Annotated in this window: 44 protein-coding genes, 6 tRNA genes and 3 pseudogenes; 23 read left to right on the forward strand and 30 right to left on the reverse strand. The window is 52.1% G+C overall.

Annotated features, from left to right (window positions below; genetic code table 11):
- Window positions 1-87: 87 nt before the first annotated feature.
- The 3 genes from RDY34_RS08655 to RDY34_RS08665 form a co-directional block, all read right to left on the reverse strand.
- Window positions 88-273: a polyribonucleotide nucleotidyltransferase gene (locus RDY34_RS08655; RefSeq protein ID WP_107859975.1), complete on the reverse strand. Its 186-nt coding sequence runs from the start codon at window positions 271-273 to the stop codon at window positions 88-90.
- Window positions 270-488 (reverse strand): hypothetical protein, encoded by a 219-nt coding sequence (locus RDY34_RS08660; RefSeq protein ID WP_308075283.1) that lies wholly within the window; start codon window positions 486-488, stop codon window positions 270-272. Before RDY34_RS08660 ends, RDY34_RS08655 begins: the two co-directional genes overlap by 4 nt.
- A 155-nt stretch (window positions 489-643) precedes the next feature.
- Window positions 644-910, reverse strand: a complete 267-nt coding sequence (locus tag RDY34_RS08665) for a hypothetical protein (protein ID WP_308075282.1) — start codon at window positions 908-910, stop codon at window positions 644-646.
- Window positions 911-944: 34 nt separating this feature from the next.
- On the opposite strand from RDY34_RS08665, the gene RDY34_RS08670 reads away from it, so the two are divergent.
- Window positions 945-1,067, forward strand: coding sequence for a hypothetical protein (locus tag RDY34_RS08670; RefSeq protein ID WP_275068390.1), 123 nt, complete (start codon window positions 945-947; stop codon window positions 1,065-1,067).
- A 184-nt stretch (window positions 1,068-1,251) separates the two neighbouring features.
- Here the strand turns inward: RDY34_RS08670 and RDY34_RS08675 are convergent, their stop codons facing one another.
- The 8 genes from RDY34_RS08675 to RDY34_RS08705 all read right to left on the reverse strand — a co-directional run bounded on the left by RDY34_RS08675 (window position 1,252) and on the right by RDY34_RS08705 (window position 6,851).
- On the reverse strand, window positions 1,252-1,818 hold the full coding sequence (locus tag RDY34_RS08675) for a terminase small subunit (RefSeq protein WP_308074818.1): 567 nt from the start codon (window positions 1,816-1,818) through the stop codon (window positions 1,252-1,254).
- Window positions 1,815-2,069 (reverse strand): helix-turn-helix domain-containing protein, encoded by a 255-nt coding sequence (locus tag RDY34_RS08680; protein ID WP_308074816.1) that lies wholly within the window; start codon window positions 2,067-2,069, stop codon window positions 1,815-1,817. Before RDY34_RS08680 ends, RDY34_RS08675 begins: the two co-directional genes overlap by 4 nt.
- Before the next feature lie 62 nt (window positions 2,070-2,131).
- A complete protein-coding gene (locus RDY34_RS08685; RefSeq protein WP_308074815.1) occupies window positions 2,132-2,347 on the reverse strand; it encodes a helix-turn-helix transcriptional regulator in 216 nt (71 codons plus the stop codon).
- Between the two features lie 126 nt (window positions 2,348-2,473).
- Window positions 2,474-3,367, reverse strand: coding sequence for a hypothetical protein (locus RDY34_RS08690; RefSeq protein ID WP_115437534.1), 894 nt, complete (start codon window positions 3,365-3,367; stop codon window positions 2,474-2,476).
- Window positions 3,368-3,380: 13 nt separating this feature from the next.
- Entirely contained in the window at window positions 3,381-4,463 is a 1,083-nt protein-coding gene (locus tag RDY34_RS08695; protein WP_308074814.1) for an ATP-binding protein, read from the reverse strand.
- Between the two features lie 264 nt (window positions 4,464-4,727).
- On the reverse strand, window positions 4,728-4,850 hold the full coding sequence (locus RDY34_RS10655) for a helix-turn-helix domain-containing transcriptional regulator (protein WP_372340215.1): 123 nt from the start codon (window positions 4,848-4,850) through the stop codon (window positions 4,728-4,730).
- A gap of 504 nt (window positions 4,851-5,354) precedes the next feature.
- The gene (locus RDY34_RS08700; protein WP_308074813.1) at window positions 5,355-6,569 is read right to left on the reverse strand and encodes a tyrosine-type recombinase/integrase; all 1,215 of its coding nucleotides are present in this window, start codon (window positions 6,567-6,569) and stop codon (window positions 5,355-5,357) included.
- 197 nt (window positions 6,570-6,766) lie between these two features.
- A tRNA-Leu gene (locus RDY34_RS08705) sits at window positions 6,767-6,851 on the reverse strand.
- A gap of 275 nt (window positions 6,852-7,126) precedes the next feature.
- Between RDY34_RS08705 and RDY34_RS08710 the strand changes: the two genes are divergently transcribed.
- The 10 genes and pseudogenes from RDY34_RS08710 to RDY34_RS08760 all read left to right on the forward strand — a co-directional run.
- Window positions 7,127-7,780, forward strand: coding sequence for an SCO family protein (locus RDY34_RS08710; protein ID WP_308073769.1), 654 nt, complete (start codon window positions 7,127-7,129; stop codon window positions 7,778-7,780).
- 78 nt (window positions 7,781-7,858) lie between these two features.
- Entirely contained in the window at window positions 7,859-8,512 is a 654-nt protein-coding gene (hisG, locus tag RDY34_RS08715; protein WP_308073777.1) for an ATP phosphoribosyltransferase, read from the forward strand.
- A 103-nt stretch (window positions 8,513-8,615) separates the two neighbouring features.
- The gene (locus RDY34_RS08720; protein WP_025457745.1) at window positions 8,616-9,503 is read left to right on the forward strand and encodes an LEM-3-like GIY-YIG domain-containing protein; all 888 of its coding nucleotides are present in this window, start codon (window positions 8,616-8,618) and stop codon (window positions 9,501-9,503) included.
- Entirely contained in the window at window positions 9,500-10,789 is a 1,290-nt protein-coding gene (hisD, locus tag RDY34_RS08725; protein ID WP_025457744.1) for a histidinol dehydrogenase, read from the forward strand. Before RDY34_RS08720 ends, hisD begins: the two co-directional genes overlap by 4 nt.
- A 45-nt stretch (window positions 10,790-10,834) precedes the next feature.
- Window positions 10,835-11,932 carry a histidinol-phosphate transaminase gene (gene hisC, locus RDY34_RS08730; protein ID WP_025457743.1) on the forward strand — a complete coding sequence of 366 codons (1,098 nt, stop codon included), beginning with the start codon at window positions 10,835-10,837 and terminating at the stop codon, window positions 11,930-11,932.
- On the forward strand, window positions 11,929-12,846 hold the full coding sequence (gene hisB / locus RDY34_RS08735; RefSeq protein WP_170314408.1) for an imidazoleglycerol-phosphate dehydratase HisB: 918 nt from the start codon (window positions 11,929-11,931) through the stop codon (window positions 12,844-12,846). Before hisC ends, hisB begins: the two co-directional genes overlap by 4 nt.
- Before the next feature lie 73 nt (window positions 12,847-12,919).
- Window positions 12,920-13,789 carry an NAD(P)-dependent oxidoreductase gene (locus RDY34_RS08740; protein ID WP_025457741.1) on the forward strand — a complete coding sequence of 290 codons (870 nt, stop codon included), beginning with the start codon at window positions 12,920-12,922 and terminating at the stop codon, window positions 13,787-13,789.
- Between the two features lie 154 nt (window positions 13,790-13,943).
- Window positions 13,944-14,345: a MarR family winged helix-turn-helix transcriptional regulator gene (locus RDY34_RS08745; RefSeq protein ID WP_240002730.1), complete on the forward strand. Its 402-nt coding sequence runs from the start codon at window positions 13,944-13,946 to the stop codon at window positions 14,343-14,345.
- A gap of 11 nt (window positions 14,346-14,356) precedes the next feature.
- Window positions 14,357-14,659, forward strand: a pseudogene (locus tag RDY34_RS08750) (ABC transporter six-transmembrane domain-containing protein); the annotation flags it as partial.
- Between the two features lie 104 nt (window positions 14,660-14,763).
- A pseudogene (locus tag RDY34_RS08760) lies at window positions 14,764-15,327 on the forward strand (ABC transporter six-transmembrane domain-containing protein); the annotation flags it as partial.
- Window positions 15,328-15,377: 50 nt separating this feature from the next.
- Here the strand turns inward: RDY34_RS08760 and sohB are convergent.
- The 10 genes and pseudogenes from sohB to RDY34_RS08810 form a co-directional block, all read right to left on the reverse strand.
- A complete protein-coding gene (sohB, locus tag RDY34_RS08765; RefSeq protein WP_308073766.1) occupies window positions 15,378-16,430 on the reverse strand; it encodes a protease SohB in 1,053 nt (350 codons plus the stop codon).
- Between the two features lie 103 nt (window positions 16,431-16,533).
- Window positions 16,534-16,623 (reverse strand) — tRNA-Leu (locus RDY34_RS08770).
- A 102-nt stretch (window positions 16,624-16,725) separates the two neighbouring features.
- Window positions 16,726-16,799, reverse strand: a tRNA-Cys gene (locus RDY34_RS08775).
- A 24-nt stretch (window positions 16,800-16,823) separates the two neighbouring features.
- Window positions 16,824-16,899 (reverse strand) — tRNA-Gly (locus tag RDY34_RS08780).
- A gap of 25 nt (window positions 16,900-16,924) precedes the next feature.
- Window positions 16,925-17,000, reverse strand: a tRNA-Gly gene (locus RDY34_RS08785).
- 21 nt (window positions 17,001-17,021) lie between these two features.
- Window positions 17,022-17,097: transfer RNA gene (locus RDY34_RS08790), tRNA-Gly, on the reverse strand.
- An 80-nt stretch (window positions 17,098-17,177) separates the two neighbouring features.
- Window positions 17,178-17,741 (reverse strand): CDP-diacylglycerol--glycerol-3-phosphate 3-phosphatidyltransferase, encoded by a 564-nt coding sequence (gene pgsA, locus RDY34_RS08795; protein WP_025456682.1) that lies wholly within the window; start codon window positions 17,739-17,741, stop codon window positions 17,178-17,180.
- A 105-nt stretch (window positions 17,742-17,846) separates the two neighbouring features.
- Complete coding sequence (locus RDY34_RS08800) at window positions 17,847-18,269, reverse strand: hypothetical protein (protein WP_025456681.1); 423 nt, start codon at window positions 18,267-18,269, stop codon at window positions 17,847-17,849.
- Between the two features lie 39 nt (window positions 18,270-18,308).
- Window positions 18,309-18,419, reverse strand: a pseudogene (locus RDY34_RS08805) (IS5/IS1182 family transposase); the annotation flags it as partial.
- Between the two features lie 132 nt (window positions 18,420-18,551).
- Window positions 18,552-18,887, reverse strand: coding sequence for a carboxymuconolactone decarboxylase family protein (locus RDY34_RS08810; RefSeq protein WP_002212800.1), 336 nt, complete (start codon window positions 18,885-18,887; stop codon window positions 18,552-18,554).
- Between the two features lie 128 nt (window positions 18,888-19,015).
- On the opposite strand from RDY34_RS08810, the gene mtrA reads away from it, so the two are divergent.
- On the forward strand, window positions 19,016-19,921 hold the full coding sequence (gene mtrA / locus RDY34_RS08815; RefSeq protein WP_003750690.1) for an efflux transporter MtrCDE transcriptional activator MtrA: 906 nt from the start codon (window positions 19,016-19,018) through the stop codon (window positions 19,919-19,921).
- 61 nt (window positions 19,922-19,982) lie between these two features.
- Here the strand turns inward: mtrA and RDY34_RS08820 are convergent, their stop codons facing one another.
- Entirely contained in the window at window positions 19,983-20,471 is a 489-nt protein-coding gene (locus RDY34_RS08820; RefSeq protein ID WP_025456680.1) for a hypothetical protein, read from the reverse strand.
- A 146-nt stretch (window positions 20,472-20,617) separates the two neighbouring features.
- Between RDY34_RS08820 and RDY34_RS08825 the strand changes: the two genes are divergently transcribed.
- Window positions 20,618-21,520 carry a DMT family transporter gene (locus RDY34_RS08825; RefSeq protein ID WP_308184538.1) on the forward strand — a complete coding sequence of 301 codons (903 nt, stop codon included), beginning with the start codon at window positions 20,618-20,620 and terminating at the stop codon, window positions 21,518-21,520.
- 40 nt (window positions 21,521-21,560) lie between these two features.
- Here RDY34_RS08825 and RDY34_RS08830 read toward each other — a convergent pair whose 3' ends face one another.
- The gene (locus RDY34_RS08830) at window positions 21,561-22,691 is read right to left on the reverse strand and encodes a polyamine ABC transporter substrate-binding protein (RefSeq protein WP_308184539.1); all 1,131 of its coding nucleotides are present in this window, start codon (window positions 22,689-22,691) and stop codon (window positions 21,561-21,563) included.
- A gap of 203 nt (window positions 22,692-22,894) precedes the next feature.
- On the opposite strand from RDY34_RS08830, the gene alaS reads away from it, so the two are divergent.
- The 4 genes from alaS (at window position 22,895) to tehA (ending at window position 29,075) form a co-directional block, all read left to right on the forward strand.
- Window positions 22,895-25,516 carry an alanine--tRNA ligase gene (gene alaS / locus RDY34_RS08835; RefSeq protein ID WP_308074810.1) on the forward strand — a complete coding sequence of 874 codons (2,622 nt, stop codon included), beginning with the start codon at window positions 22,895-22,897 and terminating at the stop codon, window positions 25,514-25,516.
- Window positions 25,517-25,715: 199 nt separating this feature from the next.
- Entirely contained in the window at window positions 25,716-26,714 is a 999-nt protein-coding gene (locus tag RDY34_RS08840) for an adenine-specific methyltransferase EcoRI family protein (RefSeq protein WP_003750678.1), read from the forward strand.
- A 2-nt stretch (window positions 26,715-26,716) separates the two neighbouring features.
- Window positions 26,717-27,841, forward strand: a complete 1,125-nt coding sequence (locus RDY34_RS08845; RefSeq protein ID WP_025456677.1) for an HNH endonuclease family protein — start codon at window positions 26,717-26,719, stop codon at window positions 27,839-27,841.
- Window positions 27,842-28,130: 289 nt separating this feature from the next.
- Window positions 28,131-29,075, forward strand: coding sequence for a dicarboxylate transporter/tellurite-resistance protein TehA (gene tehA / locus RDY34_RS08850; RefSeq protein WP_003750675.1), 945 nt, complete (start codon window positions 28,131-28,133; stop codon window positions 29,073-29,075).
- Window positions 29,076-29,147: 72 nt separating this feature from the next.
- Here tehA and RDY34_RS08855 read toward each other — a convergent pair whose 3' ends face one another.
- Entirely contained in the window at window positions 29,148-29,831 is a 684-nt protein-coding gene (locus tag RDY34_RS08855) for a 2,3-diphosphoglycerate-dependent phosphoglycerate mutase (protein WP_013448665.1), read from the reverse strand.
- A gap of 297 nt (window positions 29,832-30,128) precedes the next feature.
- Here RDY34_RS08855 and parC point away from each other — a divergent pair, with 297 nt between their 5' ends.
- From parC to RDY34_RS08875, 4 genes are all read left to right on the forward strand, one after another.
- Complete coding sequence (parC, locus tag RDY34_RS08860) at window positions 30,129-32,432, forward strand: DNA topoisomerase IV subunit A (protein WP_118783237.1); 2,304 nt, start codon at window positions 30,129-30,131, stop codon at window positions 32,430-32,432.
- Window positions 32,433-32,451: 19 nt separating this feature from the next.
- Window positions 32,452-34,044, forward strand: coding sequence for an ATP-binding protein (locus RDY34_RS08865; RefSeq protein WP_308074807.1), 1,593 nt, complete (start codon window positions 32,452-32,454; stop codon window positions 34,042-34,044).
- Window positions 34,037-35,554, forward strand: a complete 1,518-nt coding sequence (locus tag RDY34_RS08870; protein WP_308074806.1) for a sigma-54-dependent transcriptional regulator — start codon at window positions 34,037-34,039, stop codon at window positions 35,552-35,554. The genes RDY34_RS08865 and RDY34_RS08870 overlap by 8 nt, the downstream gene beginning before the upstream one ends.
- Before the next feature lie 102 nt (window positions 35,555-35,656).
- Complete coding sequence (locus RDY34_RS08875) at window positions 35,657-36,409, forward strand: class I SAM-dependent methyltransferase (RefSeq protein ID WP_308074804.1); 753 nt, start codon at window positions 35,657-35,659, stop codon at window positions 36,407-36,409.
- Between the two features lie 743 nt (window positions 36,410-37,152).
- On the opposite strand, the gene RDY34_RS08880 is transcribed toward RDY34_RS08875, so the two are convergent.
- The 3 genes from RDY34_RS08880 to RDY34_RS08890 all read right to left on the reverse strand — a co-directional run bounded on the left by RDY34_RS08880 (window position 37,153) and on the right by RDY34_RS08890 (window position 39,529).
- Window positions 37,153-37,359, reverse strand: a complete 207-nt coding sequence (locus RDY34_RS08880) for a DUF2788 domain-containing protein (RefSeq protein WP_002212781.1) — start codon at window positions 37,357-37,359, stop codon at window positions 37,153-37,155.
- An 85-nt stretch (window positions 37,360-37,444) separates the two neighbouring features.
- Window positions 37,445-38,614, reverse strand: coding sequence for an O-succinylhomoserine sulfhydrylase (gene metZ / locus RDY34_RS08885; protein ID WP_003714456.1), 1,170 nt, complete (start codon window positions 38,612-38,614; stop codon window positions 37,445-37,447).
- Window positions 38,615-38,758: 144 nt separating this feature from the next.
- The gene (locus RDY34_RS08890; RefSeq protein WP_118783240.1) at window positions 38,759-39,529 is read right to left on the reverse strand and encodes a hypothetical protein; all 771 of its coding nucleotides are present in this window, start codon (window positions 39,527-39,529) and stop codon (window positions 38,759-38,761) included.
- Between the two features lie 99 nt (window positions 39,530-39,628).
- On the opposite strand from RDY34_RS08890, the gene RDY34_RS08895 reads away from it, so the two are divergent.
- Both RDY34_RS08895 and RDY34_RS08900 read left to right on the forward strand, forming a co-directional pair.
- The gene (locus RDY34_RS08895) at window positions 39,629-39,880 is read left to right on the forward strand and encodes an NGO1151 family protein (RefSeq protein WP_003714458.1); all 252 of its coding nucleotides are present in this window, start codon (window positions 39,629-39,631) and stop codon (window positions 39,878-39,880) included.
- Window positions 39,881-39,931: 51 nt separating this feature from the next.
- Complete coding sequence (locus tag RDY34_RS08900) at window positions 39,932-40,738, forward strand: basic amino acid ABC transporter substrate-binding protein (protein WP_003709369.1); 807 nt, start codon at window positions 39,932-39,934, stop codon at window positions 40,736-40,738.
- Here the strand turns inward: RDY34_RS08900 and RDY34_RS08905 are convergent.
- The 3 genes from RDY34_RS08905 to RDY34_RS08915 all read right to left on the reverse strand — a co-directional run bounded on the left by RDY34_RS08905 (window position 40,693) and on the right by RDY34_RS08915 (window position 44,550).
- Window positions 40,693-41,010, reverse strand: coding sequence for a hypothetical protein (locus RDY34_RS08905; protein WP_308074803.1), 318 nt, complete (start codon window positions 41,008-41,010; stop codon window positions 40,693-40,695). The two genes, RDY34_RS08900 and RDY34_RS08905, sit on opposite strands and share 46 nt — an antisense overlap.
- A gap of 319 nt (window positions 41,011-41,329) precedes the next feature.
- Window positions 41,330-41,503, reverse strand: coding sequence for a hypothetical protein (locus RDY34_RS08910; RefSeq protein ID WP_192880570.1), 174 nt, complete (start codon window positions 41,501-41,503; stop codon window positions 41,330-41,332).
- A gap of 161 nt (window positions 41,504-41,664) precedes the next feature.
- Complete coding sequence (locus tag RDY34_RS08915) at window positions 41,665-44,550, reverse strand: autotransporter outer membrane beta-barrel domain-containing protein (RefSeq protein WP_308075281.1); 2,886 nt, start codon at window positions 44,548-44,550, stop codon at window positions 41,665-41,667.
- Window positions 44,551-44,641: the final 91 nt, after the last annotated feature.

Here is a 44,641-nt window from a genome sequence, read left to right on the forward strand (position 1 = left end):
TCAGGTATCGCGGGTCTATGCCGATGGCGGCGTGTATCTCCTGCCAGCGGTAACGCGCGGCGGCTTTGATATCTTGGTAAGTCGGTTTCATTTTTCCGCCTCCCCGTATCTGTCCATTGCTTCGCGCGTAATGGCGGCAACGGCGTTAATTGCGGCTTTTCGGCTTACGCCGTCGTTTACCAACAGCAGCAGCGCGGTTAATGTATCTGCCGCCGCGTTTGCCTTTTCCCTGCTATTTAACTGGCTTGCCAGCTTCTCCGTGATGGTTTTCATTTTTCCTCCTCTGATACAGGCTCTAACACAACACCAGCCATCGGGTCGGTCTCCCATATCGCGGGTGTTTGCGGCTGCGTCTCAACAGGGGGCGGAATATCCGCCGCGTGGTTTTCGGGGGCGTGGTGCGTCATGCCCGCAAAGGCAAAACCGAAAATCAGGAAAACCGCCGCCCCTGCGTATGGCGTTCTGCGCGGTCTGTTGTCTTGTCTCATGGCTTTTTCTCCTGTGCCAATGTTTGGAATAAGCATAAACCCGAAACATCAAACATATATAAATCAATGTGTTATCTAAAACATAGGTTTGAGTTTGCCCCTGCTGCCTAAAAATAGGCGGCATGTCGGTTTAGGTTTTGATGGGTTTTAAAGGGTCAGACAGCGGGGACTACTTGATAGCTTGCCCATGCTTTGAAGTCGTCGCCCGCAATGGCGGCGATAAAGGACAGACAGGCGGAAACGGCGGCGGCGCGTGTGGGGTAAATCCCCAGACGGCGGGCGGTGCATGAATATGCGTCAGCGTCGTAATGGTAGGCGGTAGGCTCGTGAACGATGGCACAATAGCTTTGCGCTTGTGTGTGAATGGCTTGAATGTTTTGAGTTTGGGTTGATGGTACTGCTTGAGAAAAATTGCTTTGCATTTGGAATGCTCCTGATTAATTTGAGATTTGAGAAATGCCCGAAAAGGGGGCGGTGCTCTCTCCTGTAATCAGTCAGGCGTGGGCGTTGCCGCTACCACACACCGCCATTGACTTGGATATGCCGTCTGAAGCCTTGAACAGACTGCAAACAGCATAGGGGAAATGGCGATAAAAAAATCCCGCAAGCCGTGCGGAATTTCGGCTGATTAATTTAGAGAGAAACTAAAATCTAGTTCCTCAATCCCGATTTGTAAATACTTTTCAGACGGCATTTTTACAAGCCGCTGATTCCATTGCCTATTAAATAGCGTTATACCGCGTTGCCGTGCCGTGCCGGACGGTCAACGTGTTATTTCGTCCAGTGCCGTAATAAGGCAAACGGCAAAATAAACCTTGTCAGGGTCTTTGCCCGTAACGGCGGCTAAGTCTGCAAGGGTTACCGCGTCCCATTTACCGCTGCACGTTTTAACGGCTAAATCTAAAATTGCCTGCCTCTCTTCCTCTGTGAGTGAATCGTCAACAGCTTCAATACGGCTTTGCGGCTTTTCCTGTATTTCCGCCTCTGCCTTGATTTCTGCCCTGTCCACCAGCAAGCCAAGCATTTTTGCCTTGCCCATCGTTGCCGATACCGCCGCGCTGCTTTGCGGCGTGGGGGCTGCCAGTGCCGCCGCCCGTGCCTGCTCCAGTTCGTGCAATAAATCGTCCACCGTTACCCTGTGCCGTTGCCGCGCCTCTGCCTTGAGGTCGTCCACCATCGCGGAAATATCAGGGGATTGAAGCAGCTTATAAGCCTCGTTCGTTACCGTTTCGGGCTTCATGTTTTCGGCGTTGTAGGCTTGGCGGTATGCTTCGCTTGCATTGCCCGTTTCCACATACAGACGGGCGAAATGCTCTTGTTTCGGGGTCATGCGTCATGCCTTTCAGACACCAGCGAAAACCGCCCGCGCTTCACGGTTTCACCAAATTGGTTTTGGATTTCCTCCATTGTGGTAACGATGTTATGCCCCGCTTGGCGAAGCTCCATAATGCGCGTGTTGTAGCCAAGTATCCCCATTTGGGTAAGCTCCCATGAGGTAACGCTGCCTTGCCTCAATCGGGCTAAAATGCGCTGTCTTTGGTTTGGTGTTTTGGGCTTGTCGTTGATACAATCATGCTTCATCGTTGGTTTCCCCTTTCCGCCGCCTGAATGTCCGTTTTGGCGGCTTTGTTTTGCCCGGTAAATTAACCCGCCAGCTCTTCGCGTTTGGCTGCCAGTTTGCCGATATAGTCGTCAATCTCACTGGAAAGCCAGCCAACGACGTTTGCGGATACTTTGAACGGGCGCGGAAAATCGGGGCGGTGATGGCGGCTCTTGTCGTTGCACCAGTTCCAAACGGTAGAACGGGATACGCCGATTCTTTCGGCTACTTGGTTTGCTCTCAATACGGTTTGTGCCATTTGCTTTCTCTCCTGTCGGTATGGGTTGGATGATGGGGGGATTGTTCCAAAAAGTTTAAGCAAAAAGAATACCCTATGCTTGCAGAATGTATCTTCTGCGTGCATAGGGTATATTTTTTGAGGCGGTTAAAACGGTAGGCTGTCGTCCTCGTCTTTTTTCGGTTTGTTTGGTAAGCCTGTCAGCCATTTTTTAATGGTTTCTGCCTCTATGTTTATTTTTGGGTTTAGGTCTTTTGCAAATTTGCTCTTGCTTCTCGGTTTCTCCTTTTTCAATTCTTCCAACCAAAGCCGCTGTGCCTCGGCTTTTTTCTCTCTGCCTTTTGCGTGTCGTGCGTTGGCGGCGTTGCGTCCTATCTCTGTCTTTATAAGCTCCGCTTTATCGGCATTGTTTGCCAAAATTTCGGCAATACAGACAAATTCAGCAGCAGCAGCGGCATTGGTAACAGATAGGCTGTAATGATTCCACTCCTCATTCAATCCTGCTTCGCTGTTGGCAATTTCCCCGATAAACATCAAAGCCTGAAGCGCAAAGAAACAGGGCTTGATTTCCTCTGGCGGTCGGTTGGTTTCAAAAATGCCGTCCGCGTTAAAGTAATGTTTTGATTTGTCGTGGCTTGCCGATAAGATGGTTTTTCGCTGTTCGTACTTCTCGAATGTTTCCCAAAAATCTATACTTGTTGAAATAATGCCGTCTGCCATAATAAAGGCGTTCTCTAAACAGATGGCGGCTCTATTCAGCTCTGCAAAAGTTCCACATAGGCGGTAGCGGTGCAAAATGGCCAATGCCCTTTCCTGTATCATGAAAAAATCGCTGCCGCCTTCCAGTCTCCACGGGTTATAGCGGTAAAAACAAAAGGCAAGATTATTTTTCAAGCAGTAGCTTTGCGCTTCTTCAATTGGGAATATCCATTCAGGATAATAAATATCCTCCTTGTCTCTCCTCTCGTTGTCTTCCCGTATCGCCTCTTGTATTGCGTCGTTTGCTTCTTCGCAAAAATCCCAACCGTAAGGCTTGCCCATCTATCCCACTCCTCTACCGCTCCACATTCTCTAAAATCCAAGTCTTTAAAATCGGGCTGTTTATCTGCAAACGGTTTGCACCGTCTCTGGTTATCAGGTCTTTACGCTCTAATTTGCGGATATTGTTTTGCACCGTGCTTGTGCCTATATCGTCCACACCGATTACACGGGCTAGGGCTTGGCGCGTTTGCGCGGAATATATCGCGGTCTGCCCGTTTGCCAACTCCGATAAAATCAACTGTTCTATCAGGCTCAAATGCCGCCATTGCGCGGCGGTGTCTGCGTGTTTGTGCATTTCCTCCAACCTTATGCTTTCAGCCTGATCTATGCTTAAATCGGGGTTAATTATCATGTCCTGCAGCATGGCGCGCATATAAAGGGGCGTTTTGTTCAACCGTTCAAATGCGCGGTACAGTTCGCCGCCGTCTAACCCCCTGCCCGTCCTCTCCTGATACACACCAGCAAGAAAATCGGTAAATTCCCGTCCAAGCGTTGGAAAGTCTAAGGCGTGGGCGAAATGGAAAAACGGGGCTTTGATGTCATTGAACATGGCGCGTAAACCGTTTGTGCTGCTGCCCGTGAATATGGTTTTTACCTGCTGCTGGTGTATGTCCAAGCCTGTACGCAAGCTGCGTATCAAGCCGCCCGTATCAGGTTGCCGTGCCAGTTCCTGTATTTCGTCCAACAGCAACAGGCTGGGGCGGCTGCCCCCTGCAATGTCGGCGATGATGTCGGACAGCCGCAATTCCGCCTGCTGCCGCTCCGTCCGTCTCTCTATGCCGCTGCCCATAATTTCTATTTTGCTGATTTGCCCAATCAGGTTTTGCACCTTTCCGCCCGTCTTGATACTTTCGGCAAAGCGCAATAATGCCGCCTGAAAGTCAACAGTGGGCGCGGTACTGTCCATGAATGAGAAATAAAAGACATTGAAGCCCGCCGCCTCTGCCGTGGGCTTGATGTCTTTCAAAAGAAACTGTGTTTTGCCCATTCTTCGCGGCGCAAACAGCGTAAAGGCGTGTGTTATGCCTCCATACAGGCTTTTGGCGATGATTTCCGCCAACTCTGAACGGGGGAAATATAAGGGGTCATGCGGCATTGCATTCTTTCGCGTTGTTACTCGTTATTCAGTATTATACACCGTAAAGCTAATTATTAATGCGGTCAATAATTTTGTATAACGCGCGTTTTGCCCTCCCTTTTTATAGACTTGCAAAAACTGCCGTATGGCTTTCACGCGCGCGCGTATTGGTCTTGAAATTACCCGCCCCGCTTGTCTTTATCAGTCAGTTTCTGCACTGTATGAAAAAGCCGCCTTATTTCGGCGGCTCTGCGCGGTTTGGGATTAACCCTATACAATCGGCTATGCGATATGCGGGGCGGCAAGGTTCAGATTTAAACCCAATGCCCGCGTTATTTTGATTACCGTATCAAAACACGGCTTGCTTTTACCTGATAGGGTTTTATATAGGCTCTCTCTGCCCAGCCCTGTTTTTTGCCCGTGCCACGTCGTGGATACACGAAAGGCAAGCCGCCTTTTTTATGCACTGCAATTTCTGAATTTGCGCCGTCTGAAACACCAGCGGTTAATCTGCCTGTTTTTTAATCAATCGCTTCCAATGGCTCAAATTTGCGTTTTTAGCGTATTTTGCCGTCTGCCTATGTCCGTGAGATATATCCAAGCGGTTTAACCGCCATTCCTACTCAAATTTGGCGCATTTCCGTGCGTTTTAGCTTTTCATTCCGCTACTCTCCCACTGCCAAGACAGGGGAAAAGCCGAAAATGCGGGGCAGTTGTTACCACTTGTTACGATTTGCTACCGCACTTGTTACCGATTTTTTGTATTTTTATTATTTTATTTCATATATTTATTTATATAACTTTTTCTCGGTAACAACGTAACAACTAAGGGTATGGTATTCCTATATAGGGATTTTCAGAAAGCCAAAAAAAAACCGTCCTGCATCTTGGACGGTCTCCCCTCATTTCCTACGGCTTGGCGGTATCTCCTGCAAGCTCTTTTTCCGCTTGGCGGTATCGCTCCCGCAAAAAATCACTATACCATTGCATAAGCTCTTTACGCTGTGGGATATATTCCGTTCTGTGGTATGCCGCCCTGACTTTGTTTTGTTCCACATGGGCAAGCTGTCGCTCTATCACATCGCTGTCAAAGCCGTTCTCATTCAAAACATCTGTGGCTAGGCTTCTAAAGCCGTGCGGTGTTGCTATGCCCTTGTAGCCCATTCTGCCCATTAAGTAAGACAGGGTGTTTTCACTCATGTGCTTGTCAGGATCTTTTACCGATGGGAATAAATAGCGGCTATGCCCTGTTATTTCCTTTAGTTCTGCCAAAAGCTCAAGCGTCCAATCAGCAAGGGGGACGATATGCGGGGCTTTCATCTTCATCTTGGCGGCAGGTATGCTCCATTCTGCCCCGTTTAAATCAAATTCCACCCATTCCGCCGCCCTAAGCTCTCCATTCCTGACAAAAGTCAGCATGATTAACTGCATGGCTATTTTTGTTTGCCGTTCGGCTTGTTCCAACATCAAACGGCGGTAAAACTCGGTCAGCTCGGATTGCGGTAATGCGGGCTGGTGTTTCTGCTTTGGTGCTTTAATTAAACCTACCAAAGGTACGGCGGGATTATTCTCTGCCCGCTCCGTCCGTATGGCATAAGTGAAAACAGCCTTGATACGCTGCAATATCCGCCCTGCCGTTTCAAGTGCTCCTCTTGCCGCTACCGCTTCAATCACTTCTTTTACTTGGCTGACTTTGATTTCACTGACAGGCAAACCGCCAAGCATGGGGAAAACGTCCTTTTCTAAACTATCCCATACACGGGCGGCATGATTGCCCGTCAATCCTGTTTCACGGTGTTTGTGCCATTCGGCGGCAATGCTCCGAAATGTGTTACTGACAGTGGCTTGCCGTTCACGCTTTTCCTGCTGCTTGGCTTCGCCGGGATCTTGCCCCGCTGCAAGCAAGCGGCGGGCATTTTCAGCGGTTTGGCGGGCTTCCACCAGTGATACGGTCGGATATTTGCCGATTGAAAGCGTTTTACGTTTGCCGTTATGCGAAAAGTCAAACCGCCATAACTTCCCACCGCTCGTATTGACATACAGATACAAACCTTTGCCGTCATTCAGCTTATACGGTTTTTCGGCGGGCTTGGCGTTTTTGATTTGTCGGTCGTTCAGCTTCATTTTTACGGTATTTTTCCGAGGTATTTTTCAGATACCGTAAAAAATACCGTAAATTTTAGGTTAACTCAATTAGAACATATTAGACGGGATTAGATGATACGCAGGCACTAAACCAGCGGAAAGCCTTGTCTTTCCTGGCTTTGGTTTACGGCGTTGGACTGCAATAGACAAAAAAATAACCGCTCTAAAAGCGGTTGTGGTGCCCAGGGTCGGACTCGAACCGACACACCTTGCGGCGGGGGATTTTGAGTCCCCTGCGTCTACCAATTTCGCCACCTGGGCTGGTGAAGAAGCCGTCATTATAATGGCTTTTGAGATTCTGTAAACCTTTTTTTGAAATTATTTTATCTGTTTTTATTTTATTTTTGATTTTAAATAGAATTTTTATTATTTTAATCTTACTGTTCTTTCCGCTCAAAAGCATTCTGTATGATTCGGCAATTCCTGCCGTACAGACAACGTAAAAAATACTACATTAAATCTGCCAAACGCGTTAAGATGGAAATATTCAAATTCCGTACGAATCAGGTTTTTCTATTTATTCTTGGGAGATTGTCATGTTTTCTGTACCGCGTTCCTTTTTGCTGGGCGTTTTCGCACTTGCCGCGCTTGCCGCCTGCAAACCTCAAGACAACAGTGCGGCGCAAGCCGCTTCTTCAAGTGCATCCGCGCCGGCTGCGGAAAATGCGGCAAAGCCGCAAACGCGCGGTACGGATATGCGTAAGGAAGACATCGGCGGCAATTTCACGTTGACCGACGGCGAAGGCAAGCCTTTCAGCCTGAGCGATTTGAAAGGCAAGGTCGTGATTCTGTCTTTCGGCTATACGCACTGTCCCGATGTCTGCCCGACAGAGCTTTTGACGTACAGCGACACGTTGAAGCAGTTGGGTGGGCAGGCTAAGGACGTGAAGGTTGTGTTTGTGAGCATCGATCCGGAACGCGACACGCCTGAAATCATCGGCAAGTATGCCAAACAGTTCAATCCGGACTTTATCGGTCTGACGGCAACGGGCGGTCAAAGCCTGCCGGTCATCAAACAGCAATACCGCGTGGTTTCTGCCAAAGTCAATCAAAAAGAAGACGGCGAAAACTATTTGGTCGACCACTCTTCCGGTGCGTATCTCATCGACAAAAACGGTGAGGTTGCCATTTTCTCGCCTTACGGAAGCGAGCCGGAAACGATTGCTGCCGATGTGAGAACCCTGCTCTGATAAAACCGTATGCCGTCTGAACCGCCGATGCCTGTTCAGACGGCATTATTGTTTCAACCGACAAAGGACATCCACACCATGCAGGATAATGCTTTGACCATCGCCTTATCCAAGGGGCGCATTTTTGAGGAGACGCTGCCGCTGCTTGCCGCTGCCGGCATTGTTCCGACTGAAGAGTCCGAAAAATCGCGCAAGCTGATTATCGGGACGAACCATGAAAATATCCGCCTTATCATTGTCCGCGCAACCGATGTGCCGACTTATGTCCGCTACGGTGCGGCGGACTTCGGCATTGCGGGCAAAGACGTGCTGATCGAACACGGCGGCACCGGGCTTTACCGGCCTTTGGATTTGGAGATTGCCAAGTGCCGCATGATGGTTGCTGTGCGTAAAGGGTTTGATTACGAAGCAGCTTCGCAACCCGGATGCCGTCTGAAGATTGCCACAAAGTATCCTGAAATCGCGGCATCTCATTTTGCCGGCAAGGGTGTCCATGTGGACATTATCAAACTGTACGGCTCGATGGAACTTGCGCCGCTGGTCGGCTTGAGCGATGCGATTGTGGACTTGGTTTCGACGGGCAACACCTTGAAGGCAAACGGCTTGGAGGCAGTCGAACACATCGTCGACATTTCCAGCCGCCTGGTGGTCAACAAGGCTGCTTTGAAAACGAAATACGCGCTGCTGGAGCCGATTATTCAGGCGTTCGGCGGCGCAGTGAAGGCGAAGTGAGCATTCATTTGAATAAAGATGCGTTTTCAGACGACCCTATCCGTTCCCGCCGACAGGTCGTCTGAAAATATCATCGGCAGTAAACTGTATAGGAGAAGTTAAAATGGTTGCAAAAATAAAAAAATTCTCAGATTCAACCCTTTCCGTTTTGAATAACGGCGAGCGTCGATTTTATGTCTATTGTCTGACCGACCTGAAAAAAGACAAAATCCTCTACATCGGCAAAGGCTGCGGTAATCGTATCTTCGAGCATGAATGGGTTGCTAGTCGTTCACAAGACCCAGTCTCCGGCGAGATTATCGATCAGAAACTCAAAGCCATCTCCAAATGCAAGAAACTCGGTCGCTATATCATCAGCTATCATCTGACTGAAGTCGAAGCACTCGCCGCCGAATCTGCCTTAATTCATTTTGTTAAATCTGTCTTGGGTAAAAAACTCAAAAATAAAATTGCCGGGCATGGTCCGGGTGGTATTAGCGTAGAAGAACTAGATCGCCGCTTTGGATTCTCTTCTCTCCCACTTAACGAGATTAACCCCGACGGGCTGATTCTCGCCATCAAAATCCACAATGCTTTCGATTTAGATACTGACGAAGAATTAGACTACCTTTTCGACAACCAAGACGATGCCAACCTCAAATCGCGTACGTTGGGCAACTGGGTTATCGGTAAAGATGTTGCTTCAAAAGTGAAATACGTTATCGGCGTTCACACCGGTCTGCAAAACGCTGTTGTCAGTGCGTACGAAGTGGACGGTTTTGAAACAATGACTGAGGAAAACAAAAACGGCAGAAAACAACCCCGTTACCGTTTCCGTACTACCTCTCGTAGCGAAGAGGTATTAGCCAAACTCGGTCTGCAACAAAAATGCCTGCCCGAATTGAAGTTTGGTAGCGGGGGAGAAAAAGCGTATATCAGACCCAAAACCGAGCAAGAGACGCTTCAGACGACTCCAAGTCCCAAAATAACAAAGGAGAATCCCAAATCATGAAAAAACTCAACACCCAATCGCCCGATTTCCAAGCCGGACTCAAAGCCCTGCTGGCTTTTGAAACCGCGCAAAACCCCGAAACCGAACGCATCGTCGCCGACATTTGCGCCGACGTGCAAAAGCGCGGCGATGCGGCTCTGATTGAATACACCAACAAATTCGATCAGACAAACGCTAAAAGCATCGATGATTTAATACTCACGCAAGCCGATTTGAACGCGGCGTTCGAGCGCATTCCGAACGACATTCAGACGGCATTGCAGACCGCCGCCCGCCGTGTCGAAAGCTACCATCAACGCCAAAAAATGGAATCGTGGAGCTACACCGATGAAGACGGCACGCTGCTGGGACAACAAATCACACCGCTTGACCGCGTCGGCATTTACGTCCCCGGCGGCAAGGCGGCATATCCGAGTTCCGTCATCATGAACGCCATGCCCGCCCACGTCGCAGGTGTGAAAGAAATTATTATGGTCGTGCCGACACCGAAAGGTGAACGCAACGACATCGTGCTTGCCGCCGCATACGTCGCCGGCGTAACCAAAGTCTTCACCGTCGGCGGCGCGCAGGCGGTTGCCGCCCTCGCCTACGGCACGGAAACCATCCCCCAAGTCGATAAAATCACCGGTCCGGGCAACGCCTTCGTCGCCGCCGCCAAACGCCGCGTGTTCGGCGTGGTCGGCATCGACATGGTGGCGGGGCCGTCTGAAATCCTGGTCATCGCCGACGGCACGACACCTGCCGATTGGGTGGCGATGGATTTGTTCAGCCAGGCCGAACACGACGAAATTGCCCAAGCCATCTTAATCGGCACGTCGCAAGCGTATCTCGACGAAGTAGAAGCCGCCATGAACCGCCTGATTGAAACTATGCCGCGCCGCGACATCATCGAAGCCTCGCTCGGCAACAGGGGCGCGATGATACTCGCCAAAGACTTGGACGAAGCCTGCGAAATCGCCAACTACATTTCCCCCGAACACTTGGAACTGTCAGTCGAAAACCCGCAGGAATGGGCGAAAAAAATCCGCCACGCCGGTGCGATTTTCATGGGACGCTACACCGGCGAAAGCCTCGGCGACTACTGCGCCGGCCCAAACCATGTGTTGCCCACCAGCCGAACCGCCCGCTTTTCCTCGCCTTTGGGGACATATGATTTCCAAAAACGCTCCAGCCTGATTCAGGTTTCGGAACAGGGCGCGCAAAAATTAGGCGAAACCGCCAGCGTGCTGGCACACGGCGAAAGCCTGACCGCCCACGCCCGCGCGGCAGAGTTCCGTATGAAATAATGCCGGAACGGCGTACAGGCATATTCCAACCATTAAGGAAACACGATGAAATCCGTCCGCTCCTTCATCCGCGACGACATCCTCGCCATGTCCGCATACAAAATCACCGATGTCCCGTCGGATTTTGCCAAACTCGATTCGATGGAAAGTCCCGTCCACCCTTTTGCCGGACATGAAACGCTGTTGCAGGAATGGCAGGCACGGCTTGCCGCCGCGCCCATCCATCTTTACCCCAATCCCTCCGGCAGCGGTTTACAGGAAGCATTACGTTCGGCGTTCGACATTCCCGAGTCCGCCGACATCGCGCTGGGCAACGGCTCGGACGAGCTGATACAGTTCATCACGATGCTGACCGCCAAACCGGGCGCGGCAATGTTGGCAGCCGAACCCAGTTTCGTCATGTATCGCCACAACGCCGCGCTGTACGGCATGGATTATGTCGGCGTTCCACTGAACGGAGATTTCACCCTCAACCTGCCCACCGTCCTCGAAGCCGTCAGGAAGCACCGCCCTGCCCTGACCTTTATCGCCTACCCCAACAACCCCACCGGCGTATGTTTCACGCGTGCCGAAATCGAAGCCGTCATCGAAGCTTCAGACGGCATCGTCGTCATCGACGAAGCCTACGGCGCATTCAACGGCGACAGCTTCCTGCCGCAGGCAGGCAGCATTCCCAACCTCATCGTCATGCGTACCGTCAGCAAAATCGGTTTTGCCGGACTGCGTATCGGCTATGCGGCAGGCTGTCCCGAAGTCATCGGCGAACTGCAAAAAATCCTGCCGCCCTACAATATGAACCAACTGAGCCTGACCACCGCCAAACTCGCCCTGCAACACTACGGCATCATCTCTGCCAACATCGACAGCCTGAAAAACGAACGCGAACGGATGTTCGCCGAATTGGGCAAAATATGCCGTCTGAACGCCTTTCCAAGTCAGGCAAACTTCATTACCATACGCGTACCCGATGCCGATTTGTTGTTTGACACATTCAAACAAAACCGCATCCTCGTCAAAAAACTGCACGGCTCGCACCCGCTTTTGGAACACTGCCTGCGTATTACCGTAGGCAGCCCCGCACAAAACGATGCCGTTCTCAACGTCATCCGCCAACTTTACTGCCAACCAACGGATTTCCTATGAATTTGACTAAAACACAACGCCAACTGCACAACTTCCTGACCCTCGCCCAAGAAGCAGGTTCGCTGTCCAAGCTCGCCAAACTCTGCGGCTACCGCACCCCCGTCTCACTTTACAAACTCAAACAACGCCTTGAAAAGCAGGCAGAAGACCCCGACGCACGCGGCATCCGTCCCAGCCTGATGGCAAAACTCGAAAAACACACCGGCAAACCCAAAGGCTGGCTCGACAGAAAACACAGCGAACGCACTGTTCCCGAAACCGCCGTAGAAAGCACCGGAACTGCCGAAATCCAAATTGCCGAAACCGCATCTGCTGCCGGCTGCCGCGCCGTTACCGTCAACCGCAATACCTGCGAAACCCAAATTACCGTCTCCATCAACCTCGACGGCAGCGGCAAAAGCAGGCTGGATACCGGCGTACCCTTCCTCGAACACATGATCGACCAAATCGCCCGCCACGGCATGATCGACATCGACATCAGCTGCAAAGGCGACCTGCACATCGACGACCACCACACCGTCGAAGACATCGGCATCACACTCGGACAGGCACTCCGGCAGGCACTCGGCGACAAAAAAGGCATCCGCCGTTACGGACATTCCTACGTCCCGCTCGACGAAGCCCTCAGCCGCGTCGTCATCGACCTATCCGGCCGCCCCGGACTCGTGTACAACATCGAATTTACCCGCGCCCTGATTGGAAAATTCGATGTCGATTTGTTTGAAGAATTTTTCCACGGCATCGTCAACCACAGTATGATGACCCTGCACATCGACAACCTCAGCGGCAAAAACGCCCACCATCAGGCGGAAACCGTATTCAAAGCCTTCGGGCGCGCCCTGCGTATGGCAGTCGAACACGACCCGAGGATGGCAGGGCAAACCCCGTCCACCAAAGGCACGCTGACCGCATAATCCCCAAACAGGCCGTCTGAAGCGCAGGAAGCCTTCAGACGGCATCACAACACCCCAACAAAGGAGAAACACTATGTCCGCAGAAACATACGCACAAATCGGCTGGATAGGCTTGGGGCAAATGGGGCTACCTATGGTAACGCGGCTCTTGAACGGCGGCATCGAAGTCGGCGTATACAACCGCTCGCCCGACAAAACTGCCCCCATCTCCGCCAAAGGCGCAAAAATTTACGGCAGCACCGCCGAACTCGTCCGCGACTATCCCGTCATTTTCCTGATGGTTTCCGACTATGCCGCCGTGTGCGACATCCTGAACGGAGTCCGCGACGGATTGGCCGGCAAAATCATCGTCAACATGAGCACCATCTCACCAACCGAAAACCTTGCCGTCAAAGAACTTGTCGAATCTGCCGGCGGACAGTTTGCCGAAGCACCCGTTTCCGGATCGGTCGGACCCGCCACCAACGGCACGCTGCTGATCCTGTTCGGCGGCAGCGAAGCCGTTTTAAACCCGCTGCAGAAAGTGTTTTCCCTTGTCGGCAAAAAAACCTTCCACTTCGGCGAAGTGGGCAAAGGCTCGGGCGCGAAACTCGTTTTGAACTCGCTCTTAGGCATTTTCGGCGAAGCGTACAGCGAAGCGATGCTGATGGCGCGGCAGTTCGGCATCGATACCGACACCATCGTCGAAGCCATCGGCGGCTCGGCAATGGACTCGCCCATGTTCCAAACCAAAAAATCACTATGGGCAAACCGCGAGTTTCCTCCCGCCTTCGCCCTCAAACACGCCTCCAAAGACCTCAACCTCGCCGTCAAAGAGCTTGAACAGGCAGGCAACACCCTGCCCGCCGTCGAAACCGTTGCTGCCAGCTACCGCAAAGCAGTCGGAGCCGGCTACGGTGAACAGGACGTTTCCGGCGTTTACCTGAAACTGGCAGAACACTGACTTCCCTTTCCAAACAATATGCCGTCTGAAATATTTTCAGACGGCATTTTTATCGCCCCACGCTTGAGATTAGTCCCGATTATGACCATAATCCGCGCAAATTTAGTCAATATCGAGACCAATTATGAACCAACTCGACTAACTTGGAACCCGTATCAACCTGATTTGCAATGTCTTCGACAAATGGATCGGGCAGCAGGATCTGAATTACAACCTCTTTGCCGTACTTTATACCCTGGCAACCGAAGGCAGCCGCACGCAAAAGCATATCGGCGAAGAGTGGAGTCTGCCCAAACAGACCGTTTCAGGCGTATGCAAAACCCTTGCCGGACAAGGGTTGATTGAATGGCAGGAAGGCGAACAGGACCGGCGCGAACGGTTGCTGTCGCTGACCGAAAAAGGCAAAGCCCATGCCGCACCTTTAACAGAAAACGCGCAGGAATTCAGCAACAAAGTATTTGCCACATTCGGCGACAAGCGCACAACCCGGCTGTTTGCCGATTTAGATGCACTGGCGGAAGTGATGGAAAAAACAATCTCGGAAAATAAAAAATAGGGGGAACAAATATGTGGAAAATGTTGAAACACATAGCCCAAACCCACCTCAAGCGTCTGCTCGGCACGTTTTCTCTGGTCGGACTGGAAAACCTTTTGATGCTGGTGTATCCGGTGTTTGGCGGCCGGGAGATTAATGCCGTGATTGCGGGGAAGGTGTGGCAGGCGTTGCTGTACGCTTTGGTTGTATTTTTAATGTGGCTGGTCGGTGCGGCGCGGCGGATTGCCGATACGCGCACGTTTACGCGGATTTATACCGAAATCGCCGTGCCAGTTGTGTTGGAACAGCGGCAGCGGCAAGTCCCGCATTCAGCAATATAGTGGATTAAATTTAAACCAGTACGGCGTTGCCTCGCCTTGCCGTACTATTTGTACTGTCTGCGGCTTCGTCGCCTTGTCCTGATTTTTGTTAATCCACTATAACTACGCGGGTTGCCCTGTCGCGTGAGTTTGTCAGCTTTTTGGAAGAACACCTGCCGATTGCCGCGACATCCGTCGTATCCATATTCGGCGCGTGCATCATGCTGCTGGTGCTGGAATTTTGGGTCGGCGTGTCGGCAGTGTGCATACTTGCGTTGTTTTTATGGCTTTTGCCACGTTTTGCCGCCATCAGCGAAAACCTGTATTTCCGCCTGAACAACAGCTTGGAACGCGACAACCACTTTATCCGAAAAGGCGACCGGCGGCAGCTGTACCGCCATTACGGACTGCTTGCGCGCCTGCGTGTGCTGATTTCCAACCGCGAAGCCTTCGGCTATCTCTGCGTCGGCGCGGCGATGAGTATTTTATTCGGCTTTGCTTTTGTGATGATGACGCTCAAAGGCTACGGCAGCGCGGGGCATGTCTATTCGGTCAGCACTTATCTGTGGATGTTTGCCATGAGTTTGGACGACATGCCGCGATTGGTCGAACAATATTCCAATTTGAAAGACATCGGACAACGGATAGAGTGGTCGGAACGGAACATCAAAGCCGGAACTTGAAAAATGCCGTCTGAACACGCTTCAGACGGCATTTCCATCCGTTCGGCAAACTACATCACATCCGCCCGCCGGTTGACAAGTTTGGCAAACAACTTTTCAACAGAAGCTTCCGCCTGCAAACCAATGCGCTGGATCAGACTTTGCTTCTCCTGATATTTCACTTCGATAATCTGCTTGTTTTCAAACGCTTTCAACAACAAATCATCACTGGTCGAAATCTCGTCAATCAAGTTCAACGCCAACGCCTGCCGACCGAACCAATGTTCGCCCGTCGCTATTTTTTCAATATCCAACCCGGGGCGGTTTTCACTGACAAACTGCTTGAACAACTGATGCGTTTCCTCCAGTTCCTGCCGGAATTTCTGTTTGCCCTTTTCCGTATTTTCACCCATAAAGGTAACCGTGCGCTTAAATTCGCCCGCCGTCATCACATCCACATCGATATCATGTTTTTTCAACAGGCGGTGGATATTCGGCACTTCCGCCACCACACCCACCGAACCGACAATCGCAAACGGAGCGGAAACAATTTTATCCGCCACACACGCCATCATATAGCCGCCGCTTGCCGCCACCTTATCGACAGCAACAGTCAACGGAATATTACGTTCGCGCAAACGCCTAAGCTGCGAAGCCGCCAAACCGTAACCGTGAACCACGCCGCCCGGACTTTCCAATCTGAGCAGAACTTCATCTTCAGGCTTGGCAATCAAAAGCACCGCCGTAATCTCATGACGCAAGGATTCTACGGCGTGTGCATGCAAATCACCGTCAAAATCCAACACAAAAAGGCGGGATTTTTGCGTTTCGGCAGATTTCTCCCCACCCTCCTTCAAACGCTTTTTCTCTGCTTTGGCTTCCGCCTTTTCCTTTTTCTTTTCTTCTTTTTCCTGATGTTTTGCCTCTTCCCCGCTTAAAAAGAATGCTTCAAACGATTGCCGCTGTTTTTTATAATTTTCCGAAAAATCCGTCAGTACGACACTGCCGCTTTCCGACTGTTTCTTACTCTGTACGATAGCCAACACAATCAGCGCAATTGCGCCGAACACGGTAAGCAGTTCGAGCAGGAAAATACCGTAATTCAGTAAAATTTCTTTCCACATTGATTGGATTTCCTCTTGTTCAGGCATGAACATGTCAATATTGCCCATCCCCGTCCGACAGATAAAAAAATAACCGCTTGGAGCGGTATTGTTATTTTCAGCTTGGTGCCCGGAGCCGGAATCGAACCGGCACGGGATGTTTAGTCCCGACGGATTTTAAGTCCGTTGTGTCTACCTATTTCACCACCCGGGCATTTGTGAAAGGTGGAGGCGGGGGCGCGGATTTTAACCGGCCTATATGAAGATTGCACTCCTCATAGCATAAACACTCTGCCACCCCGCCATGGTACGATAATGGAGGCGAGAGTCGGAATCGAACCGGCGTAGACGGATTTGCAATCCGCTGCATAACCACTTTGCTATCTCGCCTAAAACTGGCTTAATCTAAAAACTTGGAGCGGGAAACGAGTCTCGAACTCGCGACCTCAACCTTGGCAAGGTTGCGCTCTACCAACTGAGCTATTCCCGCAATGATTGTGGGAGAATGAAATTTTTGGAGCGGGAAACGAGTCTCGAACTCGCGACCTCAACCTTGGCAAGGTTGCGCTCTACCAACTGAGCTATTCCCGCGCGTTCAAACATATCGGTTTTTGGAGCGGGAAACGAGTCTCGAACTCGCGACCTCAACCTTGGCAAGGTTGCGCTCTACCAACTGAGCTATTCCCGCCCTATATCATTCTCCGACATCGAAGAAGACGCAATTATTATGGATTCTGTTTTTACCGTCAAGCTATTTTTATGTTTTTTTCAGGCGATTTCTTTCCACGCCATTTTCAGGTAATACAACATCGACCAAACCGTCAGCAAAGATGCGATAAACATCAATATGTTGCCGATGAATGCGAGGTTAAATCCATAAAAATCGGGAAAATTCAGCAGCAGCAGGAAGATTGCCAGCATCTGCGCGGCGGTTTTGAATTTGCCGACGGTGGCGACGGCAACGCTGCTCCTCTTGCCCATTTGCGCCATCCATTCGCGCAATGCGGAAATAGTGATTTCCCTGCCGATGATGATCATGGCAAACAAAACATAGGTCCGATCGAGTTTGACCAGTAAAAGCAGCGATACGGCAACCATCAGCTTGTCGGCGACAGGGTCGAGGAATGCGCCGAAATCCGAGGTCTGTTTCCACAACCTTGCCAAAAATCCGTCAAACCAGTCGGTCAAGGCGGCAACGGCAAAAATGACGGCGGCGGCAACATTGACTGCTTCTTCCGAAAACCATGAGAAAGGCAGGTAAAAAAGGGCTGTCAGGACAGGAATGAGCAAGACCCTCAACCATGTGAGGAAGATGGGGAGATTCCAAGGCATCGGTTTTCTCTGTGCAGACTGTAAAGTTGTGATTATAGCGGTTATCCTCATAACCCAAAACGTAAAATTGCCGCATGAGCATTCCCCCGCCCCGCCAATCTGTTTTCACATTCTTTTCAAACGCAGGAAAATGGCGGGCAATAAAAGCAAAATACCCAGTTTCAGGCTGAAAACGGCAGGTTGTGCCAACACTTCGACAAGGCGGTCTTCCGTGTGGGCAAAATCTTTATTGCTATAAACACTACCGCTGTTGCGGTATTCCAACAGAACGCCGTTTAAAAAACCTTTGCCGACGGTTTCGCTTAAAACAATCTTAACCTGCCGCGCCCTGATGACTCTGCCGATATTGTCGCCTGTGCACAAATCGTCGAACCCATAGCAGGAAAGTCGGTAATGTTGCCTGTCTGAATTCAGTTCGATTGCCCGTCCGCTGCGGTTGGGTGCGGTAACGATCAATTCTGCATATTCGAATATTTTTTCTTGTTCGTGAAATGCCGTCAGATAAGGTGCAATAAAAACGGCGGACAACAGCAGGCAGCTTATGGCGGCAAACCATACCCAGCGATAATATAGTGGATTAAATTTAAACCAGTGCGGCGTTGCCTCGCCTTGCCGTACTATTTGTACTGTCTGCGGCTTCGTCGCCTTGTCCTGATTTAAATTTAATCCACTATATTTCACGCTTACCCCTTGTTTCTCAAATGCCGTCTGAAAAAACGGCTGCATATGTTGTCTGCAAAATATCGGGAAGCATAACAGACAAAATGCCGTCTGAAACATCTTCAGACGGCATTTTTTATCCGAAACGGATTATTTTTGCGTTTCAACCGCTTCCAATGCACGCAGGGCATAAGTGTAAGCGGCACCCGCATTCAGGGCAATGGCAGTTGCCAATGCACCTGCGATTTCGCTGTCGGTCGCACCGGCTTTGGCGGCGGCGGCAGCGTGAACACTGATGCAGCTCTCACAACGTGTGGTAATGGCAACGGCGATGGCAATCAGTTCGCGCGTTTTGGCATCTAATGCTTCGGCGGCGGCGGCCTGTTCCAATGCGCCGTAGGCCTGCAGCATTTTAGGATGCGCCTTACCCAGCTCGCCGAACGATTTTTTAACCAATGCGGTATGTTCTTTCCAATCTTTAAACATTTTCTTTTCCTTTCTCTTGCGTTTAACCCTGATACGCGCTTGCGTATCTGTTTTTGATGTGCGTATTATTGCAATTATTCAGTTGTGTTTCTCGTTTAATCATCTCATTTTATGGTTCAAAAAGATTTATGGACATTCTCGACAAACTGGTTGACCTGGCCCAACTGACGGGTAGTGTGGATGTACAGTGCCTTTTGGGCGGACAATGGTCGGTACGGCATGAAACCTTGCAGAGCGAAGGATTGGTACACATTGTTACATCGGGCAGCGGCTATCTCTGCATCGACGGTGAAACTTCCCCGCGTCCGGTCAGTACGGGGGATATTATATTTTTCCCGCGCGGCTTGGGACACCTGTTGAGCCACGACGGAAAATACGGAGAAAGTTTACAACCGGATATACGACAAAACGGCGCGTTCACGGTCAAACAGTGCGGCAACGGACAGGATATGAGCCTGTTTTGTGCCCGTTTCCGCTATGATACCCATGCAGATTTGATGAACGGGCTGCCGGAAACCGTTTTTCTGAACATTGCCCATCCGAGTTTGCAGTATGTGGTTTCAATGCTGCAACTGGAAAGCGAAAAACCTTTGACGGGGACGGCTTCCGTGGTCAACGCATTATCGTCCGTCCTGCTGGTGCTTATCCTGCGCGCCTATCTTGAACAGGAAAAAGATGCCCAACTGTCGGGCGTATTGAAAGGTTGGCAGGACAAACGTTTGGGACATTTGATCCAAAAAGTGATAGACAAACCGGAAGACGAATGGAATGTCAACAAAATGGTTGCCGCCGCCAATATGTCGCGCGCTCAGCTGATGCGCCGTTTCAAAAGCCGGGTCGGACTCAGCCCGCACGCCTTTGTGAACCATATCCGCCTGCAAAAAGGAGCATTGCTGCTGAAAAAAACCCCAGATTCGGTTTTGTCGGTCGCGCTGTCGGTGGGCTTTCAGTCGGAAACGCATTTCGGCAAGGCGTTCAAACGGCAATATCACGTTTCGCCGGGGCAATACCGGAAAGAAGGCGGGCAAAAATAAATCGGGGCTTCAAACGCAAATGCCGTCTGAAAAGGCTTTCAGACGGCATTTGCGTACCGCGTCATTTCAAGGGCTGCATCTTCATCACTTCCATCAAAAAGTTGGTAAATGCTGGATTATCGGGTTTGACATCCATATTTTTCCAACGCTGCTGCCAGCCGCGCAAGGCATTCTCGATATACAGCTTGGACTGCTCGGTATTGATTTCGCCGCGCTGGCTGTCTACCGCCGAACGCAGGTAGATTTCATACATACTGTCATCGACGGCATTGCGTCCGACTAGGCGTTTTCTGAAGTTGTTCAGATATTGCGCCGCCTGAACCTTGGTCATTTTGCCGATGTCCACCTGATAGCTCAGGCGCGTCGCCTCGTCGCGGATTTTGGAAACGTCCGTCCAATGCGAAGGGGCGAGGCGGAAACCTTTTGCAGACGCTTCCGCCGGAACGGTATTAATCGGCCTGACAGGAATTTCGGTCAGGGTGGGCACATAAACAGTTCCGCAGCCGGACAGGGCGACCACGATGGGGATAAGGGCAAGATATTTTTTCATACCCGCCATTATAAGCAGGTTTGCCCTGAAAAAACAAATTGTTCCGAAAAAACGGGGATTCGGCGGGATTGCGCGCGCCCGAAACCGCCGCCGCAAACCCTGCCGCAAGGTTTACAATTTGACCTTTTTATCGCGACAAATATTATATGGATACCGCAAAAAAAGACGTTTTGGGCTCCGGCTGGATGCTGGTGGCGGCGGCCTGCTTCACCGTTATGAACGTATTGATTAAAGAGGCATCGGCAAAATTTGCCCTCGGCAGCAGCGAATTGGTCTTTTGGCGTATGCTGTTTTCCGCACTCGCCCTTGGTTGTGCCGCCATATTGCGGCGCGACACCTTCCGCACGCCCCATTGGAAAAACCACTTAAACCGCAGTATGGTCGGGACCGGGGCGATGCTGCTGCTGTTTTACGCGGTAACGCACCTGCCATTGGCAACCGGCGTTACCCTAAGCTACACCTCGTCGATTTTTTTGGCAGTATTCTCCTTCCTGATTTTGAAAGAACGGATTTCCGTTTACACGCAGGCAGTCCTGCTCCTTGGTTTTGCCGGCGTGGTATTGCTGCTTAATCCCTCGTTCCGCAGCGGTCAGGAACCGGCGGCACTCGCCGGGCTGGCGGGCGGCGCGATGTCCGGCTGGGCGTATTTGAAAGTGCGCGAACTGTCTTTGGCGGGCGAACCGGGTTGGCGCGTCGTGTTTTACCTTTCCGCGACTGGCGTGGCGATGTCGTCGGTTTGGGCGACGCTGACCGGCTGGCATATGCTGTCTTGGCAGTCGGCGGTTTATCTGTCGGGCATCGGCGTGTCCGCGCTGATTGCCCAACTGTCGATGACGCGCGCCTACAAAGTCGGCGACAAATTTACGGTTGCCTCGCTCTCCTATATGACCGTCGTCTTTTCCGCCCTGTCTGCCGCATTTTTTCTGGGCGAACAGCTTTTTTGGCAGGAAATACTCGGTATGTGCATCATCATCCTCAGCGGCATTTTGAGCAGCATCCGCCCCATTGCCTTCAAACAGCGGCTGCAATCCCTGTTCCGCCAAAGATAAAAAATGCCGTCCGAACATCCTTCAGACGGCATATCAGGCTTTATTTCCCTGCCTTCACATCCTGCCACTGGCGTACCATAAACTTCAACGCCGCCGGCTGGATGGGAACCATAATAAAGCTGTTTTCCAAATCCCCGTCGCTCGGGAAAATCGTGTTGTCATCCCTAAACTCCTTATCCATCAGCTCACGCGCCGGCTTACTCGAAGGCGCATAAGTAACGAAATTGCCGTTCTTCGCCGACACTTCCGGGTCGAGGAAGTCGTTGATATATTTGTGCGCGTTGGCGACGTTTTTCGCATCTTTCGGAATCACGAACGAATCCACCCAAATCCCCACGCCCTCTTTGGGCATCATCACGCGGATTTTTTCCTTGCCGCCGGCTTCTTCGGCACGGCGTTTTGCGATGTTCAAATCGCCGCCAAAACCGATGGTTACACAAGTATCGCCGCGCGCCAAATCATCGATAAAGCCGGACGAAGTGAAGCGTTTGATATTGGGGCGGTTTTTCTTGAGCAGGGCGGTTGCCTCCCTGATGTCTTCGGTATTGCTGCTATTCGGGTTTTTACCTAAATAGTTCAACACCATAGGATAGATTTCCGCCGCGCTGTCCAAATAGCTGATGCCGCATTGCTTGAATTTGGACGTGTATTCGGGGTCGAACACCAAATCCCACTGATTGTCCGGCAGCTTGTCCGTACCCAAAGCCTTTTTCACACGTTCGGTATTGATGGCGAAAGTATTTGTCCCCCAATAAAACGGCACGGCGTATTCGTGGCCGGGATCGACACCGTCCATCAGCCTCATCATTTCGGGGTTAAGATGTTTATAATTGGGAATCAGCGACTTATCGATTTTCTGATAAGCCCCCGCCTTAATCTGCCTGCCCACAAACGCATTGGACGGCGCAACAATGTCGTAACCGGATTTGCCGGTCAGCACTTTGCTTTCCAGCGTTTCATCGCTGTCGTACACATCATAAGTAACCTTGATGCCGTTTTTCTTTTCAAAATCGGCAACGGTTTCCGGATCGACGTATTCCGACCAGTTGTAAATTTTCAATACGTTTTGGTTTTCCGCCGGTGCCGGTTTTTCGGCAGGCGGTTTGTCCGAACCGCCACATGCTGCAAGCAGCAAAGCAGTCAGGACGGCGAGTGGCAGATGTTTGGCCATTATCATTCCTTGCATATCAGGTTGGAGAAAGCGGCCATTATAGCCGATATTGGTAACAGGGCTTCAGACGGCATTCAAAATCCCGCAATGCCGTCTGAAAGCCGCCGTTTCCATAGCTAGAAACAGGGATTTGCGGTAAGATACCGCCGTTCGTTTTCCCTGCTTTTACCATGACAAGACATTTGAGAGACATTGAAAAAATTATGAAAACCTCCGAACTGCGCCAAAAATTCCTAAAATTTTTTGAAACCAAAGGCCACACCGTCGTCCGCTCTTCCAGCCTCGTGCCGCACGACGACCCGACCCTGCTGTTTACCAACGCGGGCATGAACCAGTTTAAAGACGTATTTTTAGGTTTCGACAAACGCCCGTACAGCCGTGCCACCACCGCGCAAAAATGCGTACGCGCAGGCGGCAAACACAACGACTTGGAAAACGTCGGCTACACCGCCCGCCACCACACCTTCTTTGAAATGATGGGCAACTTCTCCTTCGGCGACTACTTCAAGCGCGACGCGATCCACTTCGCTTGGGAGTTTCTCACTTCCCCCGAATGGCTCAATATCCCCAAAGACAAACTGTTGGCGACCGTTTACGCAGAAGACGACGAAGCCTACAACATCTGGTTGAACGAAATCGGTATGCCGTCTGAACGCATCGTCCGCATCGGCGACAACAAAGGCGCGAAATACGCGTCCGACAACTTCTGGCAAATGGGCGATACCGGCCCTTGCGGTCCTTGCTCCGAAATTTTCTACGACCACGGCGAAGAAATCTGGGGCGGCATTCCCGGCAGCCCTGAAGAAGACGGCGACCGCTGGATCGAAATTTGGAACTGCGTATTCATGCAGTTCAACCGCGACGAACAAGGCAATATGAATCCGCTGCCCAAGCCTTCCGTTGATACCGGCATGGGCTTGGAACGCATGGCCGCCGTCATGCAGCATGTTCACAGCAACTACGAAATCGACTTGTTCCAAGACCTGCTCAAAGCCGTTGCCCGCGAAACCGGCGCAGCTTTCAGCATGGAAGAACCCAGCCTGAAAGTCATCGCCGACCACATCCGCTCCTGCTCATTCCTGATTGCAGACGGCGTCTTGCCTTCCAACGAAGGCCGCGGCTACGTATTGCGCCGCATTATCCGCCGCGCCGTGCGCCACGGTTACAAACTGGGTCAAAGCAAACCGTTCTTCCACAAACTCGTTGCCGATTTGGTCAAAGAGATGGGCGATGCCTACCCTGAATTGAAAGAAAAACAAGCACAAATCGAAGAAGCATTGAAAAACGAAGAAAGCCGTTTTGCCCAAACTCTGGAAACCGGTATGGCTTTGTTGGAAAACGCGCTGGCCAAAGGCGGCAAAACACTCGGCGGCGAAATCATCTTCAAACTCTACGATACCTACGGCTTCCCATACGACCTGACTGCCGACATCTGCCGCGAACGCAATATCGAACCGGACGAAGCAGGCTTCGAACGCGAAATGGAAGCCCAACGCGCACGCGCACGCGCCGCACAAAGCTTCAAAGCCAACGCCCAACTGCCTTACGAAGGTCAGGACACCGAGTTTAAAGGTTATAGCGAACGCCAAACCGAATCCAAAGTCCTCGCCCTCTACAAAGACGGCGAGCAAGTCGACGAATTGAACGAAGGCGACAGCGGCGCAGTCGTCATCGACTTTACCCCGTTCTATGCAGAATCCGGCGGCCAAGTCGGCGACGTCGGCTATATCTTCTCAGGCGAAAACCGCTTTGAAGTACGCGATACCCAAAAAATCAAAGCAGCCGTATTCGGACAATTCGGCGTACAAACTTCAGGCCGTCTGAAAGTCGGCGACAGCGTTACCGCCAAAGTGGACGACGAAATCCGCAATGCCAATATGCGCAACCACAGCGCGACCCACCTGATGCACAAAGCCCTGCGCGATGTATTGGGCGGACACGTCGAACAAAAAGGCTCTTTGGTTACCGCCGAATCCACCCGTTTCGACATTTCCCATCCCCAAGCGGTAACTGCCGAAGAAATCGCCGAAGTAGAACGCCGAGTCAACGAAGCCATCTTGGCCAACGTTGCCGTCAACGCAGCCATTATGAGCATGGAAGATGCCCAAAAAACCGGCGCCATGATGCTCTTCGGCGAAAAATACGGCGACGAAGTGCGCGTACTGCAAATGGGCGGTTTCTCTACCGAATTGTGCGGCGGTACACACGTTTCACGCACCGGCGACATCGGCCTCTTCAAAATCATCAGCGAAGGCGGTATTGCCGCAGGCGTACGCCGTATCGAAGCCATCACCGGCCTGAACGCACTCAAATGGGCGCAAGAGCAAGAGCGTTTGGTGAAAGACATTATTGCCGAAACCAAAGCCCAAACCGAAAAAGACGTACTGGCGAAAATCCAAGCAGGCGCGGCACACGCCAAAGCATTGGAAAAAGAATTGGCACGCGCCAAAGCCGAACTCGCCGTCCACGCAGGCGCAAAACTCTTGGACGACGCAAAAGACTTGGGCGCGGCCAAACTCGTTGCCGCACAAATCGAAGCCGATGCCGCAGCCCTGCGCGAAATCGTTACCGATTTAACCGGTAAATCCGACAACGCCGTGATTCTTTTAGCGGCAGTAAACGACGGCAAAGTCTCCCTGTGCGCCGGCGTATCCAAAGCCCTGACCGGAAAAGTGAAAGCAGGCGACTTGGTCAAATTTGCAGCCGAACAAGTCGGCGGCAAAGGCGGCGGCCGTCCTGACTTGGCACAAGCCGGCGGCACAGATGCCGACAAATTGCCCGAAATGCTGGCAAGCGTGGAAGGTTGGGTTAAAGAGAAGCTGTAATGTAGAAAAATACAGGCTGCCTGAAAGTGGGTTTTCAGGCAGCCTGTTTGAATAAATTAAGACAAGGAAACATCATATGAACAGCAGACACAGATATAGCGGCTTGGCTTGGCTTGGCTTGGCTTGGCTTGGCTTGGCAATTATAACTTAAAAATCAGTAAAATATCAAACCTTTCTTGTATTTTTAAAGGGGTTTGATATGGCAGGCAACAAATCCCTTCACGCGGCAAACAAAGCCAAAAACGATGAGTTCTACACCCAGCTTTCCGACATCGAAAAAGAGTTGCGGCACTACAAACACCATTTCAAAGACAAAACTGTTTATTGCAACTGCGACGACCCGCGCGTCAGCAATTTCTTCCATTATTTTTCTTACAATTTCGAGCATCTCGGCCTGAAAAAGCTGATTGCCACCTGCTACAAAAACCAAAACAGCGACCTGTTCAGCCAAAACGACAGCGAACAGGCGGTTTGGCTGGAATATACAGGGGACAAAGACGGCAACGGCATTCCCACCCCCGAAGAAATAGCAGTCAAACCGCTGAAAGGCGATGGCGATTTCCGCAGCCAAGAATGTATTGAATTGCTGAAGCAAGCCGATATTGTCGTAACCAATCCGCCGTTTTCGCTGTTTCGAGAATATGTGGCACAGTTGGTTGAATATAGCAAGAAATTCATCATTATCGGCAATCAGAATGCCATTACCTATAAAGAGATTTTTCCCTTGCTAAAAGAAAATAAAATATGGCTTGGCAACCATAATGGTGATATGGCATTCCAAGTGCCTGATTATTATAAGCCAAAAGCAACACGCTATTGGCAGGATGAAACGGGACAAAAATGGCGAAGTATGGGAAATATCTGTTGGTTTACCAACTTGGATATAGCCAAACGCCATGAAGAACTGATTCTGTACCGAACCTACAACCCCGCCGATTATCCGCAATACGACAACTATGATGCCATCGAAGTATCCAAAGTTGCCGATATTCCCTACGATTACGATGGTGTGATGGGTGTGCCGATTACATTTTTGGATAAATACAATCCTGAGCAGTTTGATGTTTTGGGCGCAACAGAAAGTGAAGGAAAAGGATTCTCAAACGGATTGTGGGATGCAGAAAGCAAGGTGGCGCAACCTTTGATTAATGGCAAGAAGATATATAAACGTATATTCATCAGGCAAAAAGGGGAATGACCATGAAAATCCAAATGACCACTCTCACTATCCGCGAACTGACGGGCTACGACAGCGAAACCAAAAAAGCGGCGGGCTACACCGACAACAACGAAGACGGCGTGCGCGCTTATGAAGGAAAACTGGACGTTCGCCCGCCCTATCAGCGCGAGTTTGTCTATAAAGACAAACAGCGCGATGCCGTAATTGATACCGTATTGAAAGGATTTCCGCTCAATGTGATGTATTGGGCGGTGCGCGATGACGGCACGTTTGAAATCGTGGACGGGCAACAGCGCACTGTTTCCATCTGCCAATATGTGAACGGCGATTTTGCCTATATGATGCGCTACTTCCATAATTTGCAGGCAGACGAACAGGAGAAGATTTTAAATTACGAACTGACCATATACCAATGTGAAGGAACAGACAGCGAAAAGCTGGACTGGTTCAAAACCATCAATATTGCGGGTGAGAGGCTAACCAACCAAGAATTGCGCAACGCCGTGTATTCGGGCAACTGGGTAACGGATGCCAAACGCCATTTCAGCAAAACCAACTGCGCCGCCTACCAAATCGGAAAAGACTATTTGAACGGTACAGCCATCCGCCAAGACTATTTGGAAACCGCTATCGGATGGATTGCCAACCAAGACGGAGACGAAGCAGTCTGCAAATATATGGCGGTTCACCAACATGATAAGAATGCTGATGATTTATGGCTGTATTTCAAAAATGTGATTGAATGGGTAAACCTGAAATTTCCCGTCAAGCGCACCAAACTGATGAAAGGGCAGCCTTGGGGATTCCTATACAACCGTTTCAAAGATACCGATTTGGATAAAGATATATTGGAAGCGGAAATTGCCAAACTGATTGCCGACGACGATGTGGAAAACAAAAAAGGGATTTACCAATACGTTTTAACCCGCGATGAAAAGTATTTAAACATCCGTGCCTTTTCAGACAGCATCAAACAGAAGGTTTACGAAAAACAAGACGGCATTTGCCCACACTGCAAACAGAAATTTGAATTGTCGGAAATGGAAGGCGATCACATTACACCGTGGTGCGAAGGTGGGAAAACGATTGAAGAGAATTGCCAGATGTTGTGCCGGGACTGTAACCGCAGGAAGTCTGACAAATAGTTGCGTAGGATGGGCTTCAGCCCACCGTTTTCTTCATTTTCAGTCGTTGATTGGTGGGCTAAAGCCCACCCTACGGTTAATACGGTTACTGATTCGTTCCTCCCCTGCATCCGAATCACGCCGCACCACAAAAAACGTGCGCCCGATGCACAACCGCTTCCGACATCGGGCGCAATGAGACAAAACGGCAATATGCCGATACGGATACGTCATCCCCCGCCTGCCTGTTTTTTATATCATACTCAATTTTATCTGTGCGTTACGACGGCATGCCGTCTGAAGGGTGTTTATGTCTGCATCTAAGAAATTTCCGATTCCTTTGAGCTATTTCAGCATCGCGCTGGGCTTGTTTGCCTTGGGGCTGTCGTGGCGTTACGGCGCGTCTGTCGGGCTGCTGCCCGCCTTGGCCGCCGAATCGCTGCTTGCGGCGGCTTCGGTCGTCTGGCTCTTGCTGGTGACAGCATACCTGATCAAAATATTTGCGTACCGAAACGATTTTTTGTCTGATTTACGCGACTTGGTGCAATGCTGCTTCATCAGCGCGATTCCGATTACCGCTATGCTGGAGGGACTCGCGCTGAAGCCCTATCAGGCAGGCGCGGCGGCAGTCCTGATTTATGCCGGCGTTGCCGGACAGTTGGCGTTTTCGATGTATCGGGCGGCCGGTCTGTGGCGCGGCCTGCATTCCTTGGAGGCGACGACACCGATTATTTACCTTCCTACGGTGGCGACAAACTTTGTCAGCGCGTCATCTCTGGCGGCGTTGGGGCATCATGATTATGCGGCTTTGTTTTTCGGCGCGGGTATGTTTTCCTGGCTGAGTTTGGAAGCCTCCGTCTTGGGCAGGCTGCGTACGGCGGCACCGGTCGGTACGGCGGCGCGCGGCGTGGTCGGTATCCAGCTTGCGCCCGCCTTTGTCGGCTGCGGCGCGTATTTTGCCGTCGGCGGTAAAATCGACGGTTTTGCGTTGGCATTAATCGGCTACGGCTGCCTGCAGTTTTTGTTCTTGCTGCGCCTGACACGCTGGTTTTGGGAAGGCGGTTTTACGATGAGCTTTTGGGGATTTTCATTCGGTTTCGCAGCCATGGCGGGATGCGGCCTGCATCTGGCGGCTTCCGGCGTATTGTCGGGCTTGGGGCTGACGCTTGCCGCCGCCGGTTCGGCAGGCGTGGCGCTGCTGCTTGCCGGCACGCTGCATCGGATAGCGATGGGGCGTTTCTTGGTACGCGGCTGATGCGTTTTGCCGCCTTGTCAAAAATGCCGTCTGAAACGCCGGGCTTCAGACGGCATTTTTTATTTCACACCCTTACAGGTAGAATTTTTCGATGACTTTCAAATTGTCGTCCAATTTGTACACCAACGGCTGACCGGTCGGGATTTCCAAGCCCATGATGTCTTCGTCGGAAATGCCCTCGATGTGTTTTGCCAGCGCGCGCAGGGAGTTGCCGTGCGCCGCCACCAAGACGCGTTTGCCGCTCAAAATCGCGGGGGCGATTTGGTCTTCCCAAAACGGTAATACGCGCTCCAGCGTTACTTTCAGGTTTTCGCCGTCGGGGATAACATCGGCAGGCAGATGGGCATAGCGGCGGTCTTTGTGTGCTGAAAACGCGTCGTCTTTGTCCAAAAGCGGCGGCAGGGTGTCGTAGCTGCGCCGCCAGATGCGGACTTGCTCGTCGCCGTATTGTTCGGCGGTTTGTTTTTTGTCCAGACCTTGCAGTCGGCCGTAGTGGCGTTCGTTCAGCCGCCAGGTTTTGATTTGCGGCACGAACAGTTGGTCGGATTCTTCCAAAACGATGTTGCAGGTCTTAATCGCGCGGGTCAGGACGGATGTGAAGGCGATGTCGAACTCATAGCCTTTTTCTTTCAGTTTTTTACCGGCGGCGGCAGCCTCGGCAAGCCCCTGCTCGCTCAGTTTCACATCGCGCCAGCCTGTAAACAGGTTTTTCGCGTTCCATTCGCTTTGTCCGTGGCGGATAAATACCAGTTCCATATCGTCTCCAATGTGTAAAAGTGGGAAAGCCTTATTTATAACATATTTCCACATTACCCGTATTTGATTCAGATTCAGACACCCGCCCACTATGGTTTGCCGTTTTGATTTACAATAATGCCCTTTGTTTTACATTCCGCATACACAATGTTTCAACACACAGGACGACACATAAAGCACCGCCCTATGTGCTGTCCTGATTCGGAAGGGGTTACGCCCCTCCCAAATAGAGTCTGATTCTACCGCCCCGAAGGACAGATGTCCAAGTGGCGGGGTTTCAACCGAAAAGGAAATACGATAAATATGCAAGCGCACGCCCCACATACCGATTCCAATACGCTGATGCTCGGCCGGTACGCCGAACGCGCCTATCTCGAATACGCCATGAGCGTGGTCAAAGGCCGCGCGCTGCCTGAAGTTTCAGACGGACAGAAGCCCGTGCAGCGGCGCATTTTGTTTGCGATGCGCGATATGGGTTTGACGGCGGGGGCGAAGCCGGTGAAATCGGCGCGCGTGGTCGGCGAGATTTTGGGCAAATACCACCCGCACGGCGACAGTTCCGCCTATGAGGCGATGGTGCGGATGGCGCAGGATTTTACCTTGCGCTACCCCTTAATCGACGGCATCGGCAACTTCGGTTCGCGCGACGGCGACGGGGCGGCGGCGATGCGTTACACCGAAGCGCGGCTCACGCCGATTGCGGAATTGCTGTTGTCCGAAATCAATCAGGGGACGGTGGATTTCGTGCCGAACTACGACGGCGCGTTTGAAGAACCTGTACACCTGCCGGCACGTCTGCCTATGGTCTTGCTCAACGGCGCGTCAGGCATTGCGGTGGGTATGGCGACCGAGATTCCGCCGCACAATTTGAACGAAGTGACGCAGGCGGCGATTGCGCTGTTGAAAAAGCCGACGCTGGAAACCGCCGACCTGATGCAATACATTCCTGCTCCCGATTTTGCCGGCGGCGGTCAAATCATCACACCGGCGGACGAATTGCGCCGGATTTACGAAACCGGCAAAGGCAGCGTGCGCGTGCGTGCGCGTTACGAAATCGAGAAACTGGCACGCGGACAATGGCGCGTCATCGTAACCGAGCTGCCGCCGAACGCCAATTCCGCCAAAATCCTTGCCGAAATCGAAGAACAGACCAACCCGAAACCGAAAGCAGGTAAAAAGCAGCTCAACCAAGACCAACTCAACACCAAAAAGCTGATGCTGGATTTAATCGACCGCGTGCGCGACGAGTCCGACGGCGAACATCCCGTGCGTCTGGTGTTCGAGCCGAAATCCAGCCGCATCGATACCGACACCTTCATCAACACGCTGATGGCGCAAACTTCGCTGGAAGGCAATGTGTCCATGAACTTGGTGATGATGGGTTTGGACAACCGCCCCGCGCAGAAAAACCTGAAAACGATTTTGCAGGAATGGCTGGATTTCCGCGTCGTAACCGTAACACGCCGTCTGAAATTCCGTTTGAACCAAGTGGAAAAACGGCTGCACATCCTCGAAGGCCGTCTGAAAGTCTTTCTGCACATCGACGAAGTGATTAAAGTCATCCGCGAATCAGACGATCCGAAAACCGACCTGATGGCGGCGTTCGGGCTGACCGAAATCCAAGCCGAAGACATTTTGGAAATCCGCCTGCGCCAGTTGGCGCGTTTGGAAGGGTTCAAACTCGAAAAAGAATTGAACGAATTGCGTGAGGAACAAGGCCGTCTGAATATCCTTTTGGGCGACGAAAACGAAAAACGCAAGCTGCTGATTAAAGAGATGCAGGCGGATATGAAACAATACGGCGACGCGCGCCGCACGCTGGTGGAAGAGGCCGGACGCGCCGTGCTGACGCAAACCACCGCCGACGAACCCATCACACTGATTTTGTCGGAAAAAGGCTGGATACGCAGCCGCGCCGGACATAACCTCGATTTGAGCCAAACCGCGTTCAAAGAAGGCGACCGCCTCAAGCAGACCCTCGAAGGCAGAACGGTTTTACCCGTCGTCATTCTCGATTCATCGGGCAGAACCTACACCCTTGATGCCGCCGAAATCCCCGGCAGACGCGGCGACGGCGTACCGGTTTCATCCTTGATCGAGTTGCAAAACGGCGCGAAACCCGTTGCGATGCTGACAGGATTGCCGGAACAACATTATTTATTATCAAGCAGCGGCGGCTACGGCTTCATCGCCAAGTTGGCTGATATGGTCGGGCGCGTGAAAGCGGGCAAAGTGGTGATGACCGCAGACAGCGGCGAAACCGTTTTGCCGCCGGTTGCCGTCTATGCCTCCTCGTTCATCAACCCAGACTGCAAAATCATTGCCGCCACCAGTCAAAACCGCGCCATCGCCTTCCCCATCGGCGAATTGAAAATTATGGCGAAAGGCAAAGGGCTGCAAATCATCGGATTAAACACCGGCGAATCGATGACGCATACCGCCGTTTCTTCCGAGCCGGAAATCCTGATTGAAAGCGAAGGCAGGCGCGGCGCGGCGCACAAAGACCGCATCCCCGTCTCCCTGCTTGAGGCAAAACGCGGCAAAAAAGGCAGACTATTACCCATATCGGGCAGCCTGAAACAGCTTTCTTCCCCCAAATAAACCCGGTTCCGCACATATTATGGTGATTTCCAACCCCCGCGAACTTGAAAAACTCAAAGACCGGATTCCCAATCTGATCAACATCATCCGCGTCGCCATCGTTTTCCCGCTGATGATTATGCACATCCTCGGGCTGGAAACCGGCAGCCGTGCGAACCTGCACGCTTCGTGGACGGCGTGGGCGTTTTATGTTTGGCTCGCCATTGCCTGCTGGCTGATTTTCTTTTCCATCATCCATCCGCATTGGCAATGGCAGTCGCTGAAAATGCCGCGTTTCAGCGCGGTGGCGGACATCACGATGATCGGCGTGCTGACCTACCTGTTCGGCGGCATCGATTCCGGCTTCGGCATCCTGATCCTGCCCTTCGTCGTCTGCTCCTGCCTGCTCAGCTACGGGCGTTACCCCCTGCTCTATTCCAGCTACGCCGCCATCCTGCTGATATTCAACGCCATTGCCGACGGCGATATCGGCAAATACCCGCTCATATCGGATGCCCGAACCGCCTCGGCAACTTTCATCCTCGTCGCCGCCTCCTATCTTTCCGCCATCTTCACCTCACTGTCGGTCAGATACATCGACAGCGCCGGCCAACTGGCCCGCGACAACCACCTCGCCTACCGGCGCATCAAAGGCTTGAGCCAAACCGTACTCGAACGCGTTCAGGAAGCCGTCGTCGTCATCAATACCGAAGGGCTGGCGGTGCTGTTCAACCGGAAGGCGAAAGACCTTTTCCCCGCGCTCGAAATCGGACGGCGCGCCGATCTGTTCGATTCTACCGCCGAACTGTGGGATCAAGCCTCTCCGCACACTTTCGAATACGTCCTCGGCACACCCGGCCTGAACGCCGGCGTCCGCGCCGTTCCGGTCAACAAAGGGCCGGACAAGCTGCTCATCCTCTACATCCGCCCGCAAAGCGAAATTCAGGCAGAGGCCCTGTCCGTCAAACTTGCCGCGCTCGGACAACTGACCGCCAACCTCGCCCACGAAATCCGCAACCCGATGTCCGCCATTCGCCACGCCAATGACCTGCTGCGCGAAAATATGGAAGCGGGGGCGGCAGATCCGTTCAACGCCAAATTGTGCAAAATCATCGACGGCAACGTCTGCCGCATCGACAAAATGCTCGAAGACATTTCCTCGCTCAACAAGCGCAACAAAACCGAACGCGAAACCATCGGCCTGATACCGTTTTGGGAAGAATTCAAACAAGAGTTCCTGCTCGGCCATCCCGATGCCGCCGGCTGCATCCGTCCGGACATTCAGGGCGGCAGCCCGACCGCCTATTTCGATCCCGCCCACCTGCGGCAGATTATGTGGAACCTCGCCAACAACGCGTGGCGGCACAGCCGCAAACAGCCCGGCTCGATTTCCGTCACCATCCGCCCCGCGCAAAAAAACACCGTCTGCATCCTCTTTGCCGACGACGGCGGCGGCGTGCCGCCCGAAGTGCAGGAACACCTGTTCGAACCCTTTTACACCACGGCGGAAAACGGCACCGGCCTCGGGCTGTATGTCGCCCGCGAACTGGCGCACGCCAATTTCGGCGATTTGACCTACCTGCCGGAAGCCAAATGTTTCGAACTCACATTACCGGAAAAAACCAATGACTGAACTGAAACATCCCGTCCTCGTCGTCGATGACGAAACCGACATTCTCGACCTGATGGAAATGACCCTGATGAAAATGGGCTTGCGCGTCCATACCGCGTCAGGCGTTGCCGAAGCCAAAAACAAGCTCGACAGCCAACGCTATTCGCTCGTCCTGACCGATATGCGTATGCCCGACGGCTCGGGGCTGGAAGTCGTCCAACACATCAACAGCCGTGCACTCGACATCCCGATTGCCGTCATTACCGCCTTCGGCAATGCCGATCAGGCACAGGAAGCCCTGCGTTGCGGCGCGTTCGACTACATCCAAAAACCCATTACCCTCGCCCGGCTGCGTTCCCTCGTCAAATCGGCAATTTCCGTTTCCGAAAACCAAAACAAAATCCCCGAACCGCCCGTTCGGACGGCATCCCCCGTTTCTTCCCCAATGCCGTCTGAAGCCCCGGAACCTGCAAACGCGATACCGGCGGCACCGCCCGTTTCCGCCGCCCTTCCCTATGCGGAACCCGATATGCCCCGCCTGCTCGGCAGCTCTCCGCAGATGGTCGAAATCCGCCACCTCATCCGCCGCCTCGCGCCCGGCAAAGTACCCGTCTATATTTCCGGCGAATCCGGCACGGGCAAGGAACAGGCGGCGCGCACCATACACGAACTGTCCGACCGCGCGGGCAAACCTTTCGTCGCCGTCAACTGCGGTGCGATTCCCGAAAACCTGATGGAAAGCGAATTTTTCGGCTACCGCAAAGGCAGCTTTACCGGCGCCGACAAAGACCACGACGGCTTCTTCCGCCACGCCGACGGCGGTACTTTATTTTTGGACGAAGTCGCCGACCTGCCCCTTTCCATGCAGGTCAAACTCCTGCGCGCGATTCAAGAAAAAGCCGTGCGCCGCATCGGCGATACCGCCGAGCAGCCCGTCGATGTCCGCATCGTCTGCGCCACCCACAAAAACCTCGAAGCCCTTGTCGGAAGCGGCGCATTCCGCCAAGACCTGTATTACCGCCTCAATGTCGTCAGCCTCAATATGCCGTCCCTGCGTGAAATGCGCGAAGATTTGAAGCTGCTCATCCCCTACCTCCTGTACAAACACAGCCGCAACAACCGGCCTTACACACTCTCCCCCGCCGCGCAACAGATGCTCCTGAATTACAGCTATCCGGGCAATTTCCGCGAACTGGAAAACATCCTCGAACGCGCCGTCGCCCTGTGCGTCGGGCATACCGTGCAAATCGACGACCTGCAAATCCAAGATGTGCGCCACAAGCCCGTCCGGACGGAAACCGCCGAGCGCGCCGCCGATACCTTGCCGTCTGAAACAGCCGCCGCACCGTCCCGCGTCCTGCCGTTCGACCCCGATACCATGCAGATACAGGACTATCTCGACCAAATCGAACGCGACATCATCGAACAAACCCTCAAACAAACCGAAGGCAACCGCACGCAGGCTGCCAAACGCTTGGGCATCAGCTTCCGTTCGATGCGCTACCGTATGGAACGCCTCAACATCTGCTGACGGCAAAACGGCATCCGCGCCATCCCCGCCCACCCGAAAAATGCCGTCTGAAACGGCACGGGAAAGCGGGTTCGCCCCACGCCCGAACGGACACAAAACACTATGACCGACATCCTCATTGACGACACCGCCACCGAAGCCGTCCGCGCCCTGATACGGGCATTCCCCCTCGTGCCCGTTTCCCAACCGCCCGAACAAGGCAGCTACCTCCTTGCCGAACACGATACCGTCAGCCTCAGGCTTGTCGGGGAAAAGGGCGGCGTTACCGTCGATTTTGCCTCCGGTGCGGCACAATACCGGCGCACAAAAGGCGGGGGCGAACTCATCGCCAAAGCCGTCAACCATACCGCCAAACCCACCGTTTGGGATGCAACCGCAGGATTGGGGCGCGACAGCTTCGTCCTCGCCTCGCTCGGGCTGGCCGTTACCGCCTTCGAGCAGCATCCCGCCGTCGCCTGCCTGCTTTCAGACGGCATCCGCCGCGCCCTTCTCAATCCCGAAACGCAAGACACCGCTGCGCGTATCAACCTCCATTTCGGCAACGCCGCCGAACAGATGCCCGCCCTTGTTCCAACACAAGGCAAACCCGACATCGTCTATCTCGACCCGATGTATCCCGAACGCCGCAAAAGTGCCGCCGTTAAAAAAGAAATGGCCTACTTCCACCGGCTCGTCGGCGAGGCGCAAGATGAGGCCGTCCTCCTCCATACCGCCCGACAGACTGCAAAAAAACGCGTCGTCGTCAAACGCCCGCGCCTGGGAGAACACCTTGCCGGACAAGCTCCTGCCTACCAATACACCGGCAAAAGCACACGCTTCGACGTTTACCTGCCCTACGGAGCGGACAAGGGATAACGCCCATAAAACAAGACACCGAAAAATTTGCCGTTCTTATGCAAACGAGAAACCGGTTTTTGCGTTTCGACTGTTTTGGATAAGTCATCACACCTTAAAGTTTGTCATTCCCACGGAAGTGGGAATCCGATTCGTTCAGTTTTATAGTGGTTTTCGAGTTTCAGGCAACTTCCAAACCGTCATTCCCACGGAAGTGGGAATCCGGAAATGAAAAGCAACAGGAATTTATCGTAAATGACTGAAACCGAACGGACTAGATTCCCGCCTGCGCGGGAATGACGGGGCGGGAGGATGCCGTCTGAAATTCCGTCATTCCCGTGAAAACTGGAATCTAGAACTTCTGATTTTTCAGACGACTTTTGAACATTGCCGCTACCCAATGATCTGGATTCCCGCCTGCGCGGGAATGACGATGTAAAATTATCCGGGATTCAAAAAGACAGGCTTTCGCGTCCGTGGGAATGACTGCGGAAAGATGATTTTTATAGTGGATTAACAAAAATCAGGACAAGGCGACGAAGCCGCAGACAGTACAGATAGTACGGAACCGATTCACTTGGTGCTTCAGCACCTTAGAGAATCGTTCTCTTTGAGCTAAGGCGAGGCAACGCCGTACTGGTTTTTGTTAATCCACTATATTTTGTCATAAAAATCCGCACCTTAATCAGTTGGCGGTTAAATCAAACTTTTAGGGTGCAGATTACTTTTTATGATTTCAGACGGCATTTTGACAGGCCGCAAACCTATTTCGGCAATACCAAAAACTTAATCAATAACTCTTTGAACACAAAACCGAACACGCCCAAGCCCAAAACCAAAAACAAAATGGCGATGCCGAATTTGCCCGCTTTAGACTCCTTGCCCAAATTCCAAACGATAAAACCCAAAAAAATAATCAAACCGGTCAGGCAGATTTTCAACGCCCAATCGGCAAAAACCGCTTCATCCATATTTTTTCCTATTGTTGATGTGTATGCCATACGCGATAAGGGTTTCAGACGGCATCTACTGTCCAATGCCGTCTGAAACACGCAATCAGCGCGCGAGTGCCTGTTTCAAATCGTCAATCAAATCGCCAACATATTCCAAACCGACCGACAGGCGCACCAATCCGGGGCGGATGTTGGCGGCGAGTTTTTCTTCGGGCTGCATCCTGCCGTGCGTGGTTGTCCACGGATGGGTGATGGTCGAGCGTACGTCGCCGAGGTTGGCGGTTCGGGAAAAGAGTTCCACGCCGTCCACGACTTTCCACGCCGCTTCTTGGTCGGCGACTTCAAAGCCGATGACGATGCCGCCGCCGTTTTGCTGTTTGCGGATAAGCTCTGCCTGCGGATGGTCGGGCAATCCGGTGTAGTACACGGCTTGAACCTGCGGCTGCGCTTGCAGCCATTGCGCGATTTTCAGGGCGTTGTCGAACTGTTTTTCCATACGCAGCGACAGGGTTTCCACGCCGCCCAACAACTGCCATGCGTTAAACGGCGACATTGCCAGCCCGCAAGAGTTGCAGTAAACGGCGACCTGCGCCAACAACTCTTCCGAACCCGCCAACACGCCGCCCATCACGCGCCCGTGTCCGTCTATGGCTTTGGTTGCGGAGGAAACGGAAATATCCGCGCCGTGTTTCAAAGGCTGCGAGCCGACGGGCGACAGCAGGCTGTTGTCCACCACCAAGAGCGCGCCGATGCCGTGCGCCAATTCCGCCAAGGCTTCCAGGTCGGCTACTTCGCCCAAGGGGTTGGACGGCGTTTCCAAAAACAGTAGTTTGGTGTTGGCTTTGACGGCGGCTTTCCATTCGTTTATATCGGTCGGCGACACGTGGCTCACTTCGATGCCGAATTTGGTAACGATGTTATTGATAAAGCCGACGGTCGTGCCGAACAGGCTGCGGCTGGAAACCACATGATCGCCCGCCTGCAAAAAGGTGAAAAACGCCGCCTGAATCGCAGACATACCCGTCGAAGTGGCGACCGCGCGTTCCGCACCTTCCAAAGCGGCGATGCGTTTTTCAAAGGCGGCGGTGGTCGGGTTGGCGGTACGGGTATAAGTGAAGCCTTTGATTTTTTTTGAAAACAAATCGGCGGCGTGTTGGGCGTTGTCCCACATGAAGCTGCTGGTCAGGAACAAGGCCTGATTGTGTTCGCGATATCCGGTTTGTTCTTTGCCGCCGCGTATGGCGAGCGTTTGCGGATGAAGTTTTTTGCTCATCGGTAATTCCTCGGTTTTGTCCGTTCGGCAACGGGGCGCGCGCCCGTTGTTTAATTTGTTAATATTTTGCGCCCGTTCCGTGCGCCTTTCAAGTCGGACGGGCAGGAAAATGCCGTCTGAAACGGCTTTCAGACGGCATTGCAATCAGCGTTTGTATTTTAACTCGTACTTGATGTCGTTAAGGATTTTGCGGACATCGTGTTCCAACACGTCTTCGACTACCGCCCCCGCCTGCTCGTGCAGCATCTGCTGGAGCTGGTAGGTAAAAACCGCCATCTGCTTCTGCACCGCCGTACGGATAATGCCGTTGACGGTATCGGTCAGATGCGGGCGCAGGCGTTTGATCAGCCGTTCGGTCAACTCCTGTTCGGACAGGCAGAACACTTCGCGCCGGTTGACGGCTTTCGGGTTCAGGATATTGATTTGGACGGGCATCAACGTTTCTTCCGCATCGTTTTCCCCGTTTTCCGAAACCGCCGGCTCATTCGTGCCGGATTCTGCCGCATCGGCGTTTTCCCCGCCTTCAATCTGTGCAGTTTCAAATTCGACGCAGTCTTTTTTGGCATCAAACCGGATTCTCCGCCGCGATTCGATGTGTTTTTCCGAAACCGACATTTGCAGGGAAGCCTGCGCGTTGAGCCAGTTTTCCTGAAGAATAACCATCGGGTCGGTTTCGACTTCCTCGCCGCATTCGGCAACGGCGGCATTGTGCTCCTCCTGCCATTTCTTCAGATACGCCTTTAACACACGGTTTCGGCTTGCATCGTCCAATTTCGGCGCGGGCGAACCCTTTGCCGCTTCGGAAGTTTGAACCGGCGGCACACGGTCGGGCGCGGTATTCATACGGCGCGTCCGGCGCAGGCTTTCTAGGCGTTTTTCCCAATTCGGCTCTTTATCCTGATTGTTCGTATCCATTTTTTCGGCTTCCGGTCCTTAATCTTTGCAGGCGGACAAACCCCGCCTGAAGCGCGTTTGATATAATCGCGCATTTTAACAGATTCGCGAGGATACATCATGAGCAGCATCGAACAGCGTTTGGAATATCTGGAAGAAGCAAACGATGTGCTGCGTATGCAGAACCACGTCCTGTCCACCGCCTTCAAAGCCTTAATCCGCGCCCTTCCCGCCGACACCGCCGAAATCGCGGTCGAGTCGATTCAGCTTGCATTTGAAGACGCTTTGGCAGAACTCAACTACGAAGACAGCCCGCATACGGATTTGTTCCACGACGTTACTTATGCGTTTTTCCGTGAAAAAGAACGTTAATTTTATGTTAAACTGAATTTTTAGGCTTTTTGATTACCGAAAGGAATTTTGATGAATATGAAAAAATGGATTGCCGCCGCCCTTGCCTGTTCCGCACTCGCGCTGTCTGCCTGCGGCGGTCAGGGCAAAGATGCCGCCGCGCCTGCCGCAAACCCCGACAAAGTGTACCGCGTGGCTTCCAACGCCGAGTTTGCCCCCTTTGAATCTTTAGACTCGAAAGGCAATGTCGAAGGTTTCGACGTGGATTTGATGAACGCGATGGCGAAGGCGGGCAATTTTAAAATCGAATTCAAACACCAGCCGTGGGACAGCCTTTTCCCCGCCTTGAACAACGGCGATGCGGACGTTGTGATGTCGGGCGTAACCATTACCGACGACCGCAAACAGTCTATGGACTTCAGCGACCCGTATTTTGAAATCACCCAAGTCGTCCTCGTTCCGAAAGGCAAAAAAGTATCTTCTTCCGAAGATTTGAAAAAGATGAACAAAGTCGGCGTGGTAACCGGCTACACAGGCGATTTCTCCGTTTCCAAACTCTTGGGCAACGACAATCCGAAAATCGCGCGCTTTGAAAACGTTCCCCTGATTATCAAAGAACTGGAAAACGGCGGCCTGGATTCCGTGGTCAGCGACAGCGCGGTCATCGCCAATTATGTGAAAAACAATCCGGCCAAAGGGATGGACTTCGTTACCCTGCCCGACTTCACCACCGAACACTACGGCATCGCGGTACGCAAAGGCGACGAAGCAACCGTCAAAATGCTGAACGATGCGTTGAAAAAAGTACGCGAAAGCGGCGAATACGACAAAATCTACGCCAAATATTTTGCAAAAGAAGGCGAACAGGCCGCAAAATAAGCCCGCCCGTCCGAACACAATGCCGTCTGAAGCCCTTTCAGACGGCATTTTCTATTGTCTGTGCCGTTTTGTGTCGGGACGGCAACGTTTATTGCAGCGCGGCATTGTTGTGCCGCCATTTGGGTTTTCAGACGGCATCGGGGTTTCGGTGGGCTGAAGCCCACCCTACAATATTGCCGCCAAGCGGTATGGAAGCGGAAACAATGGCAGGGCGTAATGGTAGGGTGGGCTTCAGCCCGCCGCTTCAGACGGCATTGTTCTCCCGCCGTCATTCCCACCCGAACTGTCGGACAGCGGCAGTTTTTAAAGATTATAAAAACCCGTCATTCCCGCGCAGGCGGGAATCCGGACCATTGGACAGCGGCAATATTCAAAGATTATCTGAAAGTTTGAGATTCTAGATTCCCGTTTTCACGGGAATGACGGAGTTTCAGACGGCATTTAATGCCTTGTCAGGCTTCAGACGGCATCGCCCACCGCCGTCATTCCCGCATAAGCGGGAATCCAGACCTTAAGGGTGGAGGAAATATTCAAAGGTTATCTGAAGATTTAGAGGTTCTAGATTCCCGTTTTCACGGGAATGACGAAAAGTCACGGAAATAACGAAAAGTCGTGATGACGACGCATCCGCCCGACCGTCATTCCCGCGCAGGCGGGAATCCAGACCTTCGGTCGGCGGCAATATTCAAAGATTATCTGAAAGTTTAGTAATGGTAGGGTGCGCTTCAGACGGCATTGAATGCTTTGGCGGGCTTCAGACGGCATTCGGGGTTTGGTGGGCTGAAGCCCACCCTACCATTACTAACAAACCACCCTGACAAACCGCCCCGACAAACCAAACCGCCGCGCCTTAAACAAATCCCCCGACAAAAAACAATCCGGAACGCGTCTGACCGTTCCGGATTGTTTTCAGGCGCATCCGCGCATCAGAACATACTGCGCACGCCCATATTGACCTGCCAATTCTGCCGCATCTTGTGCATCGAAGACCTTTGCGCCTCAAAATAAAGCTGCCGCCCGTTTCCGGCATTGCGGTGCACCACGCCCAAACCGTATTCCAACCAGCCGCCACGGTGTTTGAATTCCTCTACGGCAGAGCCGTTGAACCTGTGGCGGATCGTGCCGATAAATTCGCGTTTGTACATCAGTTTGCCATAGATGTTCAGCCTGCCGCCGTCCAAACCGTCCACGCCCGCCCGAAAGCCGAACCGCCCCATCAGGCTGCGGAAGTTGTCCGTCTCGGCAGACAGCCCGTTTGACAGCGAAAAGCCGTAGCCGCGCGTAAACCAGTAGGACAGCTGCGCTTCCGGCTGCCACCAATAGGTTTTGCCGCCGTCCTGTTTTTCCATCCGCCTGCCGGTTTCGGCGGAAAGCATATAGGCATTCAGGCGCGCCTCGTCCGATTCGACACGGACTCCGGAGTAATTGGTCAGCCCGTAGCTGCCCTTATATCGGGCGATGTTGGCGACCAAATCGTAATAGGCCCTGCTTTCCCGGTTGAGCCAGGTGGAATAAACGCCTGCCGTCCTGCCGTAGATTTTGCCGCTGCCGGCGTAGTCTTCGGGGGTGTAGGACGATTGGAGGTGGCGGAGCATCAGCCCTTTGTAATGAATCCATTTGTCGCCGAACCCCGTCCGGTTGAAGCCGCCGGCAAAGCCCCAATAGCGGTTGCTGTAACCGCCCACGCGGTAATCGCTGCGGCTGCCGGAGAATTTTCCGCCGACGCGTTTGATCCAGACGTTGTTGTCTTCCTGCGGCGTTCCGTCGGCGTGGATTTCGCCCATACGCTGCACCAGCGTTTCATCGGAAACCGCGTTCAACTGATACAAAGCCTCGCCGAAGAGGACGCTGCTCGATGCGCCCGTCGACAGGGTGGCCGGGTAGAGGTAGAAGTCCCGCTTGCCGTCTGCGGAAATATTGACCTTTTTGGAATCACCCGACTCGCCCAAGGCAAAACACCACCCTCCCTGTTCCGTACATTTGACGCGCAGTTCGTATGACGCTTTTGTGTTTTCGGCATCGCCTTTGTTTTCGACCAGCTTTAAAAACTCCCTGCCGGTCGTTGGTGCCTTGGCATTGTCTTCATATTCGATGACGTGTACGCCTTCGCTGCCTTTCCGGGTAATCAGCTTGTCCGATTCGCCTTTGACGATGTCGCCATACATTTTGAACACGCCGCCATCGCCCTTGAGCTTGCTCACGGACACTTTGACGAATTTATTGCTGTCGCTAAATTCGACCTGCGCGTCTTCCGACAAATCCAACTCTTTCAGCATTGAATCATTGGTAACCGTCCAGCGCGCGCCGTTGCTCATTTTGAGGTTGATGGTGTTGTTTGTCTTGTCGTCGATCGCGCTGTCTTTAATCCAACCGTTTTCATCGAAGAAATCTTCATATTCTTTGATTTTTGCTTCGTCTCTCTCAATGCTTTTTATGGAGCTTTTTATGGAGTTTTCTTTTAATTTTATTTTGCGCTCTATTTTTTGTTTTTCTTGTAAATCATCTTCATTGAGTTTAGCCAATTCTTCCTTAAGTGTAGCCAATTCTTCATCCAGCTTGGACAATCTTTCCTGCTTTTTAACTAGACTTTTCCTTGTACTGTCGATACTTTGTTCCGTGGGCAGTACATTCCCGTCCGCATCCACGGTTTCGCCGAACATATCTTTCCCTTTGGCAAAGCTCTTTTTCCCGATATGGGCTTCCCCTTCAAAATAAGAATCTTTGTTGGCGAGGTTCACGCTCACGCTGCCGCCGTTGTAGGCGAAAATATCGCCTTTGATTTTGACAACCTTGTCTTCCCCGCCGACAACCTCGACTTTGCTGTTTTTCCCATCAATCGCAAACGCGCTGCCTATGCTTTTGGGCCTGCCTTGCTCGTCATAAACCGGCGTTGCAACGATATCGACATTTCCACGGAAAACCGCTTCCATTTTAGAACCTTCCGGAATCTGCTTCTTATTGCCTCTGCCTAAACTTGAGCTTGAATAGAAGCCGAAACCGTTGTTTTCCGCCTCGTCCTGTCCGTTCCTATCGATTTTAATATTCACATCGCCCTTGAACTCCATTGTGGTGATACTTGGAAAATCAGGTTTGGGTCGAGTGCTACTATAGTGATTGGCGGTAATGCCTTGCCCTACATCTTTTCCTGATTTGATGTTGATATTCAGCGTCGAGCCTTCTTCGGAAACAAGACGATATTCTCCCACTTTTTCACCATTATTCAACAATAGGATACCTTCGTTATGAGAGTTGGTATTTGAGTCCGCGTCCATATTGATGGTATTGCGCCCTTTAAAGGTAAGCGTTGCCGGCGCCAAGCTGTCGGCTACACGAGTATTGATTCCGTCATAAGACATAATGCCGGCATTCGCGTTATGGGAGGCTATGGTTACGTTTTCAAAAGTAACGTTATTTTTGCCCTCATAGCTTTGATCCGCCAACATTACCACGCCGCCTCTCTTCTCCCCGCTTTTGTCGCTTAAGTCGTACGAATAACCTGAATGGCTTATCTTTGTTTCAAGCGATTTATTGTCAATCGTCGGCGAGGCATCGGCAGAGCCGTCTGCCAATTTGCCTTTTATCGTAATATTATTCGTACCGCCGTTGGCGGCAATGATGAGGGAATTTAAGGGTTTGACTTCGGTTTCACCATCGTAGGTGTAGTTGTTCTCTTGCCCTTGTTTTGCGAGGACGAGGGTGTATTTGTCTTTCTTCTCTATCGTTCCATTGCTTGCAGCATCCGCCCCTTGCGCGTGCATAGAAGCGGCTGCAAAACCAAGTAAGATGCATTGAACTGTCTTTTTTTGTTTCATCAGTTTTCCATTTTGAAGTATATAATTTTTATTATTATATGCTTAAATCATTGATACACCAAAAAAAAAAAAAAAAAAAAAAAAAAAAAAA

It is taken from the genome of Neisseria polysaccharea (assembly GCF_963392925.1).
Classification (GTDB): Bacteria; Pseudomonadota; Gammaproteobacteria; order Burkholderiales; family Neisseriaceae; genus Neisseria; species Neisseria polysaccharea.

Excerpts from the sequence above, each read along its gene's own strand:
- RDY34_RS08855 (WP_013448665.1), bottom strand. The coding sequence starts at position 29,831 with ATGGAACTGGTATTTATCCGCCACGGACAAAGCGAATGGAACGCGAAA.
- RDY34_RS08870 (WP_308074806.1), top strand. The coding sequence starts at position 34,037 with ATGACTGAACTGAAACATCCCGTCCTCGTCGTCGATGACGAAACCGAC.
- RDY34_RS08895 (WP_003714458.1), top strand. The coding sequence starts at position 39,629 with ATGAGCAGCATCGAACAGCGTTTGGAATATCTGGAAGAAGCAAACGAT.
- RDY34_RS08840 (WP_003750678.1), top strand. The coding sequence starts at position 25,716 with ATGGCAGGCAACAAATCCCTTCACGCGGCAAACAAAGCCAAAAACGAT.
- hisG (WP_308073777.1), top strand. The coding sequence starts at position 7,859 with ATGCAGGATAATGCTTTGACCATCGCCTTATCCAAGGGGCGCATTTTT.
- RDY34_RS08660 (WP_308075283.1), bottom strand. The coding sequence starts at position 488 with ATGAGACAAGACAACAGACCGCGCAGAACGCCATACGCAGGGGCGGCG.
- RDY34_RS08820 (WP_025456680.1), bottom strand. The coding sequence starts at position 20,471 with ATGAAAAAATATCTTGCCCTTATCCCCATCGTGGTCGCCCTGTCCGGC.
- RDY34_RS08910 (WP_192880570.1), bottom strand. The coding sequence starts at position 41,503 with ATGCCGTCTGAAGCCCGCCAAAGCATTCAATGCCGTCTGAAGCGCACC.
- RDY34_RS08810 (WP_002212800.1), bottom strand. The coding sequence starts at position 18,887 with ATGTTTAAAGATTGGAAAGAACATACCGCATTGGTTAAAAAATCGTTC.
- RDY34_RS08685 (WP_308074815.1), bottom strand. The coding sequence starts at position 2,347 with ATGGCACAAACCGTATTGAGAGCAAACCAAGTAGCCGAAAGAATCGGC.
- RDY34_RS08690 (WP_115437534.1), bottom strand. The coding sequence starts at position 3,367 with ATGGGCAAGCCTTACGGTTGGGATTTTTGCGAAGAAGCAAACGACGCA.
- RDY34_RS08830 (WP_308184539.1), bottom strand. The coding sequence starts at position 22,691 with ATGGCCAAACATCTGCCACTCGCCGTCCTGACTGCTTTGCTGCTTGCA.
- RDY34_RS08680 (WP_308074816.1), bottom strand. The coding sequence starts at position 2,069 with ATGAAGCATGATTGTATCAACGACAAGCCCAAAACACCAAACCAAAGA.
- tehA (WP_003750675.1), top strand. The coding sequence starts at position 28,131 with ATGTCTGCATCTAAGAAATTTCCGATTCCTTTGAGCTATTTCAGCATC.
- RDY34_RS08675 (WP_308074818.1), bottom strand. The coding sequence starts at position 1,818 with ATGACCCCGAAACAAGAGCATTTCGCCCGTCTGTATGTGGAAACGGGC.
- RDY34_RS08845 (WP_025456677.1), top strand. The coding sequence starts at position 26,717 with ATGAAAATCCAAATGACCACTCTCACTATCCGCGAACTGACGGGCTAC.
- hisB (WP_170314408.1), top strand. The coding sequence starts at position 11,929 with ATGAATTTGACTAAAACACAACGCCAACTGCACAACTTCCTGACCCTC.
- RDY34_RS08890 (WP_118783240.1), bottom strand. The coding sequence starts at position 39,529 with ATGGATACGAACAATCAGGATAAAGAGCCGAATTGGGAAAAACGCCTA.
- RDY34_RS08905 (WP_308074803.1), bottom strand. The coding sequence starts at position 41,010 with ATGACGGCGGGAGAACAATGCCGTCTGAAGCGGCGGGCTGAAGCCCAC.
- pgsA (WP_025456682.1), bottom strand. The coding sequence starts at position 17,741 with ATGCCTTGGAATCTCCCCATCTTCCTCACATGGTTGAGGGTCTTGCTC.
- RDY34_RS08670 (WP_275068390.1), top strand. The coding sequence starts at position 945 with ATGCCCGAAAAGGGGGCGGTGCTCTCTCCTGTAATCAGTCAGGCGTGG.
- mtrA (WP_003750690.1), top strand. The coding sequence starts at position 19,016 with ATGGACATTCTCGACAAACTGGTTGACCTGGCCCAACTGACGGGTAGT.
- RDY34_RS08915 (WP_308075281.1), bottom strand. The coding sequence starts at position 44,550 with ATGAAACAAAAAAAGACAGTTCAATGCATCTTACTTGGTTTTGCAGCC.
- metZ (WP_003714456.1), bottom strand. The coding sequence starts at position 38,614 with ATGAGCAAAAAACTTCATCCGCAAACGCTCGCCATACGCGGCGGCAAA.
- alaS (WP_308074810.1), top strand. The coding sequence starts at position 22,895 with ATGAAAACCTCCGAACTGCGCCAAAAATTCCTAAAATTTTTTGAAACC.
- RDY34_RS08665 (WP_308075282.1), bottom strand. The coding sequence starts at position 910 with ATGCAAAGCAATTTTTCTCAAGCAGTACCATCAACCCAAACTCAAAAC.
- RDY34_RS08900 (WP_003709369.1), top strand. The coding sequence starts at position 39,932 with ATGAATATGAAAAAATGGATTGCCGCCGCCCTTGCCTGTTCCGCACTC.
- hisC (WP_025457743.1), top strand. The coding sequence starts at position 10,835 with ATGAAATCCGTCCGCTCCTTCATCCGCGACGACATCCTCGCCATGTCC.
- RDY34_RS08825 (WP_308184538.1), top strand. The coding sequence starts at position 20,618 with ATGGATACCGCAAAAAAAGACGTTTTGGGCTCCGGCTGGATGCTGGTG.
- RDY34_RS08710 (WP_308073769.1), top strand. The coding sequence starts at position 7,127 with ATGTTTTCTGTACCGCGTTCCTTTTTGCTGGGCGTTTTCGCACTTGCC.
- RDY34_RS08740 (WP_025457741.1), top strand. The coding sequence starts at position 12,920 with ATGTCCGCAGAAACATACGCACAAATCGGCTGGATAGGCTTGGGGCAA.
- hisD (WP_025457744.1), top strand. The coding sequence starts at position 9,500 with ATGAAAAAACTCAACACCCAATCGCCCGATTTCCAAGCCGGACTCAAA.
- RDY34_RS08865 (WP_308074807.1), top strand. The coding sequence starts at position 32,452 with ATGGTGATTTCCAACCCCCGCGAACTTGAAAAACTCAAAGACCGGATT.
- RDY34_RS08875 (WP_308074804.1), top strand. The coding sequence starts at position 35,657 with ATGACCGACATCCTCATTGACGACACCGCCACCGAAGCCGTCCGCGCC.
- RDY34_RS08700 (WP_308074813.1), bottom strand. The coding sequence starts at position 6,569 with ATGAAGCTGAACGACCGACAAATCAAAAACGCCAAGCCCGCCGAAAAA.
- sohB (WP_308073766.1), bottom strand. The coding sequence starts at position 16,430 with ATGTGGAAAGAAATTTTACTGAATTACGGTATTTTCCTGCTCGAACTG.
- RDY34_RS08880 (WP_002212781.1), bottom strand. The coding sequence starts at position 37,359 with ATGGATGAAGCGGTTTTTGCCGATTGGGCGTTGAAAATCTGCCTGACC.
- RDY34_RS08695 (WP_308074814.1), bottom strand. The coding sequence starts at position 4,463 with ATGCCGCATGACCCCTTATATTTCCCCCGTTCAGAGTTGGCGGAAATC.
- RDY34_RS08655 (WP_107859975.1), bottom strand. The coding sequence starts at position 273 with ATGAAAACCATCACGGAGAAGCTGGCAAGCCAGTTAAATAGCAGGGAA.
- RDY34_RS08720 (WP_025457745.1), top strand. The coding sequence starts at position 8,616 with ATGGTTGCAAAAATAAAAAAATTCTCAGATTCAACCCTTTCCGTTTTG.